At 35.0% G+C, this 56,557-nt stretch carries 70 protein-coding genes and 1 pseudogene (1 of these 71 only partly in view); 6 read left to right on the plus strand and 65 right to left on the minus strand.

Annotated elements, in window-relative coordinates:
• Together BFJ97_RS06560 and BFJ97_RS06565 are read right to left on the minus strand one after the other, a co-directional pair.
• Window positions 1–18, minus strand: partial view of an NRAMP family divalent metal transporter gene (locus tag BFJ97_RS06560; protein WP_068984076.1) — the 5' portion only. The gene continues 1,200 nt to the left of window position 1, outside the view; 18 of the gene's 1,218 nt are visible here — the first part of the coding sequence; the start codon lies at window positions 16–18; the stop codon falls past the left edge of the window.
• Window positions 19–58: 40 nt separating this feature from the next.
• Window positions 59–823: a LamB/YcsF family protein gene (locus tag BFJ97_RS06565; protein ID WP_068983838.1), complete on the minus strand. Its 765-nt coding sequence runs from the start codon at window positions 821–823 to the stop codon at window positions 59–61.
• 278 nt (window positions 824–1,101) lie between these two features.
• On the opposite strand from BFJ97_RS06565, the gene pxpB reads away from it, so the two are divergent.
• Both pxpB and BFJ97_RS06575 read left to right on the plus strand, forming a co-directional pair.
• Window positions 1,102–1,842 (plus strand): 5-oxoprolinase subunit PxpB, encoded by a 741-nt coding sequence (gene pxpB / locus BFJ97_RS06570; protein WP_068983839.1) that lies wholly within the window; start codon window positions 1,102–1,104, stop codon window positions 1,840–1,842.
• Window positions 1,833–2,822, plus strand: a complete 990-nt coding sequence (locus BFJ97_RS06575; RefSeq protein WP_068983840.1) for a biotin-dependent carboxyltransferase family protein — start codon at window positions 1,833–1,835, stop codon at window positions 2,820–2,822. The genes pxpB and BFJ97_RS06575 overlap by 10 nt, the downstream gene beginning before the upstream one ends.
• A 116-nt stretch (window positions 2,823–2,938) precedes the next feature.
• Here the strand turns inward: BFJ97_RS06575 and BFJ97_RS06580 are convergent, their stop codons facing one another.
• The 5 genes from BFJ97_RS06580 to BFJ97_RS06600 form a co-directional block, all read right to left on the minus strand.
• A complete protein-coding gene (locus BFJ97_RS06580) occupies window positions 2,939–3,697 on the minus strand; it encodes an IclR family transcriptional regulator (protein WP_139114387.1) in 759 nt (252 codons plus the stop codon).
• Window positions 3,698–3,927: 230 nt separating this feature from the next.
• On the minus strand, window positions 3,928–5,187 hold the full coding sequence (locus BFJ97_RS06585) for an MFS transporter (RefSeq protein WP_068983841.1): 1,260 nt from the start codon (window positions 5,185–5,187) through the stop codon (window positions 3,928–3,930).
• A 198-nt stretch (window positions 5,188–5,385) separates the two neighbouring features.
• The gene (locus tag BFJ97_RS06590) at window positions 5,386–6,858 is read right to left on the minus strand and encodes an aldehyde dehydrogenase family protein (RefSeq protein ID WP_068983842.1); all 1,473 of its coding nucleotides are present in this window, start codon (window positions 6,856–6,858) and stop codon (window positions 5,386–5,388) included.
• 300 nt (window positions 6,859–7,158) lie between these two features.
• Window positions 7,159–8,778 (minus strand): amidohydrolase, encoded by a 1,620-nt coding sequence (locus BFJ97_RS06595; RefSeq protein ID WP_068983843.1) that lies wholly within the window; start codon window positions 8,776–8,778, stop codon window positions 7,159–7,161.
• A gap of 922 nt (window positions 8,779–9,700) precedes the next feature.
• Window positions 9,701–10,753, minus strand: a complete 1,053-nt coding sequence (locus BFJ97_RS06600) for a zinc-dependent alcohol dehydrogenase family protein (protein ID WP_068983844.1) — start codon at window positions 10,751–10,753, stop codon at window positions 9,701–9,703.
• Between the two features lie 824 nt (window positions 10,754–11,577).
• Between BFJ97_RS06600 and BFJ97_RS06605 the strand changes: the two genes are divergently transcribed.
• Complete coding sequence (locus tag BFJ97_RS06605; protein ID WP_068983845.1) at window positions 11,578–12,408, plus strand: glycerophosphodiester phosphodiesterase; 831 nt, start codon at window positions 11,578–11,580, stop codon at window positions 12,406–12,408.
• 284 nt (window positions 12,409–12,692) lie between these two features.
• On the opposite strand, the gene BFJ97_RS06610 is transcribed toward BFJ97_RS06605, so the two are convergent.
• The 6 genes from BFJ97_RS06610 to BFJ97_RS06635 form a co-directional block, all read right to left on the minus strand.
• Window positions 12,693–13,058, minus strand: a complete 366-nt coding sequence (locus tag BFJ97_RS06610; protein WP_068983846.1) for a hypothetical protein — start codon at window positions 13,056–13,058, stop codon at window positions 12,693–12,695.
• Window positions 13,059–14,018: 960 nt separating this feature from the next.
• Window positions 14,019–14,951, minus strand: a complete 933-nt coding sequence (locus tag BFJ97_RS06615; RefSeq protein ID WP_068983847.1) for a hypothetical protein — start codon at window positions 14,949–14,951, stop codon at window positions 14,019–14,021.
• 3 nt (window positions 14,952–14,954) lie between these two features.
• Complete coding sequence (locus tag BFJ97_RS06620) at window positions 14,955–15,578, minus strand: hypothetical protein (RefSeq protein ID WP_068983848.1); 624 nt, start codon at window positions 15,576–15,578, stop codon at window positions 14,955–14,957.
• Entirely contained in the window at window positions 15,575–16,051 is a 477-nt protein-coding gene (locus tag BFJ97_RS06625) for a hypothetical protein (protein WP_068983849.1), read from the minus strand. Before BFJ97_RS06625 ends, BFJ97_RS06620 begins: the two co-directional genes overlap by 4 nt.
• Window positions 16,052–16,329: 278 nt before the next feature.
• A complete protein-coding gene (locus BFJ97_RS06630; RefSeq protein WP_068983850.1) occupies window positions 16,330–16,527 on the minus strand; it encodes a hypothetical protein in 198 nt (65 codons plus the stop codon).
• A gap of 13 nt (window positions 16,528–16,540) precedes the next feature.
• Window positions 16,541–17,056, minus strand: a complete 516-nt coding sequence (locus BFJ97_RS06635; RefSeq protein ID WP_068983851.1) for a sigma-70 family RNA polymerase sigma factor — start codon at window positions 17,054–17,056, stop codon at window positions 16,541–16,543.
• Between the two features lie 167 nt (window positions 17,057–17,223).
• Here BFJ97_RS06635 and BFJ97_RS06640 point away from each other — a divergent pair, with 167 nt between their 5' ends.
• Window positions 17,224–17,823: a DUF3238 domain-containing protein gene (locus BFJ97_RS06640; RefSeq protein ID WP_068983852.1), complete on the plus strand. Its 600-nt coding sequence runs from the start codon at window positions 17,224–17,226 to the stop codon at window positions 17,821–17,823.
• A gap of 100 nt (window positions 17,824–17,923) precedes the next feature.
• On the opposite strand, the gene BFJ97_RS06645 is transcribed toward BFJ97_RS06640, so the two are convergent.
• The 20 genes and pseudogenes from BFJ97_RS06645 to BFJ97_RS06740 all read right to left on the minus strand — a co-directional run bounded on the left by BFJ97_RS06645 (window position 17,924) and on the right by BFJ97_RS06740 (window position 31,395).
• Entirely contained in the window at window positions 17,924–18,295 is a 372-nt protein-coding gene (locus tag BFJ97_RS06645) for a hypothetical protein (protein WP_068983853.1), read from the minus strand.
• 563 nt (window positions 18,296–18,858) lie between these two features.
• Window positions 18,859–19,306, minus strand: a pseudogene (locus tag BFJ97_RS06650) (peptidoglycan recognition protein family protein); the annotation flags it as partial.
• Window positions 19,303–19,566 (minus strand): phage holin, encoded by a 264-nt coding sequence (locus tag BFJ97_RS06655; protein WP_068983855.1) that lies wholly within the window; start codon window positions 19,564–19,566, stop codon window positions 19,303–19,305. The gene BFJ97_RS06655 and the pseudogene BFJ97_RS06650, both read right to left, overlap by 4 nt.
• Window positions 19,556–19,825: a hypothetical protein gene (locus tag BFJ97_RS06660; protein WP_068983856.1), complete on the minus strand. Its 270-nt coding sequence runs from the start codon at window positions 19,823–19,825 to the stop codon at window positions 19,556–19,558. The genes BFJ97_RS06655 and BFJ97_RS06660 overlap by 11 nt, the downstream gene beginning before the upstream one ends.
• A 75-nt stretch (window positions 19,826–19,900) precedes the next feature.
• Window positions 19,901–20,056 carry an XkdX family protein gene (locus BFJ97_RS06665; RefSeq protein ID WP_068983857.1) on the minus strand — a complete coding sequence of 52 codons (156 nt, stop codon included), beginning with the start codon at window positions 20,054–20,056 and terminating at the stop codon, window positions 19,901–19,903.
• Entirely contained in the window at window positions 20,056–20,271 is a 216-nt protein-coding gene (locus tag BFJ97_RS06670) for a hypothetical protein (RefSeq protein ID WP_068983858.1), read from the minus strand. The genes BFJ97_RS06665 and BFJ97_RS06670 overlap by 1 nt, the downstream gene beginning before the upstream one ends.
• A complete protein-coding gene (locus BFJ97_RS06675; protein ID WP_068983859.1) occupies window positions 20,271–22,178 on the minus strand; it encodes an Ig-like domain-containing protein in 1,908 nt (635 codons plus the stop codon). Before BFJ97_RS06675 ends, BFJ97_RS06670 begins: the two co-directional genes overlap by 1 nt.
• Window positions 22,179–22,207: 29 nt before the next feature.
• Window positions 22,208–22,846 (minus strand): hypothetical protein, encoded by a 639-nt coding sequence (locus tag BFJ97_RS06680; RefSeq protein ID WP_068983860.1) that lies wholly within the window; start codon window positions 22,844–22,846, stop codon window positions 22,208–22,210.
• A complete protein-coding gene (locus BFJ97_RS06685) occupies window positions 22,846–23,148 on the minus strand; it encodes a hypothetical protein (protein ID WP_068983861.1) in 303 nt (100 codons plus the stop codon). The genes BFJ97_RS06680 and BFJ97_RS06685 overlap by 1 nt, the downstream gene beginning before the upstream one ends.
• A gap of 13 nt (window positions 23,149–23,161) precedes the next feature.
• Window positions 23,162–23,818: a putative phage tail protein gene (locus BFJ97_RS06690; RefSeq protein ID WP_068983862.1), complete on the minus strand. Its 657-nt coding sequence runs from the start codon at window positions 23,816–23,818 to the stop codon at window positions 23,162–23,164.
• The gene (locus BFJ97_RS06695; RefSeq protein WP_068983863.1) at window positions 23,811–24,866 is read right to left on the minus strand and encodes a baseplate J/gp47 family protein; all 1,056 of its coding nucleotides are present in this window, start codon (window positions 24,864–24,866) and stop codon (window positions 23,811–23,813) included. The genes BFJ97_RS06690 and BFJ97_RS06695 overlap by 8 nt, the downstream gene beginning before the upstream one ends.
• Window positions 24,866–25,273, minus strand: coding sequence for a DUF2634 domain-containing protein (locus BFJ97_RS06700; RefSeq protein WP_068983864.1), 408 nt, complete (start codon window positions 25,271–25,273; stop codon window positions 24,866–24,868). The genes BFJ97_RS06695 and BFJ97_RS06700 overlap by 1 nt, the downstream gene beginning before the upstream one ends.
• Window positions 25,270–25,533 (minus strand): DUF2577 domain-containing protein, encoded by a 264-nt coding sequence (locus BFJ97_RS06705; protein WP_068984078.1) that lies wholly within the window; start codon window positions 25,531–25,533, stop codon window positions 25,270–25,272. The genes BFJ97_RS06700 and BFJ97_RS06705 overlap by 4 nt, the downstream gene beginning before the upstream one ends.
• Before the next feature lies 1 nt (window position 25,534).
• Window positions 25,535–26,497, minus strand: coding sequence for an XkdQ/YqbQ family protein (locus BFJ97_RS06710; RefSeq protein WP_254660127.1), 963 nt, complete (start codon window positions 26,495–26,497; stop codon window positions 25,535–25,537).
• A complete protein-coding gene (locus BFJ97_RS06715; protein ID WP_068983865.1) occupies window positions 26,490–27,170 on the minus strand; it encodes a LysM peptidoglycan-binding domain-containing protein in 681 nt (226 codons plus the stop codon). Before BFJ97_RS06715 ends, BFJ97_RS06710 begins: the two co-directional genes overlap by 8 nt.
• A complete protein-coding gene (locus tag BFJ97_RS06720; protein WP_068983866.1) occupies window positions 27,163–29,394 on the minus strand; it encodes a tape measure protein in 2,232 nt (743 codons plus the stop codon). Before BFJ97_RS06720 ends, BFJ97_RS06715 begins: the two co-directional genes overlap by 8 nt.
• Before the next feature lie 47 nt (window positions 29,395–29,441).
• The gene (locus BFJ97_RS06725) at window positions 29,442–30,092 is read right to left on the minus strand and encodes a hypothetical protein (RefSeq protein WP_068983867.1); all 651 of its coding nucleotides are present in this window, start codon (window positions 30,090–30,092) and stop codon (window positions 29,442–29,444) included.
• A 141-nt stretch (window positions 30,093–30,233) separates the two neighbouring features.
• A complete protein-coding gene (locus tag BFJ97_RS06730) occupies window positions 30,234–30,422 on the minus strand; it encodes a hypothetical protein (RefSeq protein WP_068983868.1) in 189 nt (62 codons plus the stop codon).
• A 158-nt stretch (window positions 30,423–30,580) separates the two neighbouring features.
• Window positions 30,581–31,189: a BRO-N domain-containing protein gene (locus BFJ97_RS06735; protein WP_083226932.1), complete on the minus strand. Its 609-nt coding sequence runs from the start codon at window positions 31,187–31,189 to the stop codon at window positions 30,581–30,583.
• On the minus strand, window positions 31,189–31,395 hold the full coding sequence (locus BFJ97_RS06740; protein WP_068983869.1) for a helix-turn-helix domain-containing protein: 207 nt from the start codon (window positions 31,393–31,395) through the stop codon (window positions 31,189–31,191). The genes BFJ97_RS06735 and BFJ97_RS06740 overlap by 1 nt, the downstream gene beginning before the upstream one ends.
• Window positions 31,396–31,559: 164 nt before the next feature.
• On the opposite strand from BFJ97_RS06740, the gene BFJ97_RS06745 reads away from it, so the two are divergent.
• On the plus strand, window positions 31,560–32,087 hold the full coding sequence (locus tag BFJ97_RS06745) for a helix-turn-helix domain-containing protein (RefSeq protein WP_068983870.1): 528 nt from the start codon (window positions 31,560–31,562) through the stop codon (window positions 32,085–32,087).
• 605 nt (window positions 32,088–32,692) lie between these two features.
• On the opposite strand, the gene BFJ97_RS06750 is transcribed toward BFJ97_RS06745, so the two are convergent.
• The 32 genes from BFJ97_RS06750 to BFJ97_RS06905 all read right to left on the minus strand — a co-directional run bounded on the left by BFJ97_RS06750 (window position 32,693) and on the right by BFJ97_RS06905 (window position 56,130).
• Entirely contained in the window at window positions 32,693–33,124 is a 432-nt protein-coding gene (locus BFJ97_RS06750) for a phage tail assembly chaperone (protein WP_068983871.1), read from the minus strand.
• Window positions 33,125–33,185: 61 nt separating this feature from the next.
• The gene (locus tag BFJ97_RS06755; RefSeq protein WP_083226933.1) at window positions 33,186–33,701 is read right to left on the minus strand and encodes a phage tail tube protein; all 516 of its coding nucleotides are present in this window, start codon (window positions 33,699–33,701) and stop codon (window positions 33,186–33,188) included.
• A gap of 14 nt (window positions 33,702–33,715) precedes the next feature.
• Complete coding sequence (locus BFJ97_RS06760) at window positions 33,716–35,038, minus strand: phage tail sheath family protein (protein ID WP_068983872.1); 1,323 nt, start codon at window positions 35,036–35,038, stop codon at window positions 33,716–33,718.
• 1 nt (window position 35,039) lies between these two features.
• Window positions 35,040–35,231 carry a hypothetical protein gene (locus BFJ97_RS24550; protein WP_175401709.1) on the minus strand — a complete coding sequence of 64 codons (192 nt, stop codon included), beginning with the start codon at window positions 35,229–35,231 and terminating at the stop codon, window positions 35,040–35,042.
• A 5-nt stretch (window positions 35,232–35,236) separates the two neighbouring features.
• Window positions 35,237–35,659 (minus strand): phage tail terminator family protein, encoded by a 423-nt coding sequence (locus BFJ97_RS06770; protein ID WP_254660128.1) that lies wholly within the window; start codon window positions 35,657–35,659, stop codon window positions 35,237–35,239.
• A complete protein-coding gene (locus tag BFJ97_RS06775; RefSeq protein ID WP_068983873.1) occupies window positions 35,649–36,059 on the minus strand; it encodes an HK97 gp10 family phage protein in 411 nt (136 codons plus the stop codon). Before BFJ97_RS06775 ends, BFJ97_RS06770 begins: the two co-directional genes overlap by 11 nt.
• Complete coding sequence (locus BFJ97_RS06780; RefSeq protein WP_068983874.1) at window positions 36,059–36,421, minus strand: hypothetical protein; 363 nt, start codon at window positions 36,419–36,421, stop codon at window positions 36,059–36,061. The genes BFJ97_RS06775 and BFJ97_RS06780 overlap by 1 nt, the downstream gene beginning before the upstream one ends.
• Complete coding sequence (locus BFJ97_RS06785) at window positions 36,415–36,810, minus strand: hypothetical protein (RefSeq protein WP_068983875.1); 396 nt, start codon at window positions 36,808–36,810, stop codon at window positions 36,415–36,417. The genes BFJ97_RS06780 and BFJ97_RS06785 overlap by 7 nt, the downstream gene beginning before the upstream one ends.
• Before the next feature lie 15 nt (window positions 36,811–36,825).
• Window positions 36,826–37,911: a phage coat protein gene (locus tag BFJ97_RS06790; protein ID WP_068983876.1), complete on the minus strand. Its 1,086-nt coding sequence runs from the start codon at window positions 37,909–37,911 to the stop codon at window positions 36,826–36,828.
• A gap of 21 nt (window positions 37,912–37,932) precedes the next feature.
• Window positions 37,933–38,517, minus strand: a complete 585-nt coding sequence (locus BFJ97_RS06795) for a phage scaffolding protein (protein WP_068983877.1) — start codon at window positions 38,515–38,517, stop codon at window positions 37,933–37,935.
• Between the two features lie 152 nt (window positions 38,518–38,669).
• Window positions 38,670–38,951 carry a hypothetical protein gene (locus BFJ97_RS06800; protein ID WP_139114388.1) on the minus strand — a complete coding sequence of 94 codons (282 nt, stop codon included), beginning with the start codon at window positions 38,949–38,951 and terminating at the stop codon, window positions 38,670–38,672.
• Between the two features lie 5 nt (window positions 38,952–38,956).
• Window positions 38,957–40,630: a minor capsid protein gene (locus BFJ97_RS06805; protein ID WP_068983879.1), complete on the minus strand. Its 1,674-nt coding sequence runs from the start codon at window positions 40,628–40,630 to the stop codon at window positions 38,957–38,959.
• Window positions 40,611–42,113, minus strand: a complete 1,503-nt coding sequence (locus tag BFJ97_RS06810; protein WP_083226934.1) for a phage portal protein — start codon at window positions 42,111–42,113, stop codon at window positions 40,611–40,613. The genes BFJ97_RS06805 and BFJ97_RS06810 overlap by 20 nt, the downstream gene beginning before the upstream one ends.
• 14 nt (window positions 42,114–42,127) lie before the next feature.
• A complete protein-coding gene (locus BFJ97_RS06815; protein WP_068983880.1) occupies window positions 42,128–43,435 on the minus strand; it encodes a PBSX family phage terminase large subunit in 1,308 nt (435 codons plus the stop codon).
• Entirely contained in the window at window positions 43,435–44,157 is a 723-nt protein-coding gene (gene terS / locus BFJ97_RS06820) for a phage terminase small subunit (RefSeq protein ID WP_083226935.1), read from the minus strand. Before terS ends, BFJ97_RS06815 begins: the two co-directional genes overlap by 1 nt.
• 111 nt (window positions 44,158–44,268) lie before the next feature.
• Window positions 44,269–44,679, minus strand: a complete 411-nt coding sequence (locus BFJ97_RS06825; protein ID WP_068983881.1) for a hypothetical protein — start codon at window positions 44,677–44,679, stop codon at window positions 44,269–44,271.
• 87 nt (window positions 44,680–44,766) lie between these two features.
• Window positions 44,767–45,498, minus strand: a complete 732-nt coding sequence (locus tag BFJ97_RS06830) for a hypothetical protein (protein ID WP_068983882.1) — start codon at window positions 45,496–45,498, stop codon at window positions 44,767–44,769.
• 415 nt (window positions 45,499–45,913) lie between these two features.
• The gene (locus BFJ97_RS06835) at window positions 45,914–46,588 is read right to left on the minus strand and encodes a hypothetical protein (RefSeq protein ID WP_139114389.1); all 675 of its coding nucleotides are present in this window, start codon (window positions 46,586–46,588) and stop codon (window positions 45,914–45,916) included.
• Window positions 46,503–47,594, minus strand: coding sequence for a hypothetical protein (locus BFJ97_RS06840; RefSeq protein ID WP_068983884.1), 1,092 nt, complete (start codon window positions 47,592–47,594; stop codon window positions 46,503–46,505). The genes BFJ97_RS06835 and BFJ97_RS06840 overlap by 86 nt, the downstream gene beginning before the upstream one ends.
• 446 nt (window positions 47,595–48,040) lie before the next feature.
• On the minus strand, window positions 48,041–48,688 hold the full coding sequence (locus tag BFJ97_RS06845) for a hypothetical protein (protein WP_068983885.1): 648 nt from the start codon (window positions 48,686–48,688) through the stop codon (window positions 48,041–48,043).
• A gap of 108 nt (window positions 48,689–48,796) precedes the next feature.
• Window positions 48,797–49,258 carry a helix-turn-helix transcriptional regulator gene (locus tag BFJ97_RS06850; protein ID WP_068983886.1) on the minus strand — a complete coding sequence of 154 codons (462 nt, stop codon included), beginning with the start codon at window positions 49,256–49,258 and terminating at the stop codon, window positions 48,797–48,799.
• Between the two features lie 390 nt (window positions 49,259–49,648).
• Entirely contained in the window at window positions 49,649–50,140 is a 492-nt protein-coding gene (locus BFJ97_RS06855) for a Holliday junction resolvase RecU (protein WP_368072738.1), read from the minus strand.
• Between the two features lie 126 nt (window positions 50,141–50,266).
• A complete protein-coding gene (gene ssb / locus BFJ97_RS06860; protein WP_068983888.1) occupies window positions 50,267–50,773 on the minus strand; it encodes a single-stranded DNA-binding protein in 507 nt (168 codons plus the stop codon).
• 99 nt (window positions 50,774–50,872) lie between these two features.
• Window positions 50,873–51,922, minus strand: coding sequence for a DnaD domain protein (locus BFJ97_RS06865; RefSeq protein WP_068983889.1), 1,050 nt, complete (start codon window positions 51,920–51,922; stop codon window positions 50,873–50,875).
• Between the two features lie 228 nt (window positions 51,923–52,150).
• A complete protein-coding gene (locus BFJ97_RS06870; protein ID WP_068983890.1) occupies window positions 52,151–52,798 on the minus strand; it encodes an ERF family protein in 648 nt (215 codons plus the stop codon).
• Window positions 52,798–53,364 (minus strand): host-nuclease inhibitor Gam family protein, encoded by a 567-nt coding sequence (locus tag BFJ97_RS06875; protein ID WP_068983891.1) that lies wholly within the window; start codon window positions 53,362–53,364, stop codon window positions 52,798–52,800. The genes BFJ97_RS06870 and BFJ97_RS06875 overlap by 1 nt, the downstream gene beginning before the upstream one ends.
• A 105-nt stretch (window positions 53,365–53,469) precedes the next feature.
• On the minus strand, window positions 53,470–53,754 hold the full coding sequence (locus BFJ97_RS06880) for a hypothetical protein (protein ID WP_068983892.1): 285 nt from the start codon (window positions 53,752–53,754) through the stop codon (window positions 53,470–53,472).
• Complete coding sequence (locus tag BFJ97_RS06885; protein WP_068983893.1) at window positions 53,751–53,960, minus strand: hypothetical protein; 210 nt, start codon at window positions 53,958–53,960, stop codon at window positions 53,751–53,753. Before BFJ97_RS06885 ends, BFJ97_RS06880 begins: the two co-directional genes overlap by 4 nt.
• A 292-nt stretch (window positions 53,961–54,252) precedes the next feature.
• Window positions 54,253–54,519 (minus strand): hypothetical protein, encoded by a 267-nt coding sequence (locus tag BFJ97_RS06890; RefSeq protein WP_068983894.1) that lies wholly within the window; start codon window positions 54,517–54,519, stop codon window positions 54,253–54,255.
• Window positions 54,507–54,797 carry a helix-turn-helix domain-containing protein gene (locus BFJ97_RS06895; protein WP_068983895.1) on the minus strand — a complete coding sequence of 97 codons (291 nt, stop codon included), beginning with the start codon at window positions 54,795–54,797 and terminating at the stop codon, window positions 54,507–54,509. Before BFJ97_RS06895 ends, BFJ97_RS06890 begins: the two co-directional genes overlap by 13 nt.
• Before the next feature lie 154 nt (window positions 54,798–54,951).
• Complete coding sequence (locus tag BFJ97_RS06900; protein WP_068983896.1) at window positions 54,952–55,302, minus strand: hypothetical protein; 351 nt, start codon at window positions 55,300–55,302, stop codon at window positions 54,952–54,954.
• A gap of 27 nt (window positions 55,303–55,329) precedes the next feature.
• Complete coding sequence (locus tag BFJ97_RS06905) at window positions 55,330–56,130, minus strand: phage regulatory protein/antirepressor Ant (protein ID WP_068983897.1); 801 nt, start codon at window positions 56,128–56,130, stop codon at window positions 55,330–55,332.
• Window positions 56,131–56,196: 66 nt separating this feature from the next.
• Here BFJ97_RS06905 and BFJ97_RS06910 point away from each other — a divergent pair, with 66 nt between their 5' ends.
• The gene (locus BFJ97_RS06910) at window positions 56,197–56,553 is read left to right on the plus strand and encodes a hypothetical protein (protein WP_068983898.1); all 357 of its coding nucleotides are present in this window, start codon (window positions 56,197–56,199) and stop codon (window positions 56,551–56,553) included.
• Window positions 56,554–56,557 lie beyond the last annotated feature (4 nt).

Consider the following 56,557-nt stretch of genomic DNA (forward strand, 5'->3'; position numbering starts at 1 on the left):
TTTTTTCTCTTGCTCGATCGCTGCTTCATTAACTTCCGTTTTTTTTGCTACCATTGACTTACCCCTCCTTGATTGCACGTACTGATATTTGATGTTCTGCTAATCTTGAATGAATATATTTTGCAAACTCTATAGCATGTTCCCCGTCCCCATGAATACAAATAGTATTTGCGTGTAATGGGATTTCGATTTGCTGTTGTGACAGCACAATTCCTTCTTTCACCATGCGCACAACCTGATTCACAGCTTGTTCCTTATCGGTAATCAATGCATCCGGTTGGTTACGAGATGTTAAAGAACCATCCTTCTGATAGGTACGATCTGCAAACACTTCATGAGCTGTTTGAAGCCCTACTTTTTCTCCGGCTTTTGTTAATTCACTACCTGAGAGACCGAATAACACAAGTGAAGGTGAAATATCATAAATGGCTTGTGCAATTGCCTCAGCAATCGCTGGATTTTTAGCAGCCATATTATAAAGTGCTCCATGCGGCTTAACATGCTGCATGGTTTCATTGTAAGTCGTTAGAAAACCTTGCAATGCTCCAACTTGATAAATAACCATATCATAGGCTTCCTGTGGTGTGATGTTCATCTCACGTCGTCCAAAGCCATTTAAATCCGGTAATCCTGGATGTGCCCCGATTTTCACACCATTAGCAATGGCTAGCTTAACTGTCTCTCGCATGACTGTTGGATCTCCAGCATGGAATCCACAAGCAATATTAGCAGAGGTTACATATTTTAAGATTTCTTCTTGCTCTCCAAGTCGATAACGACCAAAACTTTCCCCTAAATCACAGTTTAAATCAACTCGAAACATCTTCTTCCCCCCGTTTTCTTCCCACTAAAGTAATTATAATGAATACGTTTACAACTTTTTTGTACCGATATTCGGAACTTGAGTTTTGAAATTTAAAAAAATCTTAACATATTTTATAATTGCTGAAAAGTATAAATTTATAATTTTGAGAAAGAATATTTTTTTTAAAATTTTCATTCAAATTAAACTTGTTTTTGTTTATTGTTTAAATATAATTATAATAATCCGTTATTTAAAACTTATATACCGAATTACGAAACTTCAGGGAGATGGTTTTTATGCTGAATTTAAAAGAGAATGTACAGATAAGACCTTTGAGCGATTCTGCACTAGTTATACATGTAGGTGAAGGAATCAGTGAGGCAATTCACAATAAAGTTAAAAATATATTAAATTTATTAGAGAGAAATCCATTTGAAGGATTCATCGAGGTTGTGCCTGCCTATAATAATGTGACAGTTTATTACAATCCGATTGAAGTATACTTTTCAAATATAGAAAAAGGAGGCGAAATGCCTTACGAAAAGGTGAAAGCTACAATTCTTTCTTTATTGAATCAATCTCACATAGTTGAAACAACGAAGGAGCGTGTCGTAAAAATCCCTGTAGTATATGGTGGTGAAATGGGACCCGATTTAGAATTTGTAGCCTCTTATCATGGTTTAACACCTAATGAAGTCATTAAAATTCACTCTTCTGTAGAATATCTTGTGTACATGATAGGCTTTGCTCCAGGTTTTCCGTTTATGGGAGGAATGGATAGACAAATTGCAACACCTCGTAAAGAAACTCCACGGTTATCGATTACTCCGGGATCAGTTGGAATTGCGGGCAATCAAACAGGGATTTACCCATTAGAAACTCCAGGTGGATGGCAAATCATCGGACGAACACCTTCTCGTTTGTTTCTACCTGAACAATCTCCTCCAACTTTATTACAACCGGGTGATCGAATTCAGTTTGTACCAATTTCGTTGGAAGAATATAAGAGCGAATGGGAGATGGAAACATGGGCATAAAGGTATTACAGCCAGGTATGCTGGCAACCATTCAAGACCTAGGAAGATATGGGCTACAAAAGTTTGGTGTGATCGTCGGAGGAGCAATGGATTCAATTTCCTTACGAATTGCGAATTTACTTGTTGGAAATTCGGAAGGAGAAGGCGCTCTTGAGGTGACACTTTATGGAACAACCCTTTTATTTGAAACTGATGAACTGATCGCAATTACAGGTGGCAATTTACAACCTACAATAGACGGAAAAGAAGCACCAATGTGGCGACCACTTTTGATTCAAAAAGGATCTGTTTTAAAATTTAAAACTGCGATTAGTGGTTGTCGAGCCTACGTATCGTTTAGTGGCGGAATTCAAGTGCCAAAAGTGATGAGCAGTAAAAGCACCTACATACGTGCTGGAATTGGAGGATTTCAAGGTAGAAAATTGCTGAAGAATGATGTCTTTGAATTAGATAGACGATCAGAGTTAGGCGAGGATCTTTTCAAACTATTAAAAAAAGAACCAACGAACCTTTCTTGGTCAGCTGATTACACATCCTTTGTTACATTTAAAAAAACGCAAACAATCCGCTTTATAAGAGGCTCTGAGTATCAGCATTTCGATGAGGAGAGTTTACAAAAATTCCTTTCAACGCCTTACACCATCACAACACACGCTGATCGAATGGGCTATCGATTAGAAGGAGAGGCTATTCAATTAAAAGAGCCATTTGAATTATTATCCGAAGGGGTTACATTTGGAACGATTCAAGTGCCCGCCAATGGGCAACCTATTATTTTAATGGCAGATCGTCAAACAACTGGTGGATATCCTAAAATAGGACAAGTGATTTCTGCCGATTTACCATCATTAGCACAAATGCAAACAAATGGTCGAGTCTATTTTAAAGAGGTCACTCTTGAAGAAGCTCAATTGGCATTAATACATCAAGAAAGAAAACGAAATGAATTAGCATTTGGACTCCATTTAAAAAGGTTATAGAAGCATTAGAGGCAATTCAATTGTCCAAAATTCGATCATTTAGATAGTAATGTTTTCAGTTAGCAATTTCAGCGCAAAATGGGTAATCTCAAATGACTTTTGAGACTACCCATTTTTTAAAGCTGTTCATACCCCAATTGTTTAGAAATCTCTGCGGTAGCCTTCTTAAGTTTATCAACGAAGATTTCAACGTTTTCCCCTTGATAATTGGTTTCTAGTCCCGCAATACTCATTGCTGCAACGACTTCTCCTTTATGATCGTAAATCGGTGCTGCAACAGCAGATGTATAATTTTCTAATTCTGAATGGCTGATTGTATAACCAAGTTCTCTAGCCTGCACAATCGTTTCAAAAAGCCTTTCCTTATCTGTAATCGTCCCCATTGCAAATGATTTAAGTTCTACCGATTCGAGATATTCCTTTATTTCTGCATCCGGTAAAAAGGATAATACAGCACGAGGGCATGCCCCTGCATAAAGAGGACTTTTTCTACCAATTGCAGTGTAGAGTCGAACTTTTTGCTTCGTATCTATTTTCTCGATATAAACAGCATCATCACCATCACGAACGATTAAATTAATCGCTTCTTTTACATCATTATGTAACTCATTCATAATTGGATCTGCAATTTTTCGCACATCTAGGCGCATTGATACTAGATGTCCAAATTTAAGGAAGAGAATACCTAACCTATATTTTGCATCAGCTCCCTTTTCTAAAAAATCCATTTCCTCGAAAGATTTCAACATGCGGAAAGCAGAGGTTTTAGGGATTCCTGATAACTCAATTACTTCTTGAAATGACAGTTCAGCATGATCGATAAATAGATTTAAAATATCCATTGAACGGACAACCGTTTTATTATTATTTGGCAATTTAAGTTTCCCCCCTTCTATACTAGATTTAATCTAATCATAATTTTTCTTTTCTAATTAATAATTATACCTAACATCTTACTATTTTTATATACCCTGTAAATCAGGTTGACAAAGACATAAAAAACAGGAGCAGAGAATGGTTGCTTTGCTTCCATACTCTTTACCCCTGCTTGTTATTCTTATTTTGATTCCCTCGATTACTATGCTAGTTAAAAAATGCGGATATTCTATTTTTGTCCTACGCTCTGACGTTTTTCCTTAAATAAAATCACTCCAATCAAACCAACGATGGAGAAGATCACTGGCGTGATGAAACCATAGTAATATCCATCAAATAGATTTCCTGAAGTTGATTGAAAATGATCCAATATATATCCAAAAATGATGGGAAGCAATACAGCACTTAGAAAGCCGCCCGTATTCGCAATCCCCGAAACAATTCCAGATTCTTCTAGACTAAAAGATTGACGTACAGCTGCAAAGGTTAATGCACTTGCCCCATATCCAAAGCCTATGATAAAGAAAATAATAATTAGAAAGTAAAAGGAAGGATGCCCATTACATAAAAGGAAGGAAAACCATCCTAATAAAACAATGATATGAACGACAATATACGGTCTTTTAATTGTTTCTAACCGACTTGAAATCCAACTAGCTAGAGGTGCTCCAATAAGTGCCCCGATAAGACCGATCATAATCAGCTGGCTGGCATCTGAACGAGTCATTTCATACATATTCATCCCATATGGTACTGCCCACGAACTGATAAACCCTACATAACCGCCGACTACCCCAAAATGGCAAAAGAATAGGGCCCATGCTTGCGGATTTGAAAATATTCTTCGTAGTAAAACTGATGTTTTTTCACGTTGCACTTTTGCTGTATCAACTACTTGCTCATCCCCGAAAATTTGTTTTGTTTTTTTCACAAGTACAAAATAAAGGAGGATGCCACATAAACATAAGAGTAGTCCTACTGAGAAAAATGTTACCCTCCAACCAAATAAAAGTATCCATGTGGAGAAAGGTACTGTCGCCAATAAGAAACCAAGACTTCCAGTCATGCCCGCCAGGCCAATTAATCGAACAAATTCCTTTGTATGAAACCATTGGGCCAAAATTAGCACCATGTTAACCCATATGGTCGCATCCCCTACCCCAGTTAGTATTCTGGCAAAAAACAGGACGAATTCATGTGTACTTAGACTATAAATGATTGTACCTAAACCTGTAAGAGTAGCACCAATAATTAGAAAAAAATTTGGCCCAAATCGATCAGCTAAAATCCCCATCGGAATTTGCAAACTCGTGTAGACAAAAAATTGTATACTCGTCAATAACCCAATCGTTGATGCTGTTACATTAAAATCTCGCATCAATTGGTCTGTAATCAATCCTGGGGCGGTTCGTTGACTCGCCATTAACAAATAAGTAAATAATACAGAAACAAATACAACCCATCTATATTTGCTATTTTGTTTGTCCAAAGATTTCTACTCCTATTAGCTTTTACTCTATATATATGAATTACAGGTAACGTTAAAAACCTATTTTTCAAAGTAGTTTTATATATGAATTTGGTTGAAGATGCTTTTAGTTCTCAATGTTCAATATAAAACTTAAATTCTTTCTATTTTAATTTTATTTGCTTCTAATTCATTAAGAGAACTTCCTTATTTAAAAGACTAATTAGAAAACCACCCAACTGGCTTGGCTTTAAAGCTAATATTAACTTGCTTCTGTTCCGAAAATTCATCAAGACCAAAGACTCCTAAACCTCTTCCAACTCCACTTTGTTTATAACCACCCCATGGGGCTTGCACTGTTGCAACATGAAAACAATTTACCCATGTAATACCGGCCTTTATTTTGCTGACTACGCGCATTGCTTTCTCCAAATCCTGACAAAAGACAGCACCAGCCAACCCAAATACTGTATCATTTGCTAAAGTAATTACTTCTTCTTCATCTTTAAATTTTTGAACGACTAAAACAGGACCGAAGATTTCTTCTTGTACAATTCTCATATCCGGAGTAGTGTTGATAAAAATAGTAGGTTCAACAAAAAAGCCGTTTTCAAACCCGTTCGCTACAATTCTATTTCCTCCACAAGCAAGTGTTGCACCTTCCTGTATCCCTATTTCAATATAGTTTAATACCTTTTGCATATGTGCTTCACTTACAAGCGGCCCCATTTCACTTGTAGGCTTATTTCCATGACCAACGACAATCTTCTTTGCACGCTCTATCAGTCTTTCAATAAATTGATCGTGAATGCTTTCTTCAATTAAGAGACGGGAAGCTGCTGTGCACACTTGACCACTATTAAAGAAGAGATTAAATAGTGCATTATCTACTGCAATTTCTATGTCATTATCAGCGAATACAATGTTAGGAGATTTTCCTCCTAATTCTAAGGTGATTTTCTTTGTCTGTTCTGCAGCAACACGCATAATATTCTGACCTGTTTTCGTTCCACCAATAAAAGCCACTTTATCTACTAAATTATTTTCGACCATTTCACTACCAACAGAACTTCCAGCTCCCATTACTAGATTAGCGACTCCTGCTGGTACACCAGCCTTTTCTATAATTTCAAAGAGTTTAACAGCAGTAATCGGTGTAACTTCTGATGGTTTTAGTATAAAAGTATTGCCAGCCGCTAACGCCGGAGCAATCTGCCATGCCGCCATAAGGAGGGGGAAATTCCATGGAACAATAAGACTACACACGCCGATAGGTTCACGAATGACGATTGTTTGAACTGAATCGCCTACATTATATATTTCGCCTTCTGATTGAGTAATAAGACTTGCATAGTATCGGAAACACTCAATTGCATTTTGAACATCTGTTTTTGCAGCAAGTAACATTTTTCCACTATTTAATGTTTCTAGCATTGCTAAATCATCTGCCTCTTCTTCCAACAGATTTGCGATTTTATGCAAATACTTTGCACGAGTTTTAAAAGGGAGTTGTGACCAAATTCCACTATTGAAAGTACTACGTGCTACTGAGATTGCATATTGTGCATCCTCAGCAGTACCGTCAGCTACTACTGCAAGTAGCTCACCATTTGCAGGATTTTTCACTTCTCTTTTTTCTTTAGAAATTGAAGTAATCCATTTACCATCAATATACATCCTAAGTTCCAACATTTATCTCTTCTCCTTTTCGCCAGTCGATATAGGAAACGATGATACTTACTAGGAAGCTCTTATATTCTGATTTGATCCTACGGCAATAATTTGATTTTCACTAACTTCTCTAATTAGTAATTCAATATCAGCACGACGTTATTTCATTCTTTTAACTCAATTTCTAAACAGCAAAACAAGGAGGATCTCGGTATTGCATGAATGTTCTGTCAACACAACATTTGTTAGGCTTAACTTTTAAAATTTCCTAACACAAAAATCTTGTTAAAACATTCTTTTCAAGTTATACGAAATGTTATGCTAAACTTTTACTAGAGCTTCATTTTTGTATAAAATTTGTCCATCTATAATCGTCATCTCTACTTTTAAATCTTTTATACTATTATTGTTTTGACTTAGAATACTATTATCTAATACTACTAAATCTGCTAATTTCCCTACCTCTAAGCTACCTTTAATATCTTCTTCGAAACTCGCATATGCTCCATTGATCGTATATATTTTTATAGCTTCCAATATTGTAACTTTTTGATTCACTCCAATTTCAGAATTACTGCTACTTACTCGATTGACTGCTGTATGAATGCCTATTAGAGGATTATAATCCGTAACTGGTGCATCAGAACCACCTGCACATATAATACCTTTATCAATGAAGTCACGTACTGGATACATATAATTAACTCTTTCCCCATAATTCTTCACATAAATATCTCCAAATTCAAACGGGAAAGGTGGATTTGGAATTGGAATAACACCAAGGTTCTTCATTCTATCTTGTAAATCTGGTGTAGAAATTCCCGCATGCTCAATTCGATGGCGATGATCTTCTCTTGGGTGCTCATTAAGCGCTTTTTCTACACAATTCAAATACATTTCAATTGCTCGATCCCCCTGAGCATGTACTGTTATTTGATAGCCTTTTTTATGAGCTTCACCTAATACACGATAGATTTCATCTTCACTATAGTAAAGAATTCCATGATCATTTGGATTACTTGCATATGGCTCTCTTGTTGCAATAGTAGGACCTGTACTACTTCCATCCGTAAATATTTTAGCTGGACCAATTTTAAAGCGTTCATCACCCGTACCTGTTAGTACCCCTGCAGATAGCATTTTCCCTACAAATTCATGTGAATTATTTAAAGTACAAATGATTGCATAAACACGAACAGCAATATCCTTATTTTTTACTGCTTCCTGTAAAAGACGATAAGTATCTGTATCAGAAACACCTGCTTCATGGACACTAGTAATACCGGCTTGAACAAAATGATCAGAGGCTATTTTCATCGCTTGTCTTAACTCACCCTCTGAATATTTAGCAATTTCATTCATTCGCATATTCGCTTTTTCAATTAATTTACCTGTTAATGCACCATTAGCATCTCGCTCAATTACTCCCCCATCAGGATTGCTTGTATAAACATCAATTTCGGCTAATTCTAATGCTTTACTGTTTACAATAGAAATATGACCACAAGTACGAGTAATCATAATCGGATGTTCTGAAGAAATTTCATCTAGCTCCTTAATAGATAAGTAACGCTTTTCTTTTATTGTCGTTTCATTAAAGCCCCACGCTCGAATCCATTGACCTTTAGGAACAGTTTGAACTTTTTTTCGTAATTCCAGTTTTATGTCCTCATTTGAAGTAATATTTTGAGCCTTGCAACTGATAGCTAGTTGGTTTAATCCATACATAACTAAATGAATATGAGCATCTATAAACCCTGGGAGCAATGATTTTCCGCACAAATCAATAACTTCTGTTTTACTGTCTATCAGTTGCTGTACCTCTAAGGTAGAACCTACAAAAATAATACGATTTTCCTTAACTGCAACAGCTTCTTCAATTCGAGAATCCGCATCCATTGTAATCACTTCACCATTTATAAATACTAAATCTGCTTTCATTTGTTACATCCTCCTTCGACTCTTTGAATTAATCTAATAAATATGATTCTATTATGATAGAACATTTTTTCCTAAATCATCATTTTGCAAAACGGTACTTTTTCTAGTAAAAGCACTCATCCAAGCATGACTAGACTAAAAAATGCAGTAGAAGCTAACTGAATAATGAGACTATAGGACATAATATTTAAAAGCGCTATCCTTTTGCAACAATCACTTTTTAAAATTTTGTGTTAATCCAGCTGCACTAGACATAAGCATGCCGGAAGTTGGAACCAACGCAATTAATAAACCAGCTGCACCAATAATTCCTATAATCCATGGAATCAAATGTTTTTATTGCTAAATGTAACAGAGATAAATCTCCATTTTCTAAACCAGGTGTAATAATAGCCCCTGAAAAAACAATGAAGAATTGTATAGAAAGGTAGAGTAATTTTTTGCGAAGATTTTTTTCATTTTTTGCAGATAGAATAACCATGAAGCCACGCGGAAGAATATAAAAACCAATAGCCTAATTAAAACAGTAGAAATAAACCAGGAATTAAACAAACCTTGATTGCCAATCACATCAAAAACCAATTTCAATGATGGATGTATAGCCGTTGTTAAGTAACTCATGTGTCCATCAGCACATAATCAGCCATTACACTAGCTTCCAAAGAACGTATAATAATATAAGTTTTTGTTGACTAATAAAATCACTGTATCTAATGTCCGTGAATGTTAAATGTTGGGTAAATCTTAGATGAAGTCATTAAAAAAATCATTAAACCGTACAAATAGATCATTATAAAATTACCTCTTTACAAATATTGTATAAAGGATATTGACGATCATAAGCAAAATGACTGTAGCCAAATTCATTATTTAATCGAGGTTGTCTACCGCCTGAGCTAGTTAAAATAAACCCCTTATACATTCACCACTTATTAACAACCGTAACACCCATATTTGCATAAGTCCCCATGGATTCAATTACACTTCCCGCTTCTTCTATAGATATTGTTTGAGTTACTAAATCTTTAGGACTTAATATCCCATTTTCAATCATTCGTAACATTTGAGGAAATCTTGGTGCTTGCATACCATAAGAGCCAACAATCTGTATTTCATTAATGACCATAAGATCAATAGGAACGGGGATCATCCCTTTTTCATTACTGGTTGTTAATCCTATTTGTAAATGGCGCCCTCTTTTAGCTAAGCTATTTATAGCTGATTGACAAGTTTCAGTTATTCCAAGAGCATCCACCGACACGTGAGCACCGCCTTTTGTTAATTCTTTAATCAACTCAGCAGCATTTTCTTTTTTGGAATTGACTGTGGCTACAGCACCTAATTTCTTTGCAAAAGCTAATTTTTCATCATTAATATCAACTGCTATAGCGTGTGCTCCTAGTGCTGTAATAATTTGAATTGCAGAAAGGCCAACTCCCCCACAACCATGGACAGCAACCCATTCCCCCGGTCTTACCTGTGCTTGATCAGTAACCCCGTGAAATGCCGTCATAAATCGACATCCAATACCAGCTGCCTCAACAAAGTCAATATTTTCCGGTAAAATTACTAGATTGGTATCAGCATTAGGGATATGAACAAATTTTCCGTATCCACCCCAAATGGTGATTCCAGGTAACGTAATGTTATCGCAAACATTATGGTGTCCAGCTTGACACATAGGACATGTGCCATCACCTTGAGTAAAAGGAACAATTACTCTGTCGCCTTTCTTGAACCTTGTAACGTCTTTCCCAACATCTTCTACAACACCACAAAACTCATGTCCCATTATATGAGGAAGAGGAGTCTCAACTCCCAACCAATTCCAATGCCCTAACCAGCTGTGCCAATCACTTCTGCAAACTCCGTTAGCTTCAACACGAACAATTACTCCATCTGCTGTGTTCGTTGGATCTGGCATATTTCTAATAACTAATGGCTTGCCGATTTCTTCTAAGACAAGTGCTCTCATAAAATCCCCGCCTTTTATATTTTCTTTACTTTACCAGAAATCAGAATTTTCCATCATCTCTCATATAGTTAAAATAAGAGAGTATTTTTTTTTACATTATGTCCATTGTGAAATCAAAGAGAACAGTTTATCAAGTTTAATGTTACTTTCACTTATTCATAGACTTACTGATGCAGCAATCAGGTCTAAATATACTTGTAGTAGTGCCACCTCTCTTCCCTCACATTGAATCTTACTGCTATCCTAAAACAACAAACGATTAGCTGGTTAGTTCAAAATAACATCAATCTTTAGAAAACAGCCGAAAATTTATTACAAAGCTATAAGGTGTTCGAGTGGGCATACAATCGGCATTCGTTTGCTTCAGTTATTTTCCATTCATTACTGTTACTCGAATTATTTATCTTAATTAAAGTACTACCATCCTCACGTCTCAAAAAAATCAGGGCAGTTCGATACAGAACAGACAAGTACCACATTCGTACCACTTTTATTTGTGTAGAAACTTTTCATTTTATATCCTTTTCTAACGTATTCTCAAAAAAGGAAAAGCGCCTAAAACCCTTGATGTCAAAGGATTTGAAGCGCTTTTCAGTTAGTTCAAACTTATTCTATCTGAACCTTGAAACGTCGTAGGTGAAATGGAGTAGTAGAGTATATCTATTCTATTAATTACATTAGTAGCTTTGTAAAAAAATCTAAGAGAAAAGATCGAATTTAGTTTACACAGTCTTTATTAAGCTTTAAATATATCTACATACTAGTTCAACATCCCTTTTCTAAAATATAGTTGAATACATATTTTAAGATAGGAGATGGAGAAAATGAGTAAAAAATTATTAATAGGTGCAGGGTTGGCATTATCATTGTTATTCACCCCGTTCAATCAAGCGTTTGCAGAAAAACCAACAGTAGGCGAAAGAAAACAGGTAGAAAATGTAGCACACCGTGGTGCAGCAGGTTATGCACCTGAAAATACGATTGCTGCTTATGATTTAGCAGTTGATATGAAAGCCGATTATATTGAAATAGACGTTCAAAGAAGTAAAGATGGGGAATTAGTATCGATTCATGATACAACAGTAGATCGTACAACAGATGGAACAGGAAAAGTAGGGGATTTAACACTTGAACAGCTTAAAAGTCTTGATGCAGGTAGTTGGAAAGGGGAACAATTTACAGGAGAACAAATTCCAACATTTGAAGAGATTCTTGATCGTTACCATGGGAAGGTTGGAATTTTAATAGAATTAAAAGCTCCAGAGTATTACCCTGGTATTGAACAACAAGTGGCAGAGTTAATAAAAGAACGAAATCTCGATAAACCACAAAATAAAAAAATCATCATTCAATCTTTTAACTTTGAGTCAATGAAAAAAATGAATCAGCTTCTTCCTCAAGTTCAAATTGGTGTATTAACTTCTAATCGTGCACATACAACTACGGATGCTTTAAAAGAGTTTTCTACCTATGCGGATTGGTTTAACCCAAGCTATGGAATTGTGACAAAAGAGTTAGTGGATCAAGTTCACTCTAATGGTATGAAAATTGGATCATGGACGGTACGTAGTCAAGAAGCTGCAGACTTTCTATTTGAAATGAAGGTAGATGCAATAATTTCTGATTATCCAGATTATGTAGATCCTAGAAATTAATCTTTTTGTAGAGAAGTTAAGAAGGAGTAGTTGCTACTCCTTTTTTGTTTGGACGGAAATCAATCTTTTAGTTATTTGGCAAGAGTACGCCCCCTTTGACACGGTGCTAACATCAACATGAACGTTATTCAGCTTTGCTGATATACTGTTGCTGTAATCCTGTCTTTTGAACATATAAAAAATGCCTTCAGCATATTCATCAAAATCAACATAATCGATTTTCCCTATATACCGCATTCTTCGTTCACAAAAAATTTTATAATAAGGACTAAAACAACAAATTGTTACCGATTTTTATTTAAGTATTGTAATAAATAATCAACAATCACAAATATCGTTATATAAATACTACCTATTGAGGAAGTTAGATAAAAAGTATCTTTAAAAATATCAATATTAGCTAAACTAATTAGTATTGAAAAAATGAATGTGCAAATTAAGTGCTTAATATATATAAATACAACATTTTTATTTTTACTGTATTTTTCAATCACAATTGATACCACTACAGCTACAAGCATGGCAGGTGCAGTAAATGCAGTACCATAAATACCATATGAAATGCTATACGTATATTCAATAAATAATGGAATAATAAATATCCCTAGAATTAATGTAATGACAGCTGAAATAATTTTGTTTTTCAACATCACACTTCACATCCCTGATTCATTTTTTATGCTTTTAAAAAATGCCATGGAAATAAGACATAATCAACAATATGTAAAAATTCAATTCAACATTAAATTTATGTACCTCTTTATTAAATCATATAACCACAGTAAATAGTAAAAATTTTACTTTTTTCATATAAATTTATAAGTAATTTTTAAACCAATACGGCAATTAAGTAATCTAGGTCTTTATTGTTACTAGAATAGATTCGTCATACGATAAATGCCAAGACATTTCATTTCAACAACTGCTTGTATTGCGTATGTTCTAGTAATGAATCGTCAATTGTTACTATATCGGACGATTTGTACATAATTAGCATTTACAATCTTGTATTTACCAAGTGCTTACTTCGTTGCATTCGCTTGAGCTTGCGTTGAATAGTTGCCTGATTGAACTCGATACAATTTGCAATCATTAACACCTTCTACAGCTTGCTCCTTATCGTTAACAATAAGTTGAACTTTATTTTGCTATTACTCGGGTACAATAACAGTACCCTCTAACTAAAAAAGCCTTACAACCGATATGGCTGTAAGGCTTACATTGACGTCCCAGGAGGGATTCGAACCCCCGACCGACGGCTTAGAAGGCTGTCGTATCTTATATATACGTTAATATACACTTATATAACCTTGATTTAATAGGTTTTTAATCAACTTATATTTAATAAATTATTTAAAATTTATATATATTTTTCTGCTTTTATATTCGTTTAGACAAATTTGGGGCAAATTAAAATCTGACTGATTATGTTTATTGGAAGGAACCAGGTTTCTTTGAATGGTTAGAATTTGAAGCAAAGTCCTCAAACCGAATCAGATAAAAGTTAGCGTATAGCTAATCTTGGTCTTAAAAACCTCGATAAATAATAAAGAGACTAGCATGTCCAATCATTTAGACTTGCTAGTCTCATATGTATTCAATTAATAATTTTAATTACTACTATCTCTAAGTAAATTTACCTTTTCATCAACCTTAGATTGGATATTTCTGCCTATTTCTAAAACCAAATCAATTTTTTTATCTAATGACCAGTCGTTTTCGCTAACTGCATCACCATAACTAGCAATAATTTTAGGTATAATCTCTAAAGTTATCATTAATATAACTTTGGATTTCAAAGAATCAGGAAGTTCCATAAAATGGGAACCCGTGTAATTTTCAAAATTTATATCAATTGATCCATTCAATTTCAGAAATAGTTCAATTGTGTGATCCTCATATTCTAGTATAGGTTTTACATAAGACACTCCCTCGTTTTCGAACAAGAAAGCTAAAGTACTCAAAGCATTCATTATCCTGTTCCCAGAACCAATAACTTCTGCGAGCTGATTATCAGTAGATCCCTTAAAACCAACTATTTTTTTTATTACTAAATGAGATTCTTCATCGATTGAATCACTTTCATTATTTAGTACTTTTGAAATCATCCATATAAAAAAATCTTCTGTAATATTATAGCTATTTGATTTAATTTCTCCCTGTCCTCTATAATTATTGATTTTACGTAAGATCGTCTTCGTTGCATCGTTATTTGATTTATTTACTATTAGTTGAGTTCTATAACCGTCTGTAAATATCACAATAAAACCATTATTGTTTGCAATACGAGCTGAACGCATTTCATTTCTTTCTTCCCCTGAACGCGGTTTTTCATACACAAATTTTATCATATTATACTTTATTTCAGTATTATTTAAATTAATAGTTTGTGTTTCTTCAAAAACTTTTTCATTATAAAAACTTAGTGTATCACCTGTAAAAGGATCAATATAAGGTGTACACCATTCACTATAATTAAGCATATTTCCAATTATTTCTTCCATTTGATTACCTGTATCATCAGACCATCTTGAAAGTACCATATTCTATTTCCCCTCTAACTCTATTTTTATACCATCTTTTATTATAAAAGTCATTATACGTCTTTTTTTAGAGATAATAGTTGGTTTAATTAAAACAAAATTATTAACATCTTCATTCCCAATTAAATCTATTTCAAAATTTCTTTTTTCTGTTATTTTCCCAGTGTCGTTAATCATCTTTAATAAATCTATTTCATATTTATTTTCAGAATCATTAAAAATCAAATCTTTACTTCTTTTTGGTTGTGTATCAATCCAATTAGGAAAGACAATAATTATTTTTTCAGGTAAATCTTTATAATTACCTTCTATATTTACCTCAAAAATAATTCTTTTGTTTTTCTTACTATTAATTTTTAATTCCCTTAATCTCTCTTTAGTATAATGAATACTTATAGTCAATTTAGTCCTCTTCGAAATAAACCAATAGACCACAAATGAAACAATTATCAAAGCAATTAAATTATATATCCCTAAATCAATAAACCAAATCACTCTTTTATCTTCTATTTTAGTTATACTTTTTGTTACAGAAATGCCTAGCGACAAAGGTATTGAAACTAATAATAAGACAGTGAAATTCTTGAAATATGAAAAAAGTTCTTTCTTTAGATCCTCTTTTTTCATTCTAAATAACCCTTAAAAACATGAATAAGTATTTCTTCGAAAATAACATTAATATTTTCTCCCCCAATTATTTGTCCGTTGGAGTATATTTCAAATTTACTGTTTTTATAAAGCAATTCTATTCTAGATATATCTATTGAATTATTATCAACCGTCCAATCAAGTAACTCTTTTAGTTCAATAAAAGACATAGGTTTATGTCTTATTTTTAAAATTAAATCTTTAACTTTTCCTGTTAAATATTCATCTATACTTTCGGTAAAATGAATACCCAAGATAAAACCGTTATTTTGTATTACTTGACTCATTATTTCAATCATTAACTCAGAATTAATAATTAATTGTTTAAATCCACGTTTCTTCATTTCACAAATGACTTCATGATATTTTTTTTCATCTGGTTTATATATATTTAGATTGAAATCTATTTCTTCTGCACTATACTTTCTAAATATTTTTCCGTACGCTTCCATATCGTTCTCTCCTTATTAAAACGTTATTACACGCACAATCTTTTCTAAAACAGGTTTTTAACAAAGCTGCACTTATAATTTGATTAAAATTTCTTAAATAAATATTGGTTGTTTATTATGTATAAACCCTATTATATGTAAAACTCTAGAAAAAATACAGAAAAATCACCACCAAATTTATCCAAACAATCATAATAAACCTAAATAATTTATACTATTTAGCTTTATTATATTTTTTTATTTATCTCTCACTACCGAAATCAGCGACTCGATCCTCTTTAAATCTCAACTAAATTAACTAAGTCAGAAAAGCTAGGTACGTTGTTAAATTTAATTTTCTCCATTGTTTCTATAATCACCAAATTTAATTCCTGTTCTAAATCCTCTCTATTATTAGCAGCTGTTTGGTGCAATAATTTTTTTATTTTTGGCTGCATTAATTCGATTACTTCAAGTGAATCTAATTCATATTCCATTTATAAATACTCCTTATTTAATAGCATTAGCATTTAAACCACTTTGGATTTCTTTGATTGCTTTATTTTTCCCTTTGTTAACAGCTTGTTGAGAAATGTTCATAATACTTGCTGCTTCAATTTCAGTCATTTCTTTTATATGAAGCAAATATAAAATTTGTTTTTGTCTGTCAGTCAATTTATTTATAGCTTTAAAAATGCTTTTATCCGCAACGTAGTTTGCAATATTATCAGAATCAGTGACATTAATATTTTCTGCATAGAAAAAACTATCTTCGTTTTGTTCAAGTAACTCTTCTTTAAAGCTTTGATATCTTCTAATTTTTTGATCATATTTCTGTGCTGCATAATACAATGATTTTGAAAAATAAGTTACCAGCACTATCTTTGAATAAAATATCTTAAACTCTTTCTCTAATAACTCCATAATGTTTTTATCTCTATTAATTTTGTATTCTTCAAACAATATCTTATTTTTCTCAATAGCTAAAAAATTATGTAGTACTATATTTAAATATGTTTTGCCCAAAATACCCCTCCTAAAAAGAACGTACGTTCTTAATATAAAGGTGTTTTTCTTTAGTTAAAAAACAACCAAAAATTTAATTTTTTTTGGTTGTTTTTCGTTAGGAAAATGAGCCTTTCCAATACGTAAGGTAATTACACTACTTATCACAAAAATTAGGAGGCTATATTATGACAAAATTAGAATTACGTTTACGCACATTTTTACCATTTAAGTATGTAGAACACCCTATCCACCCAAAAACTTCGCGTTTCCACGGTGATACACGAAAAGAAGCTGATTGGAATTCAACTAAATACAGAACATCACAAAGTTTCTCTATTGACACGTCTAAAGCTAATTATGGTGTTAAAGGGACAGCTAAAGTAGGTCAAACAATCCAAGAAGACCTGGTGAAAGGTAAATGGAAAGTAACAAAAAAAGAGACAGCATCTGAATCTGGCTTACAATACAATACAAATATCCTTGACGATGTTCTATATATTAACTGTAAATGCGCTATGAAAAATCCATTAGTTAAATTAGCACCTGCAATTGACTATACTTTCGTAATTAAAGTAACTCGTACAGGTAGTGTACGAATAAAAGGTCAACGTGATGGATTCCCTGCGTATGAATTTATGCGTAAAATTTATTCCATGAAAAAAGGCCCAGAAGTAATTTATTCAGCTGTTCCAGAGAGCCCTAAAGAAATTGGAGGCCTTTATCCATTCTTAAATAGTGAATGGGTGGACGTTGGTCGCTCATACGATAGTTCGAAAAATAACTAAAAATAAAAAGACCGTTTTAACGGTCTTTTTTGTGTGGTGGTAGCTTTCTATTTGTTTAGATCTAACGACTCTATATACATAATTATCCGAGATAATTATTTTATCTACTCTTATTTAAACTTTTTAACAAATAATCAAAGATCACAAATATTGTTATATAAATACTACCCATTAAAGTAGCTAGATAAATAGTATCTTTAAAAGTATTAATATCAAAATTAACTAAACTAAATAATAGCGCAAAAATTAATGCACAAAGTAAATGCTTAATATACATAAATATAACATTTTTATTTTTACTGTATTTTTCAATCGCAACTGATACCACAACAGCTACAAACATAGCTGGTGCAGTAAATGCAGTACCATAAATACCATGTGCAATGCTATATGTAGATCCAATAAATAATGGGATAATAAATACTCCTAGAATTAATGTAATTACAGCTGAAATAATTTTATTTTTCAACATAACACTTCACAACCTTTATTAATTTTTTTGCTTAGACATGATCCAACAGTATGTACAAAAAATTTAATTCACCACCTATGTCCCTCTCTATTAAAACATAAAACTACAGTTAATAGGAAGTTTATTGATGTTTTTAAAATCCGTGGAAATGAAAGTATTATAGTTTATATTTACTTTCTAAATAGTTCCTTTCACTTCTTTATCTAACTCTTACAAAACTTACTACTACCTAGATCATTATTTTATAAATACCCTTAATTTATTTTGTAAAACAAATTAAAAGGCTGTGCTATCTCATTAAAACTCGAAGCACAACCTTTTTTAATGTTACAATGTTCGTTTCACTACTGAAATCAGCAATCCCAACGCTTCTCCATCTGTCATAGAGCCTACTTTTCCGCTATGGTCCACCTTTAAAATTCCTTTTTGATACGTTGTTTTTAATAGTGCTCTTAAATCCTCTTTTGCTGTTGATGTTAATGAGTTTGCCATCTTTATTTCCTCCTTTGGTTGTGTTGGTGTTGCTGGCTTCATAGCCTGTTCAATTCGTTTTAAAAAGCTATTCCAGCGATTTTCACTCAAGATACGATGCGGACAGTATTTTCCGTTCCAGTCCTGATGTTTTTTCACACGATCAATGCCCCATCCGTACTTTTTTAAAAGTTTAACAATGTATTGCACCGCATTTTCTTCGGCTAATGCGTAACGCATGCCACCACTTTTGCTGTAACAGATTTCAACACCGATTGATTTCATATTCCCATTACCGGTGCCATCGCCACAATGCCAAGCGTTGCGATTGAATGGAATAGCTTGAATTACTTCTTTGTCATCTACAGCGACATGATAAGATACTTGATTGTTATTGCTTATCATGTATTTAACTTCATTTGCTGCAGACGCATCGTTTGCTGTGTTGTGTACTGTAATGAATTGAGGAGTCATGCTATATGGTGATTTAATAGGGTATTTGCTAGATGACAATATATTTTGTCTCAATGCGTAACTCACTTAGCATCAACCTTTCTAGGAGCATCATAATTAAGAGCCTGTACGCTGTCTGAAGTCCCTTTAGTGGTTGGGTCAATGATTATACCTAGCAACGCTAAAATACTTAAAACGGTCTCTGAAATAGCCGTTACTTGGTCGTTATAAATTGTAATATCGACATTAAAAATGCCCGCAATTTGATTCGCGAGCACAATAAGCAATGCAATTAATGACACCCAAAATTGTTTATGTTGTAAACGTACTTTCCAATTAATTTTCATGTTGTACACTCTCCTCAGTTTGTTTTTGTATACCTGCTACTTTTTCTAATACAACAATACGAACCTCATGATTATTGATACGTTTTGCTGATTCCTTTGAAGTTTCGTCAACCTCGTTTAAATGTTGGTTTAATCTGTCTATGCCATTAGTTAAACTAAGTAGCGTTTTATTTAGGTCGTTTGTAATGCGCCAAATAAATAAAAGACCTCCAATCAGCGCTGATACAATCGGCAACCAATTATTGATAGTTTCCACCAATGTTCTCACCTTCTTTTCCAAAATAAAAAACCTTCCACTATTGTAAAAGGCAAATTTTCTAGTATAAAAACAACGTTAAGCTTCTGTTTGCGTTTTAAAATCCTGTCCTGTGATTTCTTCATACTGCTTTGGTGAGATTTCTCCAAATGGATTAGCTTCCGTTTTTACTGCTAATCGTAACTGTGCTGCTGTTACCCATTTGTACATGAAAGCGATTTGCCAGAATTGCATTATGCCCCACCACCTTTCAAGAACATTACTTCTAGCTTTAACTGAGTAACTGTCTCACCAAGACTATTGATAAGTAAATCTTTCTGAATACCCTTGATTTTTTCTTGCGCTAATTGTTCTCCAAGCGAAGCAACTTGATCATCAATGCTCAACCCTGTTCCAATTTTGATAGGCTCGCCAAATGAGCCATTTTCTGTGCGTTTTTTATATTCCATTACTCAACAGCCCCCGATATTAAGTGAATTTTGTGATTCAATGATAAGTCAGTGCGAGCCATCGTAAGCTTTAAGATGATATTGTCCTTCGGTTCTGTTGCTTCATAATAGAATGTATCTTCAACTATGTTATCGTCATATGACATTGGTGCCGTATCTTCTGGTGTTAATGTTTCATACTTCTCTTGCTCACCAGCCAAGGTCATGGACAGTTCCACCTTTAAGTCCAATTCTTTATCACGCTCGATAAATAATAAAACACCCTTTGCATTCCCCTTCGGTGGCTCAATTTTGTAACGAGCAACAGATTGCAAAATAGGTGTTTTCACTTCATTTTTATTGAGTTTTATTGTCTTGCTAGTCTTAGCACCAAAATTGTCAACAACCTCAACGACAATGACATTCTCACCGACCTGCAGTTGCGCAAGTGAAACATCAAATTCCCATGCGCCATCTGGACCACTGTAAATTTCAACAGCATTTCCAGCATTAATACGTCTTGTCACTTTTACACTTGAATTAGTATCTTGATCCGAGGATGTACCACTAATTTTAAATTTATCAACATCAACGACACCACTTGGAACAATTGCATCTACAGTTAAAAGTGGTGCTCGGTTAGGCACAACATAAAGTGATTTTTCGATGATAACTGAAGGTGCTTTTTCACTATCTTCCGCCCAAACTTTTAACTTGTGCGCTACTCCATCTGCTAAGCTTCCTGTAATAGGTTTTTCACCATCATAAAGTTTCCCGGCCTTAAATATTAGTTTCCTAGTAAACGATACTGGTGCATTACTCAAACCGACTGCAAGTGCGATGCGTTGTTCATTATTAATTTGAGCATAAACAGTTACTGATTGGTTAGTATCAACATCCGATGCTGAACCAGAAATAACAAGTAAATCATTTTCGTACAATGTAACATTGTTGCTTGGTGACGATAACGACACCGACGGTGCTGTATTAGCTACAGTCAATTTGAACGATTGAGAAGTCGTCGTTTTGCCGTCTTTGGCGTCCACCTGAACTACGACATCACCCACTGATATACCCGTCATCGTTAATGTATTACCACTCACTGTTGCGGTTGCAATAGTCGGGTTACTAGATGACGTAACATAGGATAACGCGTCTCCGTCTGCATCACTAAAATAGTTAGCTAAATTCAATGTTACTACGCCGTTTTTCTTTGTTGTTTGGTCTGGTATTTGCGTAAAATTAGGCGGCATATTTACTTCTTCTAATACAGGTCGCCACCAGTTAATAGTTCCTCCTCCGGAATTGCTCAATTGGTACATAAACGTTTTAGGTGAATAATAGCCACGCATAGGTCGGTAGTCTACGGTTGGATAATCAGGAGTAGTAATTTTTTCTTGTCCCCAACTAAATGCTCTATACCAATTCCAAAATGCGTTATGTGCGCTACCTGTTGGGTAATTGTCCGTATCTCCTGAGAAATCAGAGCTTACCGGTGTAGGTAGTCCAGGGAACCCTCCCTCATTTCCGATTATTAAATCCCATTCATTGTCGGTAGGGTATGCTCCTTGTTTGAAGTCTCCTCTACTTGAAGTACCACCAGTTAGTACGCGTACTTTGTACGTTTTTCCGTCGATAGTTACATTTTTACCTGTTATAAATCCAAAATCGTTTAACTGTGACCATCCAACATATAAAATATTTCGTTCTGCTACGAGTATTTTTTTACCGTTAACAGTAACTTCTCTCCATCTAATTCTATAAGCACCATTTGCATGACTGTCTCTAATTTCTAATGACTGCCCTGCAACGTACTTAGGAATATTACCACCATTGTATCCCTCGTAATTATAGGGAATAGTAGGAGAAAGTTGTGGTACTCCTCCCATATAAAGTGTCCCCAATAAACGTAAATCTCCGTTTGCCACGAAAATCATCTCCTTTTCGATAGTAAAAGTTATACCACTTCCACTAAATCGACGTTATAAGTCTGCCAATCACCGACACCCATCAAAGCGTTGACTGTATCAATTTGGATATTGCTACGAGCCACTTTTGCACCTTTTTTGTATGCATTTTTAAGAGCTTGTACTTTAATAGTACCTGTGCCAACTTCTGTGATTATAACGTCCTCGCTGTGCACATCATCGTATATTGTTACCTGTGTAAATGCTGTAAATCCTTCAATATTAGCAACCTTTAATTCTGTTGTACCAATCGCAACAGCCTCGATAATATCCGTCATTACTTTGTCTAAAGTGATTTTATTTGTACTTCCGTCCAAAGGATCTGCAAATGTTCCGCTGTTCCCAGGTACACGGCCATCTAGTTCCATTTGGATTTGCATGCGTCGTATAGTCGCTTCTAAAGAAATTAAATATTTTCTGTTAAATTCAATGTTTTTATCTAGATGGTTCATAACTTTTTGGTTGTGTCGTGTACCCTCTTGTAACGCTTCCCAAACAGGTAATCCAGTGACACGTTCAATTTTTTGTTTTCCTGTATTCGGGTCTATTACTGGAATGAAATCGCCTTTTTCATCGATTCGTAAGATATGATCCAAAAATTCTATTCTTTCATATTTTTCAATAGCCATTATGCAACAACCCCTTCTACAATGATGGGAATATCAAAAACATACATAAAGCCATCATTTTCTTTATAAAAATTTGTTGGACCACTCACCAAGATAGCATTATCTCTATCAAGCAATGTTGCATGTGTTACTGCACCACTGTAGTCATCCAGATAAAACATTACACGAATGATATTTCCTAACTGCTCAGTTCTATAAATATCAATATCGCGCTCAACACCATCAATTAAAAAACGCCCCTTTCGCACATTGGAAAGTAGCGTTTGGAATAATAACTTTATTAATCTTTCATGGACTTGCATATAATCACCTCATTTAATAAGAAAATGCCATACCCGTAACTGGATAAATGACTTTGTAACCGTGCGATTTTGGAGGAATATCAATCTTAGACTCACTACTTACACCAATACCATTATTTGTTGTAATTGCTTGATTTGTTATTGGATAAACAACTGGATAAACATGATTACAAGCACTTACTTTTATTGCTGGCACGTTAATTACATAGAGAAAATGCAACCATAAATTCAAAGGAATCATATCCTCTAATGTTTTCTTCAAATGATTGACATCTGTAATCTTGTTATAAAATTCAAAGTGTAACTCAAAAGTATGTGGATTCAGTAACACATTATAGTTTTCTTCACCGCATAAAGAATTTAATAACTGCTTTAACGTTCGCATTGTATAAGGCAATTTGTTATTAATTTTGGTTAAGATACGATTTTTTCTTTCCTCCAATGTATCTGTTGTTCGACGCTTCAACTTCAACATCTTTTCCCACAAAAGCACACCTTTTTCGTTAGTTTCGTGAACAAAACGGAATTTGAAAATATCGATTAACTGCAAACGAGCTTTGTTGAAGTTATCACTTTCAACTCGAGCAATTTCCTGAAACTCTTTAAAATCATTAACTGTCGGTGGTAGTAAAGGGTATAAATCAATCTCATTAGCTAAATAATCATTCACTAATTACACCCCTTACCGGAATTGAATTTTCGTCAATTGCAAGGTTCTCCGCAATGCCATTAATCATGGTATCACGAATATCTAAAATACCATTGATTGCAAGTGCTCGAGACTCTATTTGTGCAATCCTTATGATTGTTTGTGAATTGTCCTCCCAATCCTTTTTCAATTCTAAGAAATAATCATCGACCATCTTCTGAATATCTAATTCGAGCAACGCCCAGTCATAACCAATATCAAAAGTAATATTGAACGTAAAGTTTACTGTTGTTTCGGTAACTCCTTCCACCTTAACGACATGGCCAATAGGCGCTATACCTAAACCTTCACCTTGATTAACCTCTGGATCAATTGCCGTTTGAAGATTCTCTAACATTACAGGAGATGGCTTTTGATATTGAGCATCCATAACAACAATTTTAACGTTGTAAATCCCGTCTCGTACCCTATACATTTTAACGCCGCCTACACCTTGTAGACTATGCACCTTATCCTTATAATCTTTCCGATTACCACCGAACGCAAGTGCATCAAAGCTTTCTAAATAGCGTTTTCTTAAATCTTCTGTAGGTTCTTCATCTTCACCAGGAATTAAAACTTCTGAGAGAACTGCTGTCTGAAGGCCATCGATGTAATCTATAGGAATTAAATTCCCAAAATCATAATTACCTAAAATCCCAGCAGTTTCGCACTTCAATTTAAAAATACCTTCACCTGTTTTTTCAGTAACTACATAGTCTAAAGTATCTAAACTAAAACGAGCGCCTATAGGGACGTTAATGTTAAATTCGCCCTTTCTAATCGCTTTTGTAGCCGATTCTGGTGTAATGCCCCTATCTTTGCATAATTTAATTAAAAATTCACGAGATGCAGTATCACCGAACATTTCTCGTATCATACCGTCCATTGAGAAATACAGCTCATACAATTGTTTTGCATGTGGTGATATGGCATCAAAGATAATGGATCCTTCTCGTTTGTCTACATCGTTTTTAACTTCATTTAAAGCTTTATCCAATATGTTTTCATGGGTAATTTGCTCAAACATCAAATATCCACCTCTCTTTCTATTGGGATTTCCCCATAAACCGTATGTGCAGTAAAGGACATAAAAACCTTATTCTTTTTGTGACTGAAATTAAAATCTGATAGCTCGTTTATACGGTTATCAATTAGTAAGCATTCTTTAGTAATACGTTGTAATTCGCTGTACACATAAGGAATAGGTTTTCCGAATAACTTCGCTATTTCAGCTCCAAAGTTCCAACTATAAATAATATTTTCGTAACGCTCAGTACCCATTGCTTTGTAAATTGCTTGTTCCATCGCTTCTTTACCGTCCGTATAGCCTACAATTCTATTTCTTGCATGATCCATACGATAGGTTCGAGTTGGTTGTGCTTCTTCCTCAAAATCTATCACTAGTTCGTCATGCGAATTTTGATTTGGAATCATTCAACCACCTCTTTATCGATAATTAAATATTGTTGGCCTCCGTGAGCACGGATCATTGTTACTATGTCGCCTTGTGTTAAGCCATAATCTTTAACGGCGCGAGTCACCTTTACATGTGCTTCTTCCAAAATTAATTTTTGATCAATTTGGACCTTCAGAGGACTTGTACTAACAACAGTGCCATAAACGATATCAGTAAGTTTTTGTGAGTTTACAGCGTCTATTGCAATCTTTTTAATAAGATTTAAAATATCGGTCATATCACGCAATAAAATCACCACCAATTAGCTTTAAGTCCATGTGATGGGAAGACTCATTAAAGGTGTGCTTTACCGTTTCAACCATCATAAAATTAGCTACAGTAATATCGCCAAGGTACAATTGAACAGCAACTTGGCTCCCTCCACGAATCTTTGGATCACCGAACGCTTTATTAATGTGTAACTTGCGAGATTTCTGATTATAAAGTTTCAACATACCATCAGCTTTTGCTTTACCATTAGCTTTCTCATCGAGTTTATCGGTCATTTGCAAGACGCCCCACTCATTGATTTTGGAACTATCTTGAGCAATATAAATTTCGCGTTTGCCTGTCTTCTTATTTTCACGAACTAATTTGATCTTGTTATATGTGTTTTCATCTATTGATGTTGTATATTCGAATGATTCACCTGAGTCTATGTCAATTAACAAATCTGATTTAAGCATTTTAATATTACGTAGATTTAATGATCCGTAGTCATCGTACAACACATGCAAATCTCCTGTGTTAAGCAATGTGTCAGATAAAGCGTTATCCATGATGGTAAATAGCTCTTGATTATCTTCAACTCTAGAAGCTATAACATGCTTTGTATTAGCAACAATGCCAGTCTGAAGCTTAAAATCCTTCGCAATCATTTGAAGCACTTGAGCAGCCGTTTTATTAGCATATACATAGGTGTCTTTGTTTTTAAAGTAGCGTAGTTGGTCATAGCAAGTGACGCTGATAATGCGGTTATTGTTACGTTTTTTCGTGAAGACAAAGCCAAAAAATATCTTGTGGCCATCATAGTCAAAACGAACAGCATCACCTTCATGAAAACCGAGAATCTCATCCTTTACGATGTTAAAAGTCAACTTTCCTGGTGAACCCTTTCGATGAGTTTCCCACTCGACACCTTCCTCAACAGCGCATTCGAAAATACGACCTCTACTCATAATGAGAAGTTGTGATTTAGCCAAGTTTAATCACCTGCCCAACCTTTATAACGTCTGGATTGCTAATGTTATTTAATTTTGCTAGTTCAGTATATTTCGATCCATCACCTAGATACTTTTTAGCGATAGCCCACAACGTATCACCTTTTTTTACAGTATACGTTTTTGGTGTCTCCTTGCCTGTTGTTGGACGTTTTTGCTCTACGACAGCCTTTTGTGTTGTCGTAGAGCTAGACGCGCCATTAGACTGTGTAGTAGGCTGTACAACGATTCGTTTATTGCCGTATGCTCGATATTGTTTTAGTTGGATACTAACTGTTACATCAAAGCCATTTTCTGCTGATTCCATTATCTCGTAACTCTCTATAGCCATCGTCATATTGGTATCAAAAAGTAGATTACCATTAGGCATCATCCGATTAACGATTAACTGAAATGGCTTATCCGAGAACTTTAATTTCTCTAACTTTTCAAGATAAAATGCAGCTGGTTGAAAACCATTCGGATAAACAGCAAACGGATATTTGATGTTTGGGAGTAATACCTCAAACTCAATATCCGTTAGCCCTGGTTTCTTTATTACGTTTACTTCACCATCATTCATCAGCACAATCGTTTCGTTACGCCCATTAATTTTAGTAGACATTTCAGATGGAGCAACAGGAAATTGTACACCATCTACAAAAAAGTTATACATCTTCTGTTGGACCTCCTTCCGCTAACATATCTGCTACTTCCTCGGCACGTTCACCGAAACGATCAATAACACCATCGATGTCCATTTCGCTGTTGATATGATTTTCATTCTTCATATCGATATTGATTTCAGCTGTAGTATATCGATTGATTGCTTCTCTCTCTGCGATGTCTCGAAGGTATTTTAGATCTTCTCCAGAGCCTTCCATTGACTTCGCCATTTTTGCTGTATTGCCAGCTGTTTTGCCACCGTTACGGTTCCCCTTATCTAACTTATCACCTAAATCACCAGCTCCAGCACCTTTATTAGCATTCGCATTCTTCATTGCGTCTTCCATTGCTTTTTGTACGTTATCTGGACCTTTAACCTTCTCCGTATTTTTATCTGAGTTAAATAAATCTGCACCCCAGTTGTAACCTGTATCCCATGCTGATCCCAAAGACTTCATTTCCATTTTCGGTGCTTCCCAGTAATCAGCAGGAGTTTCGCCAACCCAATCATTAACACCTTTTTTTAATTTTGATAAATCTGCTGTTACAGATGTTCTAGCACTAAACTCACTCATTTTTCCAATGTCAATACCAGGTACTTTATTAAGAGCATCGATAACCCAGTTGATTGCTTGTATCGCCATATTAGCACCACTAATGAACATATTAGCAAGATTTGTGGCAGCACTATCAAAACTTCCAATCATACTTATTGCCATATCTAGAGCGTTATTTGCTAGGTTTCCTAATAACCGTTTTACTGCGTATACTCCGTGTTTTTTAGCATTCACAAAGAATTCTACGTAGGAAGCCCACATATTCCACATATAGGCTATTACGTTATAAACGACAGTTCCTAAAACCATAAATGCTCCAGCTATTATCCCAGTAGCACTTATTGAGGTTCCAGCAAAGTGATTTACTACGGCGATTGCTAAATAAAATATAGCAATTAAAGCGATGACTAATATAATAATCCACGTTAATGGACAAGCATATAAGGCAGCGTTTAGGCCATTTTGAGCAACAATTAAACCTAATATAGCTGCCGTTTGAGCCCACGACACCATTGTGCTCCAAATTTTAGTTGCAATGTCCTTTAGTGTTGTAAACCACGCTATCCCCATTGTTGCGTTGTACACAATTAATGCTGCTGTAACACCCCAAATAGCAGGTTCTATGATTGACCAATTGTCATAAATAAAACTTCCTCCAACTGCTAAAGTATCCAATGTGAACATGGCTACATCAGCCATTTGGTTTAAAGCAGCAATTGTATTTGCAACCACTTGTTGGAATCTATCACTATTGGCGATTTCATTTAATTTGACTAACACACCTTGAAATGCCCATAATGCTTCGTTTTTGAAACTTGTCCACAATTGAGCCCATGTCATTGGCATACTTTCGAATTTTTTATTAATATCATCAGCAGCAGCAAACATCGATGCTTTTACTATGTCAGCAGTTATCTTTCCGTCGCTAGCCATTTTTCTTATTTGTCCGATAGAAACATCTAGATAATCAGCGATAGTTTGAATTACATTTGGAGTAGCTTCGAATACAGCGTTCAACTCTTCGCCGCGTAGTACGCCACTTCCCATAGCTTGTGTTAATTGTAAAGTTGCCGACTGAACACCCTCAATATTTGTTCCTGCTATTACAAATTGTTTGTTTAATAATTCTCCGAAAGCTATGGTTTCTGCGTTAGATTTGAAAGCGTCCTTTGCATTCATGGCTAATTTAGCAACCATGTCAGCTGTATCTGAATAAGAACCTCTAGAGCGTTGAGCACTGTCAAAGATCATTTGTTGTAGTTCGTCAGTTGTTTGTAATTTATCATTTATTAAATCCAGTCGTGCGGTTGTATTGGTCAATTCGTCTGATACAGCAAAAACATTACCAACTGCTTGAAAGCTTAAATATGCAGCTGCAATGCCTATAATTTTATTTAACAATCCATCAGCTGCATTCGTACCATCTCTAATATTATTGGTAAATCTTTGTTGGGCTGCTGTAGCATTGTTAACTTCACTTTCGATTCTATTCATTGCATTTTCGGCCATCGCTAATTCTCTACGTGCTAATTCAATACTAGAGGTATCCATCATTTGTCCAGATGCCGCATGCATAGCTTCCATTTGATTAACCATCATTGACACAGCATTATGCATAGCTCGCATCGGCTGACTCAATTGATCTTGGATTTGGATTGCTGTGCGTATTGTAGCCATGTTCCCACCTCTTTTACAAAATAAAAAAGCACTCGTAATTGAGCGCTTTATTTAATATATTCTTTACCATCTAAAATCAATGAGATAACCTTGTCATCTTTGATTTTAAATTGGAATTCCGATTGTATCACAGCTCCGAATCCATTTTGAGAATCTACATAACTTTGGACAATTGTTATTCCATCTTCTTTGCCGAATTTCCATTCTGTTATATTTGGGAATTTAGCAGTGGATGGCACCTTCAAAATTGACTTTAATGAGTTTTGACATCGAATTTGTAAATCCGTCATCTCTTCTTTGGTAACTATAAAATCATTCATTTTATTTAATGTCTTACCATTTTGGAAAAGAGTATTATTTCCATATCTAATCATATTAACAGTACCATTAACATTCATATATAAGATAATGTTCGAAGCATCTTGTGAATCTATTCTGTATCCTTTTTCTCCTTTAAAATGAGCATTATCTAAACCTTCATCATGTTTTATAGTAACTTCTTCACTTACCCCAACAGAAGATAATGTTTTAATAACACCTTCCCCTTGTTCAACTGTTATATCTAATTCTCTTGCTATCTTACTTTTAGAATCTGTATTATATTTTTCTGGATTTTGAGAAATAAATATTACAGGTACTGCTATAAAAAAAATAACAAATACTAAACAACCTACTGATAAACAGCCCTTTTTCTTCATAGGTATCCCTCCTCATAAACAAATATACCTAATATGGAGAGATTTAACTATACCCTTTACATAATAATCACCCCTTTCAATGAAAAAACACCCTCAAGAGAGAGTGTTCTTTATCTAAGCTATTTCCTTATTTCTATTACTCTATTCAAAAAATACTAACTCTTGCGGAAGCGAATCCAACTCTTCTTTATTTAATAATGAAAAGAATGCAATCATAAAATTTTCAAATGAGTCGTATTTTAAAATATCGATGCCGTAGTTATTCCTAATTTCTTCAAACATTGATGTAAATGATGCTAAAGAACGTGGTTTTTGTTGTGTTTCATTCATATGCTCCTCCTGATTGGGAGTAACATCCACTTCAAATTGAAGCTATTATATGCTACAATTTATCTTGACAATAAGATTTTTGAGTGGATGTTACTCAAATTCGTATCATGTTTTAAGTTGCCGCTTAAAGCATGATTTTTTTATTTTCGGTTACTTGTTTATTGTACATACTTTTCATACACTTTCTTGCTGATTGATAAATCGAGTCGGAATTTTTCTTTTGCTATCATTAGGTCAACTGTATCGGCTAAAATTGGCTCTCGTTCAATCAACATCTCAGGTGTCATCTGACTTTTCTTTAGGGATTTCATATGTCCATGTCGACTAGAGACTGCTTTGTTAGCAATTGTATTAGCTTTTATAAAGTTCACCTTTGTTGGTTCAAGTAATGATTGATGTAATTTAGCCATCGTTTCCTTTTGATGCTCTTTATCTAGCATCCTAAAGATTTGAAAACCTTCTAATCCACTAGATTGACGAAGTGTTTTAACTACTTCAAATAGCCAATCTTCGAATGCTTCTGCCTCAGGTCTTTGCGAACGAGTTATTGCTTTATAAATCCCTTGTTCAGATATTGCTGTATACTTCCGATTCATACCCGCCAATTTGGCGGATGTAAGATATTTACTTTTTAAATGCTTTGTCATAGCGTTTGTTTCACTATAACCAAGTGCATCTGCAATATCTTTAGCAATCCCCCACCATTCACCTTCGATTTCCACAAAGCGAATTTCGTAATCTAACCATGTTTCCATTTTGATATTCATCATATTGCCTCCTTTTTAATCTCAAATAAATCGCCGACTTCACAATCTAAAAATTCGCACAATATTTCCAATGTTTGAAACTGAATACCTTTCCCTCTCTTATAAAATAAAGAGTTTAAAGTAGTTCTTGATATTCCTGTTGCTTTAGATACATCGGTAATAGTTAGCTCTTTTTCAGCTAAAATTACACGAAAATTATTTCGCACAAAATCACCCCCATTTTGCCTTCTTTATCTACATATTGTCCAATAAGCTGAACAATATGATAAATTTAATATAATCTACCATTGTTTAACTGTCAACATCAAAAGCTAAAAAAACTTTTAAATTTGTTCAGACTACAATACAATAGTCAATAAGAGGTGATAAAATGATTAAATGCAATCTAGCTGTTTTATTAGCAGAGAGAAATATAAAAATTAGCGAATTATCAAAACGAACAGGAATATCCCGCACTACGTTAACGGCACTAAATCAAAACCAAAGTAAAGGTATTCAATTTGATACTTTTGATACTCTTTGTAATTTTCTTAAAATCAAACCTAACGATCTTTTCATTCAAGAACCACTTGAATATGATTTTGAAGTAATCGAAATTCAACCCAGTAATGCTCCAAATATTTGTGACTATTATCTGGTCGTCTCAGCTGAGATACAACATAAGAATGAGTTATTAGATATGAATTTTGTATGCAAAGTTAAATTATGGGAAGAATATAATGAAATAACTCAAATTTTTATCAGTCCTAGTTATCATGATAAAATTCAAGATTTATTAAACTCGATCCCTGTCACATTTAAAGTTAGTATTGAACAAGAATTATTAGATGCAATAAAAGCGGCATTGGTAGTTGAACTTAATTTTAATGAAAACGTAGAAGTTGTTTTAAACCAATAATATTCAATATAATTATCGATAACTATCTAATTAAAATCACAACCATTATTTTTCTAAAATTTTTTTATTCACTTCAAACAATTTTTTGTTGCGACTATACAATCCTTTGTTAACTGCTTCCTATATGGAGGCGGTTTTTAACAACAAAAAAACACTCCAAAGACACTGATTATTAACTAATGAATAATCAGTAAGCCGTTGGAGTGTTTCCAAATCAAGATATGTATTTACATACATAATACATGATGGCAAACTAATTATCAATAATTTTGTTAAATCTTATTTTAATAACAAAAAGCACCACAAAACCCCGATAAATCGGTAGTCTTGTGGTGCTTCCACATATCTGCAAATTAAGTTACTTCAAAGATACGCGAAAACTAAAGAGAATGCAATATAAAGTTTTTATCTTTTTCTCTTCCCTTTACCTTTCCTGCCTTTTTTAGCTTCTTTTTCCGCCTCTTCGTCAGCATCACGCTTTATTTGTACTGCGGCTATAACAAATGCTTTTTCAAACCTTGGTAGAGCATCATATTCAGACGGCCACTTGTGCAGTTTATGCAGACAATAGTAAGCAATATTTGCATCATAGTCGCCGTCTTCAATTAGTTTTTTGCTTCTTCTACTAATTCACCCATGCCAACATCAAAGCCGTTGATTTTTTGTACAGTTGCTAAGTATTCGTCATACTCACCTGGTAACAACATTTTTTTCAATAGCTCTTTAGCACCCATTACTCCGTATGATTTCTGTAGTTCCACATCATGTAAATTAGGAAATACAGTACATTTAGCTGCTAAATCAGCTAAGTATGCTGTGTAGTTTGTTTCTGGCACCATAACACCTTTTTTACCTGGCACAGGCATGCGCTTTGTGTTGTCTTTTCGAAGTAGATCATCTTCTTCGGACGTGATTGCAGCAACTTCCCATTCCATTGGCTTTTTAGTTTCGGGATTAATAAATCGTTTCGATACGACTACTTTCTCGTTTTCTGGTTTCAATGCGTTTTGCGCTAAAAATGCAGTTAAATTTGACATGTATATCACCTTATCCTTTTCATTATTAATTAAAAAAGAGCCCACATCGTGAGCTCAAGTCTTATAACATTTCTTTTAGTGTTGTAAATTCTTCTGGCATATCCCAATCCTCAAACGTAAAGTCGATTTCGTCTTCTAGGTATTCTGCGTCTGCGTCAAGTGCAGCAATAGTGCCACCATCCATATTGCAATCGATTAAGATAGTTGTTTGACGACCAACTGTTGATGAGCCATCCTCGTTAGTCACCTGAATATCAAAGTAAACATCCTCGCCAGTATCTTTGTATCGTTTTAATAGTTTTCGGAATATCGATGTATTGAAGTAGAATGTTGCATTACCTGAATACTCAGCACCAGTTGCTTTATTACCTTTACTAATACGTCCCATAATCGGCACTTGTGTTTTCGTTTTTTCCATTTTTGCTTCTAAATTAATTAACTGAGCAAATAAGTAACGATTGCCTTCAATCGTCACATACGCTCGTCCTTGTGCACCATGAATGGCATCACGAGCATGCATGGTAGTGTTTGCGAAATACTGAAGATCCAACGGAATTAACAATTTGTTTGGTTTCAACTTGATTCCCTCCCTTACGCTACTGTTGTTGTGATATAAAGTTGAGACATCGCCACAGTAGGATTCACAACTTCGTTTACTACAACAGCTTTCTTAGAATTACCTTGCTCTACAGTTAACTCATCTTTGTTGTAATTTTGGAGTGCTCTAATTCGTTGCATTTCCATTCGGTGAGCACCAATATCATTCCATAATGAAATACGGCCATCTTGGTCATTTGGTACTTGACCAAGGTATCGAGTATTGAATAGATGAGCTGTATCGATTGCAATTTGATCAAGAACACGAATAACTTGGTTCATGCTAAAATCTTCGTTTTTATCTACTGTGAATGATGTAAATGTGTTTACATCTTCAAGGACACGAATCTCGTCACCTACACGATGGAATACATACTTACCACCATTTAAAAGTGTTGTAAGTTGAGCCTGTGTCTTTGTTTCAGAAAGATCTAGTGTGAATTCTCCGTTGTATTTTTTGTTTGTATTCGATTTATTTACAGCAACGCCAGCCTGTGCGCCAGTTGTCCAGTACACTCCATCGAATACTTCTTCATCAGTGCCGATAGCATCGTTTTGCACATCGATAATACCCTCGTGGTCTGTAGTGCCGAGTTTATGACCTACTAGTTGGAATTTTGCTCCTACTTGATCACGTAAACGTTTCGTATATTCTACATATAAAGATTTGATTAGATTGTCTTTTGATAAACAACCCAGTGTATTGAAGCCGTAAGCTTCTAATGCATCTAACGCCTCTTGGTGTGCTCCACCTGAAATAGTAGAACCATTTGAACCACCGGTTAATGGTGTACCAGCTGTTAATGTTAGTGTTGCATCTGACTTAAATATAACAAAGTCATTAGCTTTTAAATCAGCAACAGTCTCTACAGCTATCTGTTCGTCTACTAGTACATTAGCTAATAGAGTTTGAACATCAAACTTCGTTGGTTCATCCACGTTTGCTTGAATAACCATGGTGATGTCGTTGCCTCGAACACCTTTGTACTTTGCTGTTGCGTAGTCATTTTTAGCAGCTACCGCATTCACTGCAAGCTTGTAGAAAAATACTGTGATAGCATTTTTGAATACATCGCGGATGCCTTTTAATTTTGGATCAGTGTAATCATATCCAAAGATTTTTCGAGAATCTTTTTGTAAATCCTCTTGTGTTACTGCGAATACATCGCCGTCCACGCCCCAATCTAGAGGTATCGGTAGACCGACATAACCACGATCACTTAGATTTACAAAAGCACGAGCTTTACTAATAAAGTTGTGATAAGTACCAGGTAGTACTTTGTTTTGTGTTAAAAATGGACCTCCACCTAATGCCAAGTTATTTACCTCCCTTATCGAATTTCTTTAATATCCCATCCACTTTGGCGAATGAGTACGGTTTACCATCTTCCAATAATGCATTTAGTGCATCACGACGAGCCATGTATTTGTTGCTTTTTACAATTTGTGTTTTTGTGAATTCAGGTGCTTTTTTTGTTTCGTCTTTATTTGACTCATTATTTGTATCCACCACATTCACCCTTTCGTTTTTGTGTGTTGTTCTAGTGAACCCATGAAAATCTCCTCTTCAACTTCTTGTAAGTAGAAATTAAAATGAATGAAATTATGACCAATACCGTCAACGACCTCGCTGTTTGCTCCAGTACCAAGCATTAGCGAGCCATTTAATAGTGTTATTTCTTTCAGTGCTTGTTGTACCTTCAAAGTCATGTTAGACGCCTCAGATAAGCCGTTTTTAGGGAAATATTGCACATTGAATAATGTTGTTACCTTCCATCGTTTGCCGATTTGTCTTATTTGCTCAAGGTTCAAAAATTGAATTAAAAAAGCAGGAGTCTTAAACCCCTGCGGTACTTCATCGATATACTTTTTGTAATCTGCTCCGAAAGCTTCGTGAAGCTTAACGGATATAGCATTTTGAATGTCATTAATCTCCATCGAAAGCCTCCCTTAGCATTTTCATGAGTTTCTTTTCGAGAATTGCAGGAGCCTGTTGTTCAACTTGGTCTGCACTTATTGTCATCATAAAGCGTCCATTCACCCATCCTTGATGATTAGATGTGCGATGCCCAAATTCCACATACTGAGCATACTCTGTGTTGTTTATAACCTCAATTTCATAGATGGCACCATTTTGTTTTACTTGCCCAATAGTCCATCCACGTCTTAACGTTCCATCTTTAACAGGTGTACGTCTAATCACCTTGCCTAATAATCTAGCTGCCAACTCTTTAGCTGCAGCCTCACAAAACTTTTCATGATCAGCGTTTGCTAACTTAGCTAACTTTCGCTCGAATGCTTTCAACTGTCGATAATCAACACGTCCTCCTCTGCCCATTATGCATACCTCTCAAATGCTTCTAACATTATTTCTTGTTGATCCATATAAACCGCTGGCTCACCACTACGAGCGTATTCAGTGGTTTTGCCATGCTGTGTCACAATGATTTTTGAGCCTGCCGGTATATCAAGTTCAGGTGCAATAAAAAGTTTAGTGGTCTGAGCAATCACCGCTGGACCACCTGTAGGAGTAGTTGATGTTTGCTTTTCAAACGATAACTTACACTTTTGGTCAGTGAACAGCGGTACTTCTTTATGTCTAGTTACATGAGTAATCGGGTCTTCAACCTCTCGCCATACCTTAACGGTGCAAACGCCTTTATACAACGACTCTACAGCCTTTCTACGAGCACTTACCATAACATCACCCTGTAACGAACAAAATCCACTTCGTTATGCTGCAGATAAGAAATAAAAGCATTAAATTGAGCTTCTGGAGTACTGTTCGCATCGGTAGCAAATATCACATTAGTGTCACCATCTTGTACTTGTTTAGCAATCAATTCAAAATCCAGTGTGTCTATAGACAAGGCCCCCATGGACTTTTTAGTATATAAAAATTCCCCAACGACCATATCCACTGCGATTTCGTGGAGTCCTTGAGGAATTTCAGATAAATTTGTTTGATTGTTGATATGGTTCGTTACTTTCATGATGCAAAAATTCAGCATAATTTCATCTTGGCTGCTCGGTTCGCCTGATATGCTAATACCAAGTGATTTCAACCGCTTCTTAACATCTTCTAGCATGGTTTACACCATCCTTTATCCTTGAGAAATAACACGAGCAATAGGAATAGCCTTGTGATCAATTGTTTTACGAGCTGCACCATTACCATCGTTGTGTACTAATGACCAGTTTTGACCATCTGCTAATTCACCATTTGTTGGAGATAGTGTTGCCTGTGATTTCTTTTCATAAGAGATGCCGTATGGAGCAAGTACTTTACGTTGTCGACTATACAATGTATCTTGACCGCCATTTGTTTTTGGATCACGAGACATTTCATAAGGTACTTTTGCTCCAATATCTTCGAAATCAAATGCACCTTCACCAAGTACATAAGTTGTATATTTTGTATGTGCTGGATTGCCACCATCTTCTGGCACTTCTTCGAATGGCATTGAATCGTCAACTAATACAATACGACCATTCCAAGTACCAATAGATAGATCACGTTGAATACCATCAGCATCAGTGTATTGCAGATATTTAAATAAACGTAAGTTTTCTAGATTAGTAGCTACCGCTGAATGCATGATAACAATTGCGAATTTCGATTTGTTTTGACCGCATGCTTGTTGCATAGCGTTATTAAGTGTTGCTGGGCCAACTTTATTTAGTAGGTTCCCTTGGGAGTCTTCACCTGCTTTAGTGGTAACGTCATATGTGTGATTAGTTACAAAATCAAGGTTTTTAGCACCTGTCATTGCAAAAATACCGCTTAAAATCGATAACAATACATCTTGGTCGATTTCTTCCCAATAAGTTGCTACTTGTTGAGCAACATTATCCATGAAGTCTACGCCACCTGTAATATCTTCTGAGAAGTCTTTTTCAATCCAAGCTTTAGCACGACCATATACGACTACGCCACGTTCATACGTTTCGGTACTTGTTGCTGTGATGTCTGTTTGACCATCGTAGTTAAGTGCAGCACCATCTAAATTACCAAACATAGGGATACGGCCATAAGCAGTAGTTGTCTGTGAACTGAATAAACCACGAATTTCAGAACTTGGTTTCAGTGCCTTTGATTTCAATAATTCATTTCGTTTTAAGTTTGGAATACGGTCCACATATTGACCAAATGCTTGCGGATTAAATGATTTAGCATCAAATTTTGTCATTTGTTTTTACCATCCTTTTAATTAAATTTTTGCTCCTGGATTTGCTTCCTGATAAGCGACTAACTGCGAATACGTCATTTTTGATGTATCTACTGGATCTCCTCCACCATTCGGTTGTCCACCTGGTGTTGTGCCTGTGATAACTGTTTCATCAGAAGCAAACATAAACTTTGTTTCTTCATTTTCAACAAGGGCCTTCACCTTATCTTCTAAACCAACGACATTGCCATCTTTATCGATTTCAACACCATTCAAGTCTAAAAGTGCTTTTGTAGCAGTAAGATTCCGAGCCTTTGCACCGGTTAGCGCTAATTCAACAGCGCTATTGATTTTTAATTGTTTTACTTCAGCAGAATGCTTTTCAGTAGTTGCCTTGTTTTCATCTTGCAATCGAGTAATTTCTGATTTCAGACCTTCTGTAGCTTCTTCATTCTTAGCAAGTTCTTTTAACTGCTTATCACGATCATCAAGTTGTTCTTTCAATGATTTATTCTCACCATTTACTTCATCAAAGCGACTTTTAGGAATCATTGTTCCAAAACCTTCGATGATTTTATCAGCTTGTTCTTCACTTAATCCCATTGCAATTAAATCTTCTTTTTTCATTTCTATTGCCTCCTACTTCGTGTTTTACGTGCAACGGCACGATAGGTTTAAAAGCTTATTCTTTAACGTCTACAAGCTCGAAAAAGACGATTACGACAAACTTTACATAGTTCACTGAAAATAAAAAACACTCAGCCCTCTTAATTAGGAGGCTAAGTGCTCATTTCATTATATTCTTGAATGGCTTCTTGAATCAGTTTATTTGCTTCAATCATTTCATCATCGTTAATTTCACCGTCTTGAATAGCTTCGTTCAAGTGGTATTTCATGCTCTCAATACTCACAAGTTTGTGTAGCTTTTGACATTTCCCCATCGTGTACCCTCTTGGAATCAAATCAATATAATCAGGTACGCCATCAAGTGTTGGGACATATTCAAATAAGTTTTCCTTGTACACATCAGGTAAATCCAAATTCATCAATACTTCTTTCATTTGAATCACTCAACTTTCTTGAAAATCATATTATTTTTTTCGGCAAACTTTTTATTAACCTCATAAATAAATGAATCCCAAACTTCATAAATTTTTTGAGGATCATCTAATTCAGGGAAGCTTTTTGCAACTTGACGCTTAATTTTATCATACTCACTTGGAAAAAATAAATTTTTAAATATGGAACTCTTATAACTCCCTCTATCTAAAATGTACTTATCCCCATTTGCACATTCCAAAGTATATGCAGCTAGAGACTTGTATTTTACCATTAAAAATAAATCGTCACTTGAAAATGAGGTTGGACTTGGATGAACATGTGTAAATATTAAGCTGTTTTGTGGGCTTTTTTCTAAAACATCATTTATTTCTTTTGTTAAATCAACTCTATCAATATCGGATCCTTCTAAAGAGGTTTCAATCGAATTATTTTCTTTATTTATTAAGTACATTTTTTCTTTTCGCTTTGTATTCATAAATCCATTCAATTCACTGTGAATCTCGTTTAAAAGATCACTACCCACTTGATTTACATTTAAATAATTTTGCCAATTTACATTGGATTGTTTGACTGGATACACTTTACGATTACGTTCATTCGATTCATCTCGAATTTCTCTTTTAGAGGTAACGGATTTATCATTTAAGATAAACCTTTCTTTCCATTCATCATATTTCATATCAGATGGCACATAGTACACTTTACCATCAGCATCTCTTGCAGCACGTTCACCAATACTGAACTCATCATCAAAATACGGTGCTGTTGTCGTTCGACATCGAGGATGAAACGGATTTGCTGTTACCCCTGGCATGAAATCTTCTTGTTTAAAAATCTTGCCATCCATCGTTCGACATATAGAACTCGTTTTAAAATCTAATGTAGCTATAATCTCGTACTTTTCAACTTCAAGCTCATCATATGCATCCTTTTGAGCAGCAGCACTAAAAAACGCTGATTCGGTCATAACTAGCCGAGAAGCGTTAGAACGTGAGGTATTCATTTTTTTAGCTATGGAACCAATCATACGGTCTGGTGCTTCACCACGGGCCATCGATTGAATAAGTTCAGTGTGCAATGTATCAAGCAATAAGTTTCGGTCACGCCATATCTTCGCTGAGAACGTTTGACCATCAGCAGTCCAAGGCTTGCTAATGACTTTTGTTAGCTTCGTTTCGTCTAGTGCCTGCAAAGTAAAGCCAATTTCGAAAGCTTTCTGTACTTCAAATGCTGTGTGATAGTACTGTGTTTGATATGCATCTTTCATTAAGTGCTCAAAGCCCTCAATTTGTCTACCATACAGTTTTTCTACATGCTGTTGAAGTTGTATTTGCAAACTTTCCAAACGGCTTATATGGACACGAGAAGATGCATTTTCGAGTTGCTTCAACCACTTCTGGTTGATTGCGTTCTTTTCGCCATATTCGATATATTCCTCAACGGTCCATCGGAACTCTTTTAATTCATCACTTTTTAACAGCTGCTTCGCTTCATCAAGTGAAATTTCGTTATTTTTGGCAAAGCGCTGATACCATCGAGCAATATCTTTTTCAATTTCTTGCATCGTTTTGATATAAGCTTTTTCAAGATCCTTATAGTATGTTGTGCTCTTCTCATGCTGCGCTTGCTCCAACATTTCAAAACGTTTTCTCCAATAATCACGTGTTTTCTTTGCCATTTAACTCACCTTGCTTTTGTTGGAAAGTGGTGTCGTAATTATCGTACATATCCATCTGTTCTTGCTGTTCCTTCTTCTTACGTTCTAACTCCAGTTGCACATCAGAAACATAAGGATGTTGAGCAATACGAGTCTCAAGTGATAAGTCTGTTGATTTAGATAAGCTATCAATAACCTCGGATTCGTTTATGAGTATGTCTCGGTTGAAGATTGCCTTAACTGTTTCGTTATCGAAGTTGCCTTTACCTATGTGCTCCAAGTGTTTGTTAACAAACCATAGCAGCTCTTCAAACGAAGCCTGAAACTCTGTTTCAATACCATTAGCATCTAAATCAATATCTAAATACATAGACTGGATATTCATTTGATTAGGATTGTTCGACATACGATCATCTTTTGAATCATAGCCCTTACCATTCTCTACTAGTGCCTTTTTGAATAACGTGAGAATAGATTCGTAGTTATCTTTATTTACTTCAACTGTAAGTGTATCGATACCGCCCTTAACTCCGTCACTGCGTACTTTAACAGCACCGAACTTAGCAAGATTATAACGAAACTCTCCTAGATCCTGTCCATCATAGTTGTGAATCACAAGGATTGTTGAACGGGCATCTTCTTGCATGTTGTTATTGAAGTCTGAAAGGATTTCGTTGATACCATCTTGTAAGCTCTTTACTGACTTGATAAGAGGTATTTCACGGCTGTTGTATCTGAAAGGTATTAACGGCACTCGCTCCCAGTTACGCCCTTCTGAACGACCGCCTTTCGTGACATTTAAGTATGTTGCAGTTTCGCCGAGCTCTACATCAGGTATCAACTTTTCATTATCAAGAATGTATCTTTCAATCCCATCAACGGTGTAGATTTCAACCTTTTCGATGACTTCTTTCTTATCACCTTTCCATTCCTCAATTGAATAAATACGAACTGCATAATCTAATACGGTTCGTTCTGTATCTTTCCAATAAGGCAACACTTGATAGGCTGGAATAAGCATAAAGCTAAATTCTCCACGCTCATTGTAGTACGGATAAATCCATGCTATGCCATGATTAAAAGCATGTTCACCTAAGTTTCTAAGCGTTTTGTGGAATCTGTTGTTTAAAACTAGTTTAAGTGCCTTTTGGTATATCTCACTCTCTGTTTCGAGCGTTAAAGGTTTAGCGAATAGGTAATTAACCTTTTGATTCACTAACTTACCGTATTGATTGTCAACGCGTTTGTTGTTTGGCAGATTAGTAGCTTCTTCTTTCTCGCCATCCTTACCAATAACCATTCGCTTACGAGTTAAAATATTGTGGTTACCTTCGAAATAGTTGTCACCTTCAAACATCCAGCTGCGCTTTTCAGATAACTTAAATTCTGCTATTTCTTTTTCGATACGCTTTTTAAATGTGATGCCTTTTTTAGCACCTTCACCAATAATTGAATTTAATTTATCTGTTTCTGTAATAGCACCTTGAAAAGGGAAAAAACCCATGTCCTCACCTCTTTCTAATCAAAACTGTATGTGCTACCTCGCATATCTTCTTCAAATGCATAGCGCGTAGCATCAATTGTGTGGTTATCCTTATCCTCTAAACGAGCGATAGGATTACCGTCCTTATCCGTCTGGTAATCAATATTCTCAAATTCTCTTGCGATATTTGGTGTTCTTAATGGATCAATACAAATGAAATCTAAATCATCGAGCCATTCTTCGCCATATTCCACGCTGTCAGGACCTTTCTTAACACCGTAAATACGTGGTATTCCTTGTTCGTCACGTAATTCAGCGATAGACTTCGGTTCCGCTGAATCAGCTGCTATCCGGTCTGATTGATAGCCTCTAACTTTCAATTCCTTGGCTAGTTTTCGATTACTGATTTTCACGCCATAGATTTCATCAACAGCATAGATACCGTTTTTCTTTTTGTCATAATGCCAACGGACAAATGCTAATGGATCCGTTGCATATCCAAAGTCGTTACCATTTCGGATGTTATCAAACGATGCAACCATTTCATCAGTAATCGAACCTGATTCAATTTGTAGATTATCGAACGGAACAACCCCACTTCCTATTGCTTCACCGAGGTATTCCCAACGATATTTTAACGGCTTGTTTTTCTTAACATTTTCTGCTTCTTCAATAAACTTTTTCGATAAATGCGGATTTCCTAAATACGTAGAATGATGAACATAAGTATTATCATCAATCATTGAACCCTCGTACTTCTTGTTCACCCACGACTGCTTACGCTTCGGTGGATTGTAAGAATAATAAAAAGAGTAGTCAAAAGGGTACGCTTGCTGTCTGTCAGCTTGCGAAAAGATCTTCCCTTCCAACTCCTCACGTAGAATCGAGTTTTCAATTGTTGTTATATCATCTTCACTTTTAAATTCTGCTAATTCTTCAAACCATGCTATGGCCAATGGGAAATCTGCATCCTTAATAGATTTAATCTTCTCCGGATCATCAGCGCCAGCAAAATAAATCTTGTTCCCTCTGCCTAAGTAAGTGATTTCGAGCTTGGAATCAACAAAACGGAATTGATCACGAACTCCCATGATATTTGCCGCAGCTTTGAAGTTAGCATAAACAGACTTTAGGATTGTATTTTGTACCCTACGAATACCAATAGCTGACACTGGGTATTCCATGATGTCTAATAAGATACGCATTGGAATATGAAACGACTTACCAGAACCACGACCGCCTTTTAAAACATAACGTAGATGCTCTTTTGCTCTGGAAGCACGCCAAAATGGTTTGAATTGTTCTGTAATGATACTAGCTATACTTATACGTTTGTCAGTCATCACACATCATCCACAATCACCACTCGAACTGATTTATCACGGTCTTTATCAAGATTAGTGATTTCTACTTTTGTCTTATCAATATTCAACTGCATTTGTTCAAGCTTAAGTCTACGTTCATCATCAGCATCAGCCATCTCAACAAATTGACGAATAGAAGAACGCAACTCCCCGATTGCTCTTGATTGAGCAGTGAGTAGTTGCGCCTGTCGTTCCCATGCGAATTGGAAGTTGTATTCGACTTCCTCTCCCCATTCTGTATCCTTATGTTTTTTGAGCTCCTTAATCATTTCGTCTTTCGATTCAACATGCATGATGCGTTGAGCACGAATAATTGCAGCATACTGAATCTGTATTTGATCCCAGATTAAATCGGCTGGAGAACGTTCGTTCATTGCTTCCATGATTTCGAGTGTTTCTTCAGGTAGGAATTTAGCAAAGAACCCGTGTGTTGTTGCGTTCTGATTTTGCTTAGGTGCACCATGCCCCTTAGCGTTGCTATTACCTACAGGAGCACCACGACTTCGTTTAGTAACGTTACCATTGGATTTAGTAACGTTACCTTTCAATTGGTCATCCCATTTATCTTGGTTCTTCCACTTTCGAATTTGAGAATCGGATAATTCCAATTGCTCTGCAATATCCTTCAAAAGCATTTGCCCTTTGCTTTCTAGCCACATTTGAAACGCTTCATCACGTTTCGGATTCCTTGGTCTAGCCATATCTCATACACCACCACCTCCATCATTTGTTTGTTTTGTAATCACCCCATTATGCTAGTTGCTTTGTGAAATAAAAAAGCATCCGTTTTAAATGACGAATGCTTTTTATGACTATTTAAAACTATCCATTAATAGATGTTTTAACAGTAAATCAATATTTTCTTCTGTTACTTTTTCTGGCTTGTTATCGCCGTATTGTATACTGCCTCCGTTATCGTTTATATGAATTTTCACCGATAACTCTTCTTCATCTGTTACTAAATTTCTTTTTACGACGCGTATTGTATCAATATCTCGCCCAGGTAGTATAAATTCAGTTAAAAAATTTATTTCAATATTACCTACACGCACAAGTGATTGATCTTCGATGTAATATAAATTTTCATCAATTCGCTTTAAAGGAGATAAAACATTTTCAATTTTATCAATAATTAATTGTCTTGCTAACAAAAAATTAGACATACAATCCTTTAAATAGTAATCTTCTGCCGTTTCATAAAAAAGGTTTTTCCAATTTTCCATAACCTCACCTCCCACTCAATAATAGAGTGAAAAGGAAATGTATGTCATTAATATATTTTTGATATAAACGTTCGAAGCCTTAATCTTTTACTTTAATCTAGTCAATAACTTTTTCTTTGTTTCTGATTGGAAGGAAATTTGTTCTTTCCATACTTCAATAAAAATCTTATTACTATTCTCCAATATTTCAAAAGCTTCTTCAAAATTGAAATCATTTTTTCTAACACTTAATAATACTTCTTTATATTCTTCCACAATATTAAAAAAATCATTGAGGTCAAATTTGTTAAATACTATATTGAAATTTGAAATAATGTCTATTAATTTTTCTCTAAATTTATTGTTAGATTCCATTGCAATATCTCTATTTTTTACAATTTCATCTATCGAATATTCAATCTGATTTAAATGCATAGCTTCTTTTATGATCACTAATTCCATCATTTTGTTATGTGTAGATACAAATAGTGTTTGTAATTCTATTAATTTTTTATAGAATTCATCATTTTCACTTAGTTCATACTGTATCTTTATTCTCTCTTTTTCCATTCTATCTTGTTCAACCATCATCTGTTTTTGTAAATTAATTTGTTCTAAAAAAGTTCGTTCTGACAGTTTTTTTTCGTGTTGAATGATCATATAAGTAGTGAATATTACAGCTATACTTCCAACAATCCCTCCGAAATAACCTCCCCAGAATCCTATCCAATCACCAAAATTCGCTTCGGAATCTATCTTGTAATTATTACCAATAAAATTAATTGTAAATGGTAATAATAGAATTACGATTATTAAAATACCGACATAAACTTTTTTCAAAATATCAACCTCCCATTCTATAATAAAACGAAAGGTATGTACAAAACCTTAATAAAATTTTGATTAAACTCTCAAAACCACACCAAACTCTGCCCTATCATCACAAAATGTTTTGGCTGTTTGATGCAGTTTTCAAAGCAAAAGAAAAAGCCTCCATCCTAAGATGAAAGCTTTGTTATTGTAGTAATTGTCGAGTTAGCTCACTTTTAGAACCGTGGTAGAACTGCACCACGTATCATGTAAATAAACGAATTGTATTTTAGTTTTATAGTGCGTATCCGCGCACTTGTTGCTTTGTAAGTTTGACTGAATTATGGAAAGTGACGAAGTTCACATAAAAATCACTCCTTCTCAACATTTTTTAACCAAAAGAAAAAGACGCAAAAACACGCCTTTAATCTTTCATATACAATTTTTATTCCAAATTTGATTTATTGTTATTGTTATTGTTATTGTTATTGTTCTTTAATACACTTAACAGATATAACTGAATTAAAACCACGTTCCTCATAAATACGATAAAGCCGTGTAAAATCAAAAAACTCCATCCTGTAAAATAAATCCATTTAGATACAAGGAAAAAGTAATAATTTAATTTCAATCCAATATCCGCCTTAAATATCGGTTCAATAACGGAAAGATGTAAAAATCCCCAAATTAGAAGTAAAATATAAATAGAGATATTATAAACATAAGTTGATATAATTTGATTCATATTATCATATGTTTCATCTTTATTTTCTATTTTAGTAAATGCCTTTCTACCGGCAGACTCCCCGAAAGAAGCGATTAGCGCCAAAGAAGTAATATTAAATCCTATCTGGATAGCTATAACTGAAGAAATGTTCGAATTAATTGTTGTTATCCTTGTTATTAAAGATTCATCTTTAAAAGAAAAATATAACAATGCCGATGAAACACTTAATATTAATGGCAACATGATTTCTAAGAAAAATCTCTTCTTCTTCATTCCTTGTCTGTAGCCAGATATTACTCTTTTTAAATTACTTTGCTCCTGCTCTCTCTTCTTCCTGTGTCTCTTCAGTTTTATTGATCGCGTTTGCGATTTCTTGGATTTTCTTTTGAACATTAGTATCATCCTTTATGAAAAATGACTGATCAAACTCCTCTTTATCAACCAAAGGATTTTTATGCAATATTATACTTTCCATTCCATTAAATATATCATCTAAATTAGGAATACCATTTCCATTAATTTGTACTTCTATATCAAATTCTCTAGTAATTGAATCTGGTGTAATTTTCTTTGTAGCTCCTGATTTAGTTACACCCTCTATTGCATAATCATCATATTTTTGAATTTCCATCATTCTGTTAAAATATTTTTCAAATGTTTTCACCATGCCATTTGGTGATTTATTTTTTATCTTCATTTCGATGTCATATTCATCTATCTCATGATCGTTTAGTTCTTCTTCTAATTTCTGAATTACGTCGTTATTAACTTGTTTATTTTCTGAGGAATTAATATATAATATTCCACTTTTTATAGTTTTAAATTCATTTAGTTTTTCAATAAAATCAATTGGAGGCAAAGAATTAATTGCATAAAATCCTCTTTTATATAAAGATGCTTTATTAGCAAAATTTTCTCTATTAAATTCCTCTATATAAGGGAAAATAAGCTGTCTATGCGAATATAAAAATGATTTCAAAACAGATCTTGAAAATACATGATTTTGTTTATCCTCCTGTACAAGCAAAAGACCTTTTTTCTTATCAAGAGTAAAATGAATTTCACTTTTCACTCCTTCGTAGTGTTCAATAGTATTCATTTCCTCTTGAGTCTCGATATTTATTGTAGTTTTAGGAATACCATGTCTTGCAGTTGTAAATATCCCTTCCATCATATTAACATTATTAGATTGCTTGTATTCTACTAGATTTAATGTAACTTCATCATTTTTATATTTTCTTTTATCTAAATCAATTAACAGAATTGAATTAAAAAACAAATCCATTAATTCATGATTGTAATAAAAACCATGTTTTAAAGTATCATTTAACGTTATATCATTTGATATTTCAAAACCTTTAATTTTCATTCTTGTCTTTTTACCTTTTTGAGTAGCCATTCTTTCATTCCCCTTTAATTATATGAATTTACCACTAAAATCATACATTATTTGGGTATAACAGTAAATACATAGACACAAAAGGAACATTTGTTCTCTTTATATTAGCTCATTTTATCTACAAATTCAACCAAAAAACACCAAACTCTTTAAAGGGGATTAAAAGATTTTGGTGTTTTATTTTTAGCCTTTTATAATAATTAAGATACCTAATCTCTTAAAAATATGGGCCGGCCATGTATGTCATGCTCCGAATAAATTTATGGAGCGCTGGTCGGTCGTCGGTCTGTCTTTCCCTAATAATTAAGATTTTAGAAATACCAATGCAGGAAAACCTTACCGCGCCGTCCTTCCTCACATGATACATTATAGGTTTATTTCCTATCAAACTTACGACATATTCGGCATATCGGACATTTAAAGTTATAATATGCTATTGTACATTGTCATTCATATATAATAGTCGGCTGTGGTTTACCCTTTTTCGAAACAGTAATGGAAGCTCCTATTTCTGAATTTCCGGAAGAAACCGGTGATATTTGCTTTGCTGGATATGAAATACCATTTACTCTTACTTCCTTAATAAATATATCCTTATCTTGGTCTTTAAACTTCTCATTAACTTTTTTAGCTTCTTCTTTCAACTCCTGAACTTCGGCAACTTCTGAAGGTATATTTTCAATTTTCGATGTCAAAGAACTCATTTGACTAGCCATTTCTTTATGACTTTCACCTAATTCATTAACTATCTCCATTAATTGAGTAATTGTATTTACACTTTGCTCATTATATCGCTCAAGCACTTCTTCAATTTGGACACTTACTGTCTGTAAATTTTCTACACTATTCTTCACATCAAATATATTACTTCTTTGACCAGCAACATCGATTAAAGTAATCACAATGGCAATAACTGCTAATAAGATTGACGTTAATGTAGCAGCAAAATTCAAATGTGAGCCTGCTTTTATTGATTCCCCAAAAATATATGACAATAATAGTACTATCAATCCTCCAGTAATTATTCCTAAATATATTAAATGTAGAGCGTCAACCTGTTTTCTCCCATTCTTTTTTTTCTCTTGTTTTTCCATAATCCTATTACCTCCGAAATCGTAATTCCTAATATTATACAATACAAGAAACTATTTTCGTATAAAAATAAAATCGCACCCCATAGGTTATTGGGATGCGATTATTTCTTAAGAAACCTTATTACATGTAGAATCCATTATTTCTAACATTTGATCCACTATAGAATCTTTGATGCGTCTAATATGTCGTTCCGAAAGTTTCATATGATTTCCAATCCAAGCAAAGCTTTTTCCTTCTAACATCCAATGTAGAATCTCTATATCACGAGGTTTTGTAATATATTTCATACGATTTTGAATTTCCTTGACCTTACGCTTGTAATCCAAAATAATACGTGTTGAATAAATTTCTCGACGTATTACATCATTAAAAACTGGATCACTATTACTCCCTTGTCCTTTCGGCATGCCAGCTTCCTCTCCGTATTGAGCTGTTGCCGACTTAATACCATTGTCTCCCATCTTTGTTACTGCATCTCTATGGATCTCGAGTGTACTCAACATCCAACGATAATCCTTTAAAGCTTGTTCGATTTGTTCTTTATTCATTTCTTTTTGCCCTTTTAACATAGGTTTGCCCTCCTACGGTGTGTTATAATAATTTTGAGAAACCTCAAAGGGCATGACCAATTCTGAGCTGTAGCGTCTGAACACGCTGCGGCTTTTTCTTTTCCGAATCTGTTTGTATGCTATAATTTGGTTAAAAAGGAAGTAGGCAAAATATGTTCGATTTTTCATTTATGTTTGAAAGTATAGCTAATATCATTTCTATCTCTTGGAATGTAGTTGTTTTACCATATAAATTAGCCTGGATAATTATTGTCTTAGTTGTTCTTGCTTGGATTCTTTCAAAGAAACCTAGATCTAACTAATCCTTAAAGTTTGGTAGGTTTATTCCCACCAAACTTTTTTGTTATATGCTCTGAGTTGTTTAACTTCCTTGCGTACTGTATTCATGCGTCATACCTCCAACGCATCCAAGTAATGCAACGTATACCCATCCTTTGACTTAACCTCAATACACTCGTTTTCAAAAGTTTCCCAAGCAATAGATTTTCTACCACCATTTTCACGCGTCTCCCAAGCCTCTCTTAGCGTTTCAAACGGAAGTAAGTAGTATTTGTCGTGAAGTTTGAAATAAACGATAAGGAAAGCAATAGCACCTTTTCTGTGCCATGATTTTAATAGCTCGTATTGGTGTGTATGGATGCTATCTAGAGGTAAATTTGTAATACCCGTTTCCTTGGCATCGAATATAATCGCTTTGCCTTTATATACGCCTGAATAGTCGACCCAAGTTGCTTTCTCTAGATGCCCAGTGATTCGGTTTCCTGTGTTATTTAAAATCTTTACTGGCGTAGGTATTTTCCGTACATCTGCTACACCTGTATTCCGATATTTGTTGTTTGCCATGTCGATAATATGTTCGAGATACCGCGATTGGCGTATGATTTATTTTTTACTGCCATGATTGCCCTCCAGCTAACGCTCTTAGAAGTCTGCTGATAAAACAACCTAACGCCGTTCTACCAGCAGCGTGTAATTAATCCTCAATCATATAGTTGATTAATAAATTTCTCAGAACGGTAAATCATCCTGATTAACCTCAATCGGTCCCTTACTATTTGCAAACGGATCTTCATTACCTTTTGTATAATTTGGCTGGTTGTTATTACCGCCATATCGCCCTTGTGAACCGCCTTGATACGTTCCACCTGTATTTGTCCTAGATTCGTAGTTTGAAGTGCTCTGTGAGCCTACTGTACCGTTCTTTGGCTCTAAAAACTGAATGCTGTCGGCTACTACATCTGTAGTGTAAACGCGTTTGCCATCCTGCCCTTCATAGCTGCCTGTTTGGATTCGCCCTTCCAAACCTATTAAATTGCCTTTCTTCATGAAGTTTGCTAGATTCTCAGCTTGTTTGCGCCATGCAACGCAGCTAATGAAGTCTGCTTGTTGCTCACCTTCGTTTTTAAATGGTCTGTTGACTGCCACTCGAAACTTACATGAGGCGATACCATTTGGTGTATATCGTAACTCTGGATCAGCTACTAAACGGCCAATTAAAACGACACGATTTATCAATTTAAAACCTCTTTTCTTTTAGCAATTCCTGCTTATACATTGTTTTCTAAGTATCTGAGAACTTCCTCTAACATGTTATCTGGAGTAACTTCCAACTTTTCAGCCATTACTCACACTCTCCTTTTTCCCAAGCATATCTAAAACCTTTTGTCTCTCAGCCTCAAAATCTATAGTATTGCTATTAGATTCAGTAACTGGTGTAGGATCTTCTTCATTACGTTTGTTGAACCACTCTGGAACTACTTCTGTTCGACCCTTAGGCTTTTGATAAGAGGATTGATTAGACTGTTGTCGCTTGTTTTTCTCCCTCTCTTCCTTAGCCTTTAGTTGCTCAACATTCGTTATAAAATCCTTTCTCCAATTCGCTAATATTCGTTCTGTATACTGCATTGGTTTATTCGGTTGTTGAAGTGCTGTGATTTTCATAGCTTCATAAACAAGTGCTGGATCATTTTCACGAGTCATGTGTTCAATGCATTCACAAATGTAACCAGATGCTCTTTGAATGTTTTTATCATAGAATTTTGTTAAGAATGTTAATTGTTCCTCAGTGACAGACGACTTACCGACCTCCCTGTCTGTTGTTTGTTTTTCTTTTTTATTTTCTTTTTCTTTTTCTTTTTCTTTTTCTTTTTCTTTTTGTCCACGTATCGTTGACGTATCGTAAGAACCCGCATCATTACTGGATTCTCCATTTTCTGACGTAACGTTATGCGTATCGTGTGACGTATCGTAGTACGACTCGTAGACGATACGTACAGAATCGTTCGAGATTCCTTCGCCTACCCATTGAATCAATGAAGTATCTTTCACTTCTTTTAGTTCTGATTTCACACAATCTAGAATCGGTTTGCCTCCGCGATTCAGATTGTATTTGCCCCAGTTTTTAATAGCTATTTCACGAGTTTCTTCATTGTATTTAATAATCTTGTGGTGGTCTCTGAAGCGTTGTAGTAATGCACCAGCGCTTTCCATTGAGTAGCCCATATCGAAAGCTATTTGCTTTTTAGTAATTTGATAGATTCCAATTTGTGTCGTACTTTCATTTGTCAGCAAATACAGGAAGAAGTACTTGTCCTCTGCTGTCATTTCCTCAACCACACGAGGATCGTTCCAAAAAGTTGTGTAGACGTATCTGTATTTAGCCATTTGCCCTCGCCTCTCCTTATGTCGCAATATTCAAATTTTCAATCATGAATTTATTCATAAAAAACCTTCAAACCTCTCACAAACCGCGAAACTACCACTCACTTTGATAATTCGATAGTTTGGATACCTAGTCATGTATTGCAGCACTAAGTGTCTTGTTTCGTCGTTATCCTTCGCCTGCTCAAATATCCAAGCAGGCAAAAGGACTTTGTGTGGTACGTTATTCATCTACACAGCCTTTGGTTGTAATTGATTAATAAAATCAATCAGTTGGCTTGCTTGAGTTTTTGTCAGTGATTTGTTTTCAACGTTTGCTGGAATGTTAAATGATTGTTTCGCATAATCAGTTACTTGAGAAACATCAGTGTTTGTACGCTTCGCTGCTGTACTGATAGATGAATTTAGAGCTTTCAACTGTGCATCAGATATCAAGTTATTGTTTTGTCCACCTTGCTGTTTAGGCTGTGAATTCTGATTAGGAATTTGAGCACCGTTGCCATCATCATCCTCATCGCTTGTGATTCCGAATATCGCCGACAACGAATAGCGTTTTAAGTAAGTAATAACTGATCCTGCACCCTGTGCATCTTGTTTAGCTGGTGTAGCGAAAATCGGTTCTGATTCAATCCACTCACCTGATTCATGCATAAGTAATGTTGTTACACCTACACGTCCATTAGCATCATTTAAAGGGAATTGAATGAATGATAAGCCGAATTCTCCTGAAGTCTCTGTAATAGCCTCAACAACGCTTTCTAGTGGTACATATTTGGATTTGAAGAAAGGGTTGTTTTTGTCTTTAAGAGGCTGTTTAACCTTGGACTGAAACTGCGATAAAGATTTAGCTAATGCTGCAATTGATTCTGATTTTTTCATTAGTCATCCACCTCCACTTTGAATGTTGTTGTTCGTGGTTTTACTATTACCCCTGGTACAGCTTGTCCATCTGCATCTACAACAATTTGTTCTTCACCATGTTGCACAACTTTAAGCGTTTTTTTGAGTTCGCCCCACTGCAATTTTCGAGAAGTACTTACTTCTACATAAGGTAATTGGTTAGCCACTACATAATTGAATAACTCTTCATCATCTAACCTTTCTGGCTGTGCTTCATTTGTAATGGATCGCACTCTACCGTATGGAGTAACAATGCTTTTTTGTTCAGAATCGTTAGCTAGAACTTGTGAATGATATTCAAATATTTTCTGTTCAAAGAAAGTAATATCACTCGCCAATCCTGCACTCACTTTTTTCTCCCAAGCATTAATGCGCTCTCGTTCTGCATCAGCTAATGATTTAATTTCATTCAATTTTGTATTGGCTGCATTGATTTTTCGTAATGCCCAATTCAGTCCATTAATATCTTTAATGACAATTATCTGTTTTTCTTGTGGTTGCATTTCATAAAGTTCATGTAATTCTGTTTCCTGCAACAAGTTCATTAAAATGCCTCCTTTGATTTGTATTTATTAGGACCATGCGTTATAATTTGAAAAATGATATTTGGCATGGTCCTTACTTAATCCTTTCCGGTGCAACGGATTGGATTATTTTTTTGTATGAGCAATGCCATAATGCTCCTCCACGTAAGCAATAACCTCTGAATCACTCATATCGTAAGTTGAATCATCCTTATATCCTGTAGCCAAGTAATCACTGATGTTGTCGATGTGTACGATCGCATCACCAATCTCGAAATACACGTCACCAGAAGCTATGAAACTACCAAAATCATCGTGCATTTCAAAGCTTACAGTTGGCTCATAAGGTGCTGTTGGATACTCAATGCGACCAAGTACCATTGGATTTTCTACTTCTAATAGAACATTCACGCTATCGCCTCCTTTTGTTTTCGTAATACTTCCGCATAAGACTTTGTTACAAAGCTCAAGTAACGTACATTGTCCTCAACTGCCACTAAGGTGTAGATGATTCCAGTAAATTCACTGATGATGTCATACTCAGCAAAGCGTTCTTCAAACACTTCTGTATCTAGAAGGACCTCTTGCATTCTTGGCTTAAACGGTGCGATACTCATGTTTTCTCACCCTCTTTCTGTATGTATTTGATGGAATCCCATCAAGCAGTTCATAATATGTTTGGTTAACCAGACCAATTCGAGGAGGAATTATGAACTGCTTGACGAGAGCGAGTTTCGACTCGCAAACGTCTGATTTTGTGGTATAATACATTTGTATAATTTAGTTGCTGTTTAATCCCCCAAAGATTATGCAGCTTTTTTATTGCCATTTAGTTTTGCAAGCACTTTTTTGTCACAATAAAAATGTACATATACTAACCTTTGTCTAAGCGTCATGTGCCTCCAGGCTCTAACTTTGATGCGCATACTTCTTCATCACCTCGCTTAGTAGACCTCTATCTTGTAAATCTTTGATAACCCAAAGGAAATTTTGTTGATCTTGTAAATGTGCTTTTAGTCTTACGATTTCGTTTGTTGAATTCTTGATTTTTCGCATACACTCCGCTGATTGGTGATAATCTCCACGTTTGTTATGCACTCCAATAGCTACTAATAAATCCTCGTTGCAAGCCTCTAACTTTGCTATCTCTAGCTTCAATTTTTCTACAATATCCATCTGAACAATCCTCCTATAAACATTGGCATCATCGGCATTAACTGAGTTACGGCATTTACAGTATCCATTCCGAATAATATTGCGGCTGCTGGCATTTCAGAGTTTGTTATGTTAATCCATTTTAAAAATGTTGATAAATCTAAAACCTTTCTACCACTCTCATATTTGCTTACACATGATTGTGTTATATTTAATTCTTCCGCAATATCCTCTTGAGTCATTTTTGCTTTCTTACGAAAGAGTTTTAACAATTTTCCGTGTTCAAGTGCATCGAACATAATTACGTCCTCCTCAATATTCCGTATTGGAATAAATTCCATTGTGGAATACCAATTTCTCTCAAGTTAACTTAATATAATGATAAGAGGTAGATTTGCCCCTACCTCTTACTAGATTGGTAGTTTGACTTGAGGCCATTTGCCCTGGCCTCTCCTAAGCCCTTAATAATCTAAGACTTTCGTTTTCGCTCACATAAATTCCCAAGCGCTCATTCATATACATCACATTATTGTCTCGCCATTCTAGTACTTTATCTCGTGGATAACGAGCTGTTAATGCATGACACTTTGGGAATCCATCCATGCGAATTATCTTCTCTACAGTCGGTAGTTCACATTGGAATATTTTAGCAACGTGTTCTTTTCTTAAGTTTGAAGGTAGAAGCAATTCAGATTTCATAGCTTCTCTACAATCTTCAACTCCCTGCTTGTAAGCCTTTTGAAACAAGTCGACTAATTCGGCGTTAAGTAATGCGTCTTTCAGTTCGTCTATAGTTAGATTCATTTTGCTAACCTCCTAGCGAGCAGTACATCACTGCACAATTCGTAATTGCGGTTTATTGTTACGTTCTATCACCGGGACAATGCCTTTAGACTTCAAAATGTCGTACAAAAATAATCGACCTTTTTGAGTCCACTTAGTATTTAGTTTTGTATCAGGACTACCATTTGAACGTGTAATATCAATGGTTTGTGAATGAGTAAATCCTTTGTCGTGATATTTACTGTATAGAAGCCATTGACCTCCTTGGTTATATTGCACACCCAATTCGTGAAGTTTGTTGTTCATTGCTTGTCCGGACATACCGTAATCTTTGGCTATTTGTGTAATAGTCATTAACCCTTTGCTGTTCAAAATTCGATCTGTGTAATCAGCTTTCGGTTTCATTTCACCGATGATTTGATCTTTTTGTTTGTTAGCTAATTCAAGTTGTTCACGTTCTTCTTCTTTTTCGAGTAGAGCGATTAAGGCTTCTTTGTAAGTAGAAGGCAGATTAAATTGTGGTTTACTAAGCTGCTCTTCCATTTCTTCAAAACGAATGACATATGCTGCTGTGAATAAGACACCTTTTTCTCCAGTCATTTTATTGGCAACCATGTCACAACCTTTTTTTGTGAGTAGATAGCAAGGCATTTCTTTATTTTGGCTATTGCGATAAGTGTGGGGTATGAAGAAATTCGCACTCCCCAAATTTGGGGCGTCCTCTAAAATCTCGATGTACCCTTTAATATCTCTGATTAAATGGTCATGACGTTTCCCGACCATTTCTGCCACATCTCGACTATCTGTTACCAATTGACTGTTGAATGGAACTACTTTTAATTGATTCATGAGAAGACCTCCTATGTTTTAAAATTCCCCAATCTGCTAAACTATTGGTAGATCGGAGGTAAGAATATGAAATTAAACAATATTATGGTTTGCGAAATTATTACAACTGTTTACAAATTAGGTGAAGGTAAATACTCATTAGAAGACCTTCACAGCCAACCCCTTTTAGAAAAATATCAACACCAAGAGTTATTAGAGACTTTAGATATGATGATTTTCTTACAACTTCTAATCGGGGAAAGAATGAATAGATTTAATTTTGAAAATGTATCTATTACTTCTCTACATGTATATGGATTTAAAATTGCTAGAGTTTTAGAATCTACATTACCGCGCCTTGAACTAGAAGGCTTTGTAAAAGGAAATCCTGATTTAACAGTTGTTGATGTTCACGAAAAAGCTAAGGAAATACTTAGTCGATAAACCA

The sequence above is a fragment of the Lysinibacillus xylanilyticus genome, from assembly GCF_001708185.1.
Lineage (GTDB): Bacteria > Bacillota > Bacilli > Bacillales_A > Planococcaceae > Lysinibacillus > Lysinibacillus xylanilyticus_A.

Excerpts from the sequence above, each read along its gene's own strand:
- terS (WP_083226935.1), bottom strand. The coding sequence starts at position 44,157 with ATGGCTAGACCAAGGAATCCGAAACGTGATGAAGCGTTTCAAATGTGG.
- BFJ97_RS06665 (WP_068983857.1), bottom strand. The coding sequence starts at position 20,056 with ATGCAATTCTGGCAAATCGCTTTCATGTACAAATGGGTAACAGCAGCA.
- pxpB (WP_068983839.1), top strand. The coding sequence starts at position 1,102 with ATGCTGAATTTAAAAGAGAATGTACAGATAAGACCTTTGAGCGATTCT.
- BFJ97_RS06745 (WP_068983870.1), top strand. The coding sequence starts at position 31,560 with ATGATTAAATGCAATCTAGCTGTTTTATTAGCAGAGAGAAATATAAAA.
- BFJ97_RS06885 (WP_068983893.1), bottom strand. The coding sequence starts at position 53,960 with ATGAGTATCGCACCGTTTAAGCCAAGAATGCAAGAGGTCCTTCTAGAT.
- BFJ97_RS06840 (WP_068983884.1), bottom strand. The coding sequence starts at position 47,594 with ATGGCTACTCAAAAAGGTAAAAAGACAAGAATGAAAATTAAAGGTTTT.
- BFJ97_RS06870 (WP_068983890.1), bottom strand. The coding sequence starts at position 52,798 with ATGAAAAAATCAGAATCAATTGCAGCATTAGCTAAATCTTTATCGCAG.
- BFJ97_RS06685 (WP_068983861.1), bottom strand. The coding sequence starts at position 23,148 with ATGCAAGTCCATGAAAGATTAATAAAGTTATTATTCCAAACGCTACTT.
- BFJ97_RS06595 (WP_068983843.1), bottom strand. The coding sequence starts at position 8,778 with ATGAAAGCAGATTTAGTATTTATAAATGGTGAAGTGATTACAATGGAT.
- BFJ97_RS06695 (WP_068983863.1), bottom strand. The coding sequence starts at position 24,866 with ATGTTTGAGCAAATTACCCATGAAAACATATTGGATAAAGCTTTAAAT.
- BFJ97_RS06900 (WP_068983896.1), bottom strand. The coding sequence starts at position 55,302 with ATGAATCTAACTATAGACGAACTGAAAGACGCATTACTTAACGCCGAA.
- BFJ97_RS06655 (WP_068983855.1), bottom strand. The coding sequence starts at position 19,566 with ATGAAAATTAATTGGAAAGTACGTTTACAACATAAACAATTTTGGGTG.
- BFJ97_RS06865 (WP_068983889.1), bottom strand. The coding sequence starts at position 51,922 with ATGGCTAAATACAGATACGTCTACACAACTTTTTGGAACGATCCTCGT.
- BFJ97_RS06790 (WP_068983876.1), bottom strand. The coding sequence starts at position 37,911 with ATGACAAAATTTGATGCTAAATCATTTAATCCGCAAGCATTTGGTCAA.
- BFJ97_RS06680 (WP_068983860.1), bottom strand. The coding sequence starts at position 22,846 with ATGGCTATTGAAAAATATGAAAGAATAGAATTTTTGGATCATATCTTA.
- BFJ97_RS06845 (WP_068983885.1), bottom strand. The coding sequence starts at position 48,688 with ATGGAAAAACAAGAGAAAAAAAAGAATGGGAGAAAACAGGTTGACGCT.
- BFJ97_RS06605 (WP_068983845.1), top strand. The coding sequence starts at position 11,578 with ATGAGTAAAAAATTATTAATAGGTGCAGGGTTGGCATTATCATTGTTA.
- BFJ97_RS06875 (WP_068983891.1), bottom strand. The coding sequence starts at position 53,364 with ATGAACTTGTTGCAGGAAACAGAATTACATGAACTTTATGAAATGCAA.
- BFJ97_RS06780 (WP_068983874.1), bottom strand. The coding sequence starts at position 36,421 with ATGGTAAGTGCTCGTAGAAAGGCTGTAGAGTCGTTGTATAAAGGCGTT.
- BFJ97_RS06715 (WP_068983865.1), bottom strand. The coding sequence starts at position 27,170 with ATGTATAACTTTTTTGTAGATGGTGTACAATTTCCTGTTGCTCCATCT.
- BFJ97_RS06800 (WP_139114388.1), bottom strand. The coding sequence starts at position 38,951 with ATGAAAGAAGTATTGATGAATTTGGATTTACCTGATGTGTACAAGGAA.
- BFJ97_RS06815 (WP_068983880.1), bottom strand. The coding sequence starts at position 43,435 with ATGACTGACAAACGTATAAGTATAGCTAGTATCATTACAGAACAATTC.
- BFJ97_RS06725 (WP_068983867.1), bottom strand. The coding sequence starts at position 30,092 with ATGAAGAAAAAGGGCTGTTTATCAGTAGGTTGTTTAGTATTTGTTATT.
- BFJ97_RS06700 (WP_068983864.1), bottom strand. The coding sequence starts at position 25,273 with ATGATTCCAAATCAAAATTCGCATGACGAACTAGTGATAGATTTTGAG.
- BFJ97_RS06750 (WP_068983871.1), bottom strand. The coding sequence starts at position 33,124 with ATGTCAAATTTAACTGCATTTTTAGCGCAAAACGCATTGAAACCAGAA.
- BFJ97_RS06670 (WP_068983858.1), bottom strand. The coding sequence starts at position 20,271 with ATGGAATATAAAAAACGCACAGAAAATGGCTCATTTGGCGAGCCTATC.
- BFJ97_RS06775 (WP_068983873.1), bottom strand. The coding sequence starts at position 36,059 with ATGGGCAGAGGAGGACGTGTTGATTATCGACAGTTGAAAGCATTCGAG.
- BFJ97_RS06645 (WP_068983853.1), bottom strand. The coding sequence starts at position 18,295 with ATGTTGAAAAATAAAATTATTTCAGCTGTAATTACATTAATTCTAGGA.
- BFJ97_RS06625 (WP_068983849.1), bottom strand. The coding sequence starts at position 16,051 with ATGGAAGCGTACGGAAAAATATTTAGAAAGTATAGTGCAGAAGAAATA.
- BFJ97_RS06805 (WP_068983879.1), bottom strand. The coding sequence starts at position 40,630 with ATGGCAAAGAAAACACGTGATTATTGGAGAAAACGTTTTGAAATGTTG.
- BFJ97_RS06905 (WP_068983897.1), bottom strand. The coding sequence starts at position 56,130 with ATGAATCAATTAAAAGTAGTTCCATTCAACAGTCAATTGGTAACAGAT.
- BFJ97_RS06630 (WP_068983850.1), bottom strand. The coding sequence starts at position 16,527 with ATGGAATATGAATTAGATTCACTTGAAGTAATCGAATTAATGCAGCCA.
- BFJ97_RS06895 (WP_068983895.1), bottom strand. The coding sequence starts at position 54,797 with ATGTTCGATGCACTTGAACACGGAAAATTGTTAAAACTCTTTCGTAAG.
- BFJ97_RS06810 (WP_083226934.1), bottom strand. The coding sequence starts at position 42,113 with ATGGGTTTTTTCCCTTTTCAAGGTGCTATTACAGAAACAGATAAATTA.
- BFJ97_RS06615 (WP_068983847.1), bottom strand. The coding sequence starts at position 14,951 with ATGGTACTTTCAAGATGGTCTGATGATACAGGTAATCAAATGGAAGAA.
- BFJ97_RS06910 (WP_068983898.1), top strand. The coding sequence starts at position 56,197 with ATGAAATTAAACAATATTATGGTTTGCGAAATTATTACAACTGTTTAC.
- BFJ97_RS06620 (WP_068983848.1), bottom strand. The coding sequence starts at position 15,578 with ATGAAAAAAGAGGATCTAAAGAAAGAACTTTTTTCATATTTCAAGAAT.
- BFJ97_RS06590 (WP_068983842.1), bottom strand. The coding sequence starts at position 6,858 with ATGTTGGAACTTAGGATGTATATTGATGGTAAATGGATTACTTCAATT.
- BFJ97_RS06640 (WP_068983852.1), top strand. The coding sequence starts at position 17,224 with ATGACAAAATTAGAATTACGTTTACGCACATTTTTACCATTTAAGTAT.
- BFJ97_RS06835 (WP_139114389.1), bottom strand. The coding sequence starts at position 46,588 with ATGTTCAAAAGAAAATCCAAGAAATCGCAAACGCGATCAATAAAACTG.
- BFJ97_RS06705 (WP_068984078.1), bottom strand. The coding sequence starts at position 25,533 with ATGACCGATATTTTAAATCTTATTAAAAAGATTGCAATAGACGCTGTA.
- BFJ97_RS06575 (WP_068983840.1), top strand. The coding sequence starts at position 1,833 with ATGGGCATAAAGGTATTACAGCCAGGTATGCTGGCAACCATTCAAGAC.
- BFJ97_RS06735 (WP_083226932.1), bottom strand. The coding sequence starts at position 31,189 with ATGAATATCAAAATGGAAACATGGTTAGATTACGAAATTCGCTTTGTG.
- BFJ97_RS06600 (WP_068983844.1), bottom strand. The coding sequence starts at position 10,753 with ATGAGAGCACTTGTCTTAGAAGAAATCGGCAAGCCATTAGTTATTAGA.
- BFJ97_RS06565 (WP_068983838.1), bottom strand. The coding sequence starts at position 823 with ATGTTTCGAGTTGATTTAAACTGTGATTTAGGGGAAAGTTTTGGTCGT.
- BFJ97_RS06730 (WP_068983868.1), bottom strand. The coding sequence starts at position 30,422 with ATGAATGAAACACAACAAAAACCACGTTCTTTAGCATCATTTACATCA.
- BFJ97_RS06610 (WP_068983846.1), bottom strand. The coding sequence starts at position 13,058 with ATGTTGAAAAACAAAATTATTTCAGCTGTCATTACATTAATTCTAGGG.
- BFJ97_RS06825 (WP_068983881.1), bottom strand. The coding sequence starts at position 44,679 with ATGGAAAATTGGAAAAACCTTTTTTATGAAACGGCAGAAGATTACTAT.
- BFJ97_RS06770 (WP_254660128.1), bottom strand. The coding sequence starts at position 35,659 with ATGGAGATTAATGACATTCAAAATGCTATATCCGTTAAGCTTCACGAA.
- BFJ97_RS06720 (WP_068983866.1), bottom strand. The coding sequence starts at position 29,394 with ATGGCTACAATACGCACAGCAATCCAAATCCAAGATCAATTGAGTCAG.
- BFJ97_RS06795 (WP_068983877.1), bottom strand. The coding sequence starts at position 38,517 with ATGAAAAAAGAAGATTTAATTGCAATGGGATTAAGTGAAGAACAAGCT.
- BFJ97_RS06850 (WP_068983886.1), bottom strand. The coding sequence starts at position 49,258 with ATGTTAAAAGGGCAAAAAGAAATGAATAAAGAACAAATCGAACAAGCT.
- BFJ97_RS06890 (WP_068983894.1), bottom strand. The coding sequence starts at position 54,519 with ATGGATATTGTAGAAAAATTGAAGCTAGAGATAGCAAAGTTAGAGGCT.
- BFJ97_RS06785 (WP_068983875.1), bottom strand. The coding sequence starts at position 36,810 with ATGCTAGAAGATGTTAAGAAGCGGTTGAAATCACTTGGTATTAGCATA.